Consider the following 57,671-nt stretch of genomic DNA (forward strand, 5'->3'; position numbering starts at 1 on the left):
CCCGAGCCTCAGTGCGGAAGTGTCACCACCAAGAACCCTCAGAATGTCACCGATGTCCTGATGCAGAACCGTCACCGATGTCCTGCGACATGACAGGCCCTGTGCACAACGACCAATTCCCGTATACCCTACGAGAATCGATCACCCAGGGAGGGGCACACCATGACGATCCTCGTGACAGGCGCAACCGCGAGCGTCGGCCGCTTGCTCGTCGACGAACTCGTAGCGGCCGGCGCACCGGTCCGGGCACTGACCAACAACCCGAAGAAGGCCGCACTCCCCGACCACATCGAGATCGCGAAGGGCTACCTCGGCAAACCGGAGACGCTCCCCGCGGCCCTCGAGAACATCGACACGGTCTACCTCGCGCCGCTTCCGGCGTACGTCGACGACTTCGTGCGGTGTGCGCAGGAGGCCGGCGTACGGCGGGTCGTCGTACTGTCCGGTGAGCCCGCGGAGTACGAGGCACAAGGCGATCCGGCGGAGTGGCACTACTACAAGGTCGAGCGGGCGATCGAGGCCGGCAGGTTCGCGTGGACGCACCTGCGGCCGGGCCAGTTCATGAACAACACGCTGGACTGGGCCACCTCGATCAAGGCGGAGAACGTCGTCCGAGCGCCCTACCCGGCCGCCGTCCAGACACCGATCGACCTGGCCGACATCGCGGCAGTGGCGCGGGTGGTGCTACTGAACGAGCGCTTCACCGGGCAGAAGCTCACGATGAGCGGCCCAGAGGGGCTGACCGCTCCGCAGCAGGTCGAGTTCATCGCCCAGGCGATCGGTCGCGAGGTGAAGTTCGAGGAGCTGTCGCCCGAGCAGTACCTGGCGATCTGGACGCCGATCGTGGGCACGGAGACCGCCCAATGGCTGCTCGACGGCTTCCGGATGATGGCCGAGTACCCGATGACCCCCGAGCCGACGGTCGAAGCGCTCACCGGTCGCCCCGCGACGACCTACCGCGACTGGGCGATAGCCAACGCCGACCACTTCCGCTGACACATGGGACGCTGTGCACTGTGACAGTGCGGCACAGCGGTGGAGGTCAGCCCGAGCGCACCCTCGCGCTGCTCTGGCGCAACAGCAAAGCAGACAGCGAGCAGGTACGACGCAGTGCCGGCCGACGACCCTCATTGGACGTCGACGGGCTGGTGCGAGCCGGCATCCAGCTGGCCGACGAGCGTGGACTCGAGGCAGCCTCCATGGGTGGAGTGGCGAAGGCACTCGGCGTAGGGACCATGACGCTCTACACCTATGTGCCCTCCAAGGAGGAGCTGCTGGACCTCATGGTCGACGAGGTCCTGGCCGAGCGACAGCTACCCGGCCCGGGCGAACCCAGACCGGCCGACTGGCGCGAGCAGGTCGAGGTGTACTCCGAGCAGACCCGAGCGATGTTCCAGAGCCACCCCTGGCTCGCCCGGGTCTCCACCGTCCGCCCGCCGGTCGGACCCGGGATGCTGGCCGGCCGCGAGTACCTGCTGTCCACCCTCCTCCCCATCAACCTGAGCCCCCGCGACACGAACACGGCCGCGCTCGCCATCACGACGTACGTCGACTCAGCCGCCTCGCTGGAGGCCGAGAGCCAACTGGTCGAGCGCGCGACCGGGCAGAGCGACGAGACGTGGTGGCACGAACGCAACGACCTCTGGGAGACGTACTTCGACGTCGAAAGACATCCCGCGATGACGGCGCTCTGGAACGCGAACGGCTACCAGGACACCGTCCGTGAGGCGGCCGCAGAGTCGTACCGCTACGGTCTCGACCGCCTCCTGGACGGGATCCAGGCTCAGGCGGAAGCCCTATAGATCAAGGGAGATCCAGGCCGGGTCGTGATCGGTCCCGTCCCGTTCGAGCTTCCGCCGCCGGCCGATGAACGCGTCCCGCAGTCGGGGCGCCAACGCCGGCGACAGCCAGATCTGATCGATCAGGTCGAACGTCCGCGGCAGCCCGGACGGCTTGAACGTCGACGTCCAGGCCGGGTTGGCCGGCAGCTGAACGGTCGTCGTGACGGTGCCGATCTCGGTCGGCGTGAGTAGCGCGTTCACCATCCCGGCCTTCTCGTACGACGTCAGCGCCGTCGAGTCCGGGGTGTCGTTCATGTCCCCGCAGAGCAGGAACCGCTGCCGGGTGCTGGTCCGCTGAGCGATGATCCGCATGATCGTGTCCGCCTGCCGGGTTCGCAGCAGTTGTGCAGCCTCCGCGGCCGCGATCGGATCCGCGACGGTGAAGTCGACGAACTTCGACTTCAGGTGCGTCCCGAACACGGTCAGCACCCGCCGCCCGCGCGTGTCGAGGATCTCCGCCTCGACCAGGTCGCGGGAGAAGATCGGCCGGTCCGGCACGTCCGGATGGAACGTCCGCTGGTAGCTGGTCACCCCGCCGAGCGGCCGACGCGACAGGATGCCGATGTCGATGAACCGGGTCGAGTCGTTGCCGTCGATCACCATCACGTGCTCGAACGCGCCGTTCAGGTGCTCGCGGTTGAACTCGCGCAGTACGTCGGCGTTCTCCACCTCCTGCACGACCCACACGTCGACATCGGCAGCCAGCAGCCGCTCGGCGACGCGGTTCGTGTCCTCGGGCTTCTTCGCCACGAGCAGCTTGCCGCGGCTGTCCAGCTGCAGCCGGCGGCGGTGCTCGTCGTCGAAGGTGTACATCGCCGGCACCGTGCTCGTCCCCTGCGCGAGCGCGTCCACCGCGCCGGCGAAGTTCCACCGGTCGAACAGGTTGTTCAGATTGAAGGTCCCCACCGTCAGAGTCATGTCCCCACCCCTCCCTACCGATGAAAGTACGCCGTACGCCACCGCGCGTCACCAACACGAAGCAAACAGTTGCCAACGCTTCACACCTGTTGTGCGGGCTCCACTCGCGTTGGCGGGGCCGACACCGTGATGACGTAGGTTGCCGGGGTGAGTGAGAACTTCCAGGTCGATCTGCAGGGGATCGTCGACCTGCTGAGCAACCATCTGTACAGCAGTCCGCGGGTGTATCTGCGGGAGTTAGTGCAGAACGCCGTCGACGCCATCACCGCCCGGCAGGCCGGCGATCCCGAGGCGCCGCGGCGGATCGACGTACGGACCGCGGACGACGTCCTGAGCATCGCGGACACCGGGATCGGGCTACGGCCGGACGAGGTCCGGGAGTTGCTGGCCACGATCGGACGGAGCTCGAAGCGGGACGAGATCGGGTTCGCCCGGACCGAGTTCCTCGGCCAGTTCGGGATCGGCCTGTTGTCCGCGTTCATGGTCGCCGACGAGATCGAGGTCGTCACCCAACCGGCCGGCGGCCCCGCGACCCGCTGGATCGGTACGGCGGACGGCCGCTACACGATCGCCGAGACCGCGGACCGTTCCGAGGTCGGTACGACGGTCACGCTCAAGGCCCGGCGTGGTGCGGAGCAGTGGTACAAGCAGGCCACGGTCGTCGAGCTGATCCGGTTGTTCGGTGCGTTGCTGCCGATCGAGATCCGCGTCGACGGTGAGCAGGTCACCGACGGCAAGGCGCCCTGGGAAGGGACCGGCGGCGCCCAGCGCGCGGACCTGGTCGGCTACGCCCAGGACAAGCTCGGGTTCACGCCGTTCGACGTGATCCACCTGAACAACCCGGCCGCCGGGCTCACCGGCGTCGCCTTCGTGCTGCCGTTCGCGGCCAACCCGGCCGAGCGCGCGACCCATCGCGTCTACCTGAAGCGGATGCTGCTCGCGGAGAACGTCGAAGGGCTGCTGCCGGACTGGGCGTTCTTCGTCCGGGCAGTCATCGACACCTCCGAGCTGCGGCCGACCGCGAGCCGTGAGGCACTCTTCGACGACGGCAATCTCGAGGCCACCCGAGACGCGCTCGGTGCGCAGTTGCGCGGCTGGCTGGTCCGTCTCGGCAGCACGGACCCTGCCAGGCTCGACAAGTTCCTCGGCATCCATCAGCTCGGGGTGAAGGCCCTTGCACTGCATGACGACGAGATGCTGCGGCTGGTCCACCGCTGGCTGCGGTTCGAGACGAACCACGGCCGGATGACTACCGCCGAGCTGCAGGAACGCTCGGGTTCGGGCTCGGGCTCGGGGTCCGGCGCTGGCTCTGGCTCTGGCGAGATTCGGTACGTCGCGACCATCGAGGAGTTCCGTCAGTTGGCCGCGGTCGCCGCCGCACAACAGATCACTGTGGTGAACGGCGGCTACACCTACGACAGCGAGCTGCTCGAGCGGCTGCCCGAGGTGGTCCCCGGCCTCGTCACCACCAGGTTCGACCCGACCGAGCTGAGCACCAGCTTCGACAGTCTGGACCCGGACACCGAGCTGCAGCTTCGCCCGTTCATCCGGCTGGCGCAGGACGCGCTGGACTCGGTCGGCTGCGAGGTAGTGGTCCGTGCCTTCGAGCCGGCCAGTCTGCCCGCGCTCTACCTCGTCGACCGGTCTGCACAGTTCGCCAGTGAGCTCAGGGCCACCAAGGACCGCGCAGACGCGCTCTGGTCGGAGGTGCTCGGTGCACTCGACACCCACGACGACAGCCGCCCGCAACTGGTCCTGAACCACCGCAGTCCGCTTGTACGACGGATGGCGTCGCTCGGCGACCGTGAGCTCGCACGTCGCAGTAGAAGGCTTGTACGGGCACGCGTTGATGCTCGGTTACCACCCGATCAGCCCGGCCGACTCCGCGCTGGTGAACCGATCCTTCCTCGGTCTGCTGGACCAGGCCGTCCCCACCCAGGAGGACCCGACCCGATGAACCAGGAACTGATCGACCGGCTTCAGCGGGCCGAGAGTGCGCCGTACGGGAAGGCACGGTCCGCTCTGCTCGAGGACGTCGTACGACGGGCTGACGCGGCCGGTGAGGACGACCTGGGGTTCTACAGTCGTCTGGCGCTCGTGACGGCGTACGTGATGGGTGGAGAGCCGCGGAAGTCGCTGGTGCCGTTCGCGCGGTGTGTGGCGGACTGGGACGCGGACCCGGGCAAGTACCAGGACTACTCGCACCTGTTCCACTGGTGCTTCAAGTACGCGCCCAGCACGCTGACCAAGTTCCCCGAGGTCCCGCTGGACCGGGCGTACGCCGTACTGGACGACATGGAACGCCGGTGGCAGGTCAGCGGCCACAGCATGCACGCCGTCCATCAGCACCGATGGCTGGTCGCGCACCACATCGGCGATGAGGAGAACGCAGCCGAGCAGTTCCGGCTGTGGTCGACCGCACCACGCGACGACCTGTCGGACTGCGTTGGCTGCGACCCCACATCCAAGGTGCACCACCTGACCAGCGTCGGACGTACGGCGGACGCCGTCGCGCTGGCCGTGAACGTGCTGGACGGGCAGCTGACCTGTGCTGAGCAACCGCAGCAGATGCTGACCGCGTTGCTGCCGGCGTACGTTGCCGAGGGCATGTATTCCGAGGCGATCGACGCGCACCGGAAGGGCTACCGGATCCTGCGCGGCCGGGTCGGCGAGCTGAGTGAGCACGCGGATCACGTGGTGTTCCTGGCCCGCACCGGCAACGAACTGAAGGCCGTGGAGCTGATCGAGCGGCACTTGAACGAGTTCGACGACCCGCCGTCGCCGTACGCGGAGATGACATTCGCCGCAGCGGCTGCCCATGCGCTCGGGCGCGTGGACGGGTTGACGATTCGGCTGCCGCGGGCGGAGGCCGTCCCAGCGGCTGAGCTGAGTGAGCAGCTGGCTGGGCGTGCGCTGGAGCTTGCCGCACAGTTCGACGCCCGGAACGGGACGAAGCACCGCAGTGAGGCGATCCAGGCGATGCTGACGGCCGAGCCGTGGGTGGAGTACTTGCCGCTGTCGGAGACTGCGCGGCGGGCGCAGCAGCACAAGCAGGCACCGCGACCAGTGGATGTGGCAGCCGAGGAGCAGCCTGTGCCCACTGGGCGTGGCTGGCTCGACCGGGCCGAGGACGCCTGGCAGCAGGCGCGGCCGGATGAGGCGAGGGCTGCGTGGCAGGCCTTCGAGCAGGAGGTGCCGGAGAGCGAGTGGACGCCGGTGGACCGGGCTCGCGTGCTGGACGGCCGCGGTCTGGCGGGGGGAGACGAGCCGGAGGTTGCGCTGGAGGCTTGGCGCGAGGCGCTCGCGTTGTACGCCGAGGCGGGCGAGGAGGTCCGCGTACTGCGCGACCGCGGCCGCATCGGCCGGTTGCTGTGTGAGAACGGCCAAGTCGACGAAGGCCTCGCGACAGGTGAGGAGCCGGTGCGCTGGCTCGTCGCCAACGACGAACCACAGCGCCGTGGCCACTGGCAGTACTCGCTGGCGACCATGTACGCACTGGCCGACCGGCCCGAAGACGCCATCCGGGAGCTGGCCGAGCTCCGGGGACGCCCTGACATCGACGAGGACCTCCGCTCGGGCGGTGCGATCGTCGAGTGCAACCTGCTGGCGCAGCTGGGCCGCTTCGAGGAGGCAGAGGCCGCCGCGACGGTTGGTCTCGGTACGACGGCCGACCTGCCCCGATCCTTTGCGTACAAGCAGCGTGGGCGCCTTCGGCTGGAGCTGGAGCGTCCGGCCGAGGCAGCCGAGGACCTGACCGAAGCGGTCGCACTGGCGGCGGGAACGCCCGGTCTCGAGGTGCATGTCGCGTTGACTCGGGTGGAGCTGGCCCGCGCGTACCTGCTGACCGGACGCCCGTTGGAGGCGGCGGAGACGGGTGAGGACGCCCTGCCTGTGCTGGGCGGTATCCCTGAGCTCGCCGATCCGCTGGCTGACGTACGTGGCGTACTCATCGATGCCTACCGTGCACTGGGCGAACTGGAGTCCGCACTGACGAAGGTGCGAGAGCTACTGGCCTCCGCACCGGCCGAAGCCCACCCTGCCTGGCTGGGCATGGTTCGGCAGGATGAGGGTCTGCTGCTGGAACAGCTCAACCGCGACGAGGATGCGGTTGACGCCTTCCTCATGGCTGCGACGTACTACGAGACCGCTGAGCACCCCGTGGAGCAGGTGCAAGCCGTACGCCTGGCAGCACAGTCAGCACGCTACGTCGGCAACTTCGACCAGGCGGTGGAGCTGATCGAACGCACCCGGTCAGTCCTCGACGCGCTTCCGTCCGCTGACCAGCGTGTCCTGTTTCAGACCGCCGGCGTGCACTGGGACCTGGCCATGATCGCGCTCCAGCAAGGCGAAACGGACACCGCCGTACAGCACGCAGGACAGGCGGCGGAGCACTACGAACGAGGCGGCTACGAGGACCAGCACACCAACGCCCGCCTACTGGTGGCCGAGCACGGCACGACGGACTCGCAACTGGTCGAGGAGATCTTCACCGGTCTCCCGACCGGCCACGACAGCTGGTACCGCGCCGGGTGGCTCCTGGTCGACCGCCTCCGCACCGAGGGCCGCGACCAGGAAGCCACAACCTTGGAAGCCCAACTAAGCGAGTAACCAACCCACGCGTGCTTTCGCAGGCACTCCTTCGTCGCGTCTGCTACGCGCGCTCCCACCCACCCCCGGCATATCGCCGGTGTACTTGCTGCCGGGCTGCCGCCCGGGCGGCGGGCTTATCGCCTTGCGTCTTGCGGGCTTATCGCCCGCGCCCCGGTCGAGCACCGCACCACCGACGAGAAGTTGGCCGAGCAACTCTTCACGCCCGACCGGGCACGGCCACTGGCGGCTCCGGCTGACTCCTTCGTCGACCGGCTACGCAACCCGCAGATTCCTCGGTGGTGACGGAAAGTAAAGGTTCCTCTATCCTGTCCGCCGGGGAGGGAACACATGCCAACAGTGCGTGCTGTAGAGCAGAAAATTGCCCAGCTTGAAGGATTCAGGGTGCAGTTCTTGTCTGAGGCAGGGGCAGACATTCGAGGTGACCGCGAAATCTCTGCGAAGTATCCCTCGTACGAGAGGCGGTCCCCGGATAGCGCGACAGTAGAAGACTGGAAGCGTACGCGTTTCAGGCCCGCGTTCGCCGGGTTCGACGTACGTGTCCTGGACAGCTCCGGCCGACCGGCGAACGGCAACACACTGCTGTCCAACATCCGGAGTTCCTACAGATAGATCGCCCGCCGAGCCCAGGCCTTCGTCGCAGAACTCCTGCCTTCACCTGCCGAGGCGAAGGCAGGAGTTCTGCGACGGCTTACTCCCACTCGATGGTGCCGGGGGGCTTGCTGGTGATGTCGAGGGTTACTCGGTTGATTTCGTCGACCTCGTTGGTGATGCGGGTGGAGATGCGCTCGAGGACGTCGTACGGGAGGCGGGCCCAGTCGGCGGTCATGGCGTCTTCGCTGGTGACGGGGCGCAGGACGACGGGGTGGCCGTAGGTGCGGCCGTCGCCTTGGACTCCGACCGAGCGGACGTCGGCGAGCAGGACTACCGGGAACTGCCAGATGTCGCGGTCCAGGCCGGCCGCGGTCAGCTCGGTGCGGGCGATCAGGTCGGCGGCGCGGAGGATGTCGAGCCGCTCCTTGGTGACCTCGCCGATGATCCGGATACCCAGGCCGGGGCCCGGGAACGGGTGCCGGTAGACCATGGTCTCCGGCAGGCCGAGGGCCAGGCCCAGCTCGCGGACCTCGTCCTTGAACAGCGTCCGCAGCGGCTCGATCAGGCTGAACTGCAGGTCGTCGGGCAGACCGCCGACGTTGTGGTGGGACTTGATGTTCGCGGTGCCGGTGCCGCCGCCGGACTCGACCACGTCCGGGTAGAGCGTGCCCTGGACCAGGAACTCGATGTGCCGCTCGGCGTCCAGCTTCCGCGCGGTCGCCTCGAAGGTCCGGATGAACTCGCGGCCGATGATCTTCCGCTTCTGCTCGGGATCGGTGACCCCGGCCAGCGCGCCGAGGAACTGGTCCTCGGCATCGACCACCTCGAGCCGGATGCCGGTCGCGGCGACGTAGTCCTTCTCGACCTGCTCCGACTCCCCGGCCCGCTGCAGACCGTGGTCGACGTACACACAGGTCAGCTGGTCGCCGATCGCCTTGTGCACGAGGGCTGCCGCGACCGCTGAGTCGACGCCGCCGGAGAGCGCGCACAGCACCTGCTTGTCGCCGACCTGCCGGCGGATCAGCTCGACCTGCTCCTCCACGACGTTCGTGGTGGTCCAGTCGCCCTTGCAACCCGCGATGTTGTAGAGGAAGTGCTCGAGCACGGCCTGCCCAGCCTGCGAGTGCAGCACCTCCGGGTGCCACTGCACACCGGCCAGCCGCCGGTCCAGGTCCTCGAACGCCGCGACCGGCGCGCCCCCGGAGGCAGCCAGTACGGCGAAGCCGGCCGGCGGCGCGTGGACCGCGTCACCGTGCGACATCCACACGTTGAGGTCCTCGGGGATCCCGGCCAGCAGCGTGCCCGCCGAGCTCACCGTGACCGGTGTCCGGCCGAACTCGCGCAGCCCGGTCCGGCGGACCTCGCCGCCGAGCGTCTGCGCCATCGCCTGGAACCCGTAGCAGATCCCGAACGCCGGTACCCCAGCCTCGAACAGCCCGGACTCGACCCGCGGCGCGCCCTCGGCGTAGACCGACTGCGGCCCGCCGGACAGGACGATCGCCTTCGGGTTCCGGGCCAGCATCTCCTCGACCGGCATCGAGTGCGGCACGATCTCGGAGTACACCTTGGCCTCGCGGACCCGGCGCGCGATCAGCTGCGCGTACTGCGCCCCGAAGTCGACCACCAGAACCAACTCATGCTCACTCACCCGCAAAGCCTATCGGTGCAGGTCAGCGGGGTTGTAATCCGAGGTCCGCGGCGGCTCGCCGACGATCCTCGGGACCAGCGGCTCGTTGGTGATCTCCAGACCCGGGAAGCGGCGGCGCATCGCTGCCTCGTGGCGGTCGGCGGAGGCGGGGTCACCGATGTAGTCGGCGATCGGGTGCCGGCCGAACCACAGCCGCACCCGGCGGCGGGGAGGGAAGCTCACGCAGCGCACGCTACCGCTGTCAGTTGTCCCTGGTGTTACTCCGCGTTACGACCCGAAGTCGTTGCGGGGCCCGGAAGGACAGCAGCTCGATCATCGGCGGTTCCTCCACCAGGTGTACGGCGCTCAGCAGGTCAGCCGCGCACTCGAGCGCGACCCGGGCCTCCAGCCGTGCGAGCCCGGCACCCAGGCAGCGGTGGATCCCGATGCCGAACGCGAGGTCGGCGGGCCCGCCGTGGCCGGTCAGGCCGAGGAGGACCGGGGCGCCGGCAGGCAGCTCGACCTGGCCGACGACAGCAGGACCAGCCGTGACTCGCCGCCAGGTAGGCACCGAGGAGGCCTCCCGCAGCACCTGTTCCACAACTTCCGTCGGCTCGAAGGACGTCCCAAGGGAACTGTAGAAGGCAGTGGAGATGAGTTGGGTGGTGGTCTCCTGGCCGGCGATCAGCAGGAAGTACCCGACCGCGCACACTTCCTCATCGGGCAGCCCGAGCCCGATCAGGACGCTGAAGAGGTCGTCACCCGGGTCCTGCCGCGCGGCCGTCGTACGGGATCGGAGCCAGGCGTAGAACTCGGCCGCACTGTGCGCGAGCTCCAGTTGCCGGTCCTCGTCCGGCCACCCCCAGAACAGCTCCAGCGACTCCCGACTCCACGCTTTCAACGCGGGTACGTCGACATCGCGCAGACCGAGCATGTCGAGCACGACCAGCGCCGGCGGCTCGGCGGCAACCGCCTCCACCAGGTCAACCTGCTCGCCCGCAGCCAGAGCAGCCATGGCCTCGGCCACCCGCGAGGCTGTCAGCGATCGGGTCAGTGGCTCGACCGCCGCGACCCGGGCCGGGCTGAAGAAACGCGCCACCGCCGCCCGGATCGGCCGGTGCGACTCCCCCGCGTTGTTCGCCAGCGTCGGCGGCAACGCGAACCCCACCGCCGACAACACCCGCAACGCCTTCACCGACAGCGGCGTATGCGCGAGTACGGCGTTGTCCGGCCGGAACGTCTCCGGGTCGAGCAGCACCTCACGGGCCAGCGCTGGATCGTCGACAACCCAGTACCCGAGCTTCTCGTCGTACCGGGCGGGACAACCGGTCACGCGAACCAGCCCGGCGCGGCAGCGGTGAAGGCGGCCTGATCGAGCTGGCCGGCGCCGGCCGGGATCCGACCGATCACCGGGACGCCGGTGGTTACAGGGAGGTCGTCGAGGTTGCACTGCTCGGCCAGGTCGGGCTCTGCTGGCCACGAGCCGATGATCAGGCCGTCGATAGGTAGGCTGCGGGCCCGGAGAGCTTCGACGGTCAGCCCGGTGTGGTTCAGGGTGCCGAGGCCGGAGCGTGTCACGACAACGAAGGCGAAGGGCGTGTTCAACGCGGCGGCGAGCTCGGCGAGGCCGTGGCCGTCCTCGTCCAGGCCGACCAACAGGCCGCCGGCGCCCTCGAGCAGGACGGTTTCCCGGGTGATGGCCAGGTCGTCGATGAACTTGGCATGCGCCGCGACGGTCGGAAGCGGAACCCCTTCCCGGCGGGCCGCCGTGGTCGGCGCCAGCGGGTCGCGCAGGCGGACGCCCTCATGCAGGTCGGTGAGACCGGTCAGCCGCCGAACGTCGTCGAGATCACCAGGCTCGTCCGCCGTGACACCGGTCTGAGCCGGCTTGACCACCGCCACGGAGCCACCCCCCGCGCGAACCGCCGAGCCCGCACCCCCTACGCCGTCGGCGCGGAGCGCGGAGCCCGCGTAGCGCGTGGCGAGAGCTGCGGTGCAGATTGTCTTGCCTACGCCGGTGTCGGTGCCGGTGATGATGAGGACCTTGGTCACGAGACTTCCCGGATCGCGCGGGTGATGACGTCGCAGGCCTGATCGAGATCCGCGGTGGTGAGACCGGCGTTGGCAGTCAGGCGAAGCCGCGAGATGCCGTCCGGCACCGAAGGCGGCCGGAAGCTACCGACCCGGACCCCCGCGGCGAGGCACAGCGCGGCGGCTTGCACGGTCTCGCGAGGTCCGGGCATCGGGATGGAGACGACCGGGCCGACGGAGGGCGGGACGTCGCAAGCCGCAGCCAGGCGGGCGGTGGCGTGATGGATGGTGGCGGGCCTGATCGGCTCGGACTGCAAGATCCGCAGAGCGGCCAGGGCGGCGGCGCAGGCGGCGGGGTTGAGACCTGTGTCGTAGATGAAGGGGCGAGCCCGGTTGACCAGATGCTCACGCAACAAGTCCGGCCCGAGGACGACGCCACCCTGGGAAGCCATTGCCTTGGACAACGTCATGGTGACGATCACGTGATCGAGACCGGCCAGGCCGGCGGCGTGCACCGAGCCGCGACCTTCGCCGGTGACGCCAAGCCCATGCGCCTCGTCCACCAGCAGAACGGCATCCTCAGCAAGGGCGACCGCCGACAACTCCTTCAGCGGAGCCTCGTCGCTCAGCACGCTGAAGACAGACTCCGTCAGCACCACGGCGTGCGGCTCGTTGCGCTCGGCAAGGACTTTGCTGACCGCATCGACGTCGTTGTGCGGGACGACCTCGACGCGGGAGCGGGACAATCGGCAGGCATCGACGAGCGACGCGTGGACGTGGTCGTCGGACACCAGGAGCGTGCCGGGGCCGCCAAGTGCGGTGACCACGCCGAGGTTCGCGAGGTAACCTGACGAGAACACCAACGCGGATTCCTGGCCCACGTACGCCGCCAGCGACGACTCCAGCTCCTCGTGCAAAGCCGTCGTACCGGTGACCAAGCGGGAGGCGGTCGAGCCGGTCCCCCACACGCGTACGGCGTCGGCCGCAGCCTCGATCACCCGAGGATCGGACGCCAGGCCCAGATAATCGTTGCCCGCCAGGTCGATCAGCCGCTCATCGGCCGCGCGCGCCCGGAGCCGACGGGTGAGTCCACGCGACTCCAACGCCGCGGCCTTCGGAGCAAGCCATTCCTCGAGCATCAGCCGACCTCCTGCACAGCACCGGTGATCGCCGCGCCGATGGTCGCGATCTCCTCGTCGGTGCAGACGTACGGCGGCATCGTGTAGACCAGATCGCGGAACGGCCGGACCCACACTCCGCGCCGCAGTACGGCCTCCGTCATCCGCTTCATGTCGACCGGACCACCCAGCTGTACGACGCCGACGGCACCGATCACGCGGACGTCCTTGACGCCAGGCATCTCCGCAGCCGGCGCCAGGCCGGCCGACAGGCCCGCGGAGATCTGCGCGACCCGGCCGGCCCAGTCCTGGGACAGCAGCAGGTCGATCGAGGCGAGCGCGACCGCGCAGGCCAGCGGATTCGCCATGAAGGTCGGGCCGTGCATCAGCGCGCCGCCCGGACCGTTCGAGACGGTGTGCGCGACGTCCGTCGTACACAAGGTGGCGGCCATCGAGAGGTAGCCGCCGGTCAGGGCCTTGCCGACGCAGAGGATGTCGGGATCGATCCCCGCGTGCTCGGAGGCGAACAGTGTCCCGGTCCGGCCGAACCCCGTGGCGATCTCGTCCAGGATCAGCAGGAAGCCGTGCCGGTCGGCGAGTTCACGCAGGACCCGCAGGCAGGCCGGGCTGTACGGATACATGCCGCCCGCGCCCTGCAGGATCGGCTCGACGATGATTCCGGCGATGTCGTCCGCGTGCCGTTCGGCGATATCGGACACGGCCGCGGCCCAGGCCAGGAACTCCGGATCGTCGTCCGGGCGATCGAACCCGGCCGGCGGCTGCGGGCCGAACACCTGCTCCTTCAGGGCGCCGGTGAACAGCGAGTGCATCCCGTTCACCGGGTCGCACACGCTCATCGGCGCGAACGTGTCGCCGTGGTACCCGCCACGGACGGTCAGCATCCGGGTCCGGCCGCTGTTGCCCCGGGCAACTTGGTACTGGAGCGCGAGCTTGATCGCGACCTCGACCGAGACCGAGCCCGAGTCACAGAAGAAGACGTGCTGCAACGGCGCGGGGGTGATCTCGACCAGCCGCTCGCCGAGCCGGATCGCGGGCTCGTGCGTCAGCCCGCCGAACATCACGTGACTGAAGTCGTCCACCTGGCTCTTCACGGCCGCGTCCAGCACCGGGTTGCGGTAGCCGTGGATCATGCACCACCAGGACGCCATCGCGTCGATCACCTCGACACTGCCGCCGTCCCCGTCGTCCAGCTGCAGGCGTACGCCGGACGCACCCCGGACCAGCCGGACCGGCGACGGCTCGCTCAGCGAGGAATACGGATGCCAGAGCCGCTCAGCGTCCCGCTGCAGCCATTCACTGGCCACCTCTCGCCACCCCTTCTCACTACCTAGCTGGACAGCTCTCCATGCACGGAGCAACGTGCTGACCACCCCATCGGGTGGACTTGGACGATCATCCGCCGCCGGCACTCGGCGCAGTACCGCGGCGGCTCCAACGAGAGGGCCCGACGGCAGTCGTCGTGACTGCCGTCGGCGAGCTCTCGGCCGCAGTGGCCGCAGTACACAAGCGTGGTCACAGTGTCTTCTGGAGTTCCTTGACCGGCATCTTCAGCTCGGCCAGCAGGTCGAGGTCCGCGGTTGCCGGGCGGCCGAGTGTGGTCAGGTAGTTGCCGACGATGACGGCGTTGATACCGCCGAGCAGGCCCTCGCGGGTGCCCAGGTCGCCCAGGGTCAGCTCGCGGCCGCCGGCGTACCGGAGCACCGTCCGCGGCATCGCGAGCCGGAACGCGGCGATGGTCCGCAGCGCGTCCTTGCCGGCCATGATCTCCAGGTCGCCGAACGGCGTACCGGGACGCGGGTTGAGGAAGTTCAGCGGCACCTCGTGCGGGTCCAGCTCGGCCAGCTGCGCGGCCAGCTCGGCCCGCTGCTCGAGGGTCTCCCCCATGCCGACCAGGCCGCCGCAGCACAGCTCCATGCCGGACTCCTTGACCATCAGGCAGGTGTCCCAACGCTCCTCGAAGGAGTGCGTGGTGACGACGTCGCCGAAGTACGAGCGGGCCGACTCGAGGTTGTGGTTGTAGCGGTGCACGCCCATCGCCTTGAGCTCGTCGACCTGCTCCTGCGTGAGCATGCCGAGCGAGCAGGCGATGTTGATGTCGACCTCGGCGTTGATCGCCTCGATGCCGGCCTTCACCTGCGACATCAGCCGCTGGTCCGGACCGCGGACGGCGGCGACGATGCAGAACTCGGTCGCACCGGTCTTCGCGGTCTCCTTTGCCGCCTCGACCAACTCGGGGATGTTCAGCCAGACCGAGCGGACCGGCGAGGTGAACTGGCCGGACTGGGAGCAGAAGTGACAGTCCTCCGGGCAGCCGCCGGTCTTCAGCGAGATGATCCCCTCGACCTCGACCTCCTCACCGCACCACTTCACCCGCACGTCGTGCGCGAGCGCGAGCAGGTCGGCCAATTGGTCGTCGGGCGATTGCAGCACCTCGATCAATTGCTCCTGGGACAGACCCACGCCCTGCTCCAGAACCTGGGCCCGGGCCACCTCGAGGATGTCGCTCATCGTTCTCCTGCCTCATCTGACGGTCGGCCCACAGTAAGACAGGCGAGCCCGATCTCTCTGCGAGGGGCGTCACGTGGAACACCGAGCCCCGACCTGCTTCAGCACTCTCCGCACTCTCCGGAAAACTTTCTGGATTTTTCCGGGGAACCTCGTAACCCCCTGTGAGAGGGCTCGTTGATGTGTGCAGAGGCGGTTAACCGCAAGGAAGACCGCCACCCGGTGACAAGGAGCGACGAAAAGCTGATCATTACGATCAGCACGCAGAGTGGTCACAACCACTCCGAGCAGGTCGAAACTCCTGGAATCGGATGTAGAGTGGGGTACCAAGAGCTCGGGTCGCCAGCTGTGGTTGGTGACCCGATCCCAAAGCGCCGGGCGCCTCACCCCGGCTTGAGTGGGTCCCTCGGGAAACGATTTGGGCGGAAACGTTCCCGAGGGACCTGCTCCCTTTTACGGCACATTTAAAGAAACCTCAGAAACCTCAGCAGCCACACCCGTGCTGAGGTTTTTTCATTTCCCTGGTGACCGTGCGGAAGTATTGTCGTTGTGTTACGGCTTCGTCACAGACTGTTTCGGCGCGATCGGCACGATCGGCAACCGCAGCGCCCCCGGCGCATCGGCCGGTACGACGGGATGCCCCGGCTTCACCGGCTGCACCCGCTGGTACGCCGATCCGACCGCCGGGCGGACGTCGTCCTCACCCTTGTTCGGCCAGAACGCGAGCGCCCGTTCCGCCTGGGCGGTGATCGTCAGCGACGGGTTGACCCCCAGGTTCGCCGAGATGGTCGACCCGTCCAGGATGTGCAGGCCGTCGTACCCGTAGACCCGGTGGTACGGGTCCACCACGCCGGTCTCGGGTGAGTCGCCGATCGCGCAGCCGCCGATGAAGTGGGCCGTCATCGGCACGTTGAACGGCTCGCCGATGGTCCCGCCCGGGGTGCCGTTCATCAGCTTCGCCATCCGCCGGACCACCTGGTTCGCGACCGGGATCCAGGCCGGGTTCGGCGCGCCGTGCCCCTGTTTCGAGGTCAGCCGCCAGCGGCCGAGCCGGTCCCGCTTGCCGAAGGTCGTGATCGAGTTGTCCGCGGTCTGCATCACCAGGGCGATCACGGTCCGCTCGGACCAGTGCTTCAGGTCATACAGCCGGCGGATGTTCTTCCGCTGGACACCGAGCTCGCGCAACCAGATCCGCCACCGTGGCTTGTCCCCGTCGCCGTCCGTCAGCACGGTCTGCAGCAGTGACATCGCGTTGCTGCCCTTGCCGTACCGGACCGGCTCGATGTGGGTGATGTCGTCGGGGTGGAACGACGAGGTGATCGCGACACCGCGGCTGTAGTCGACGTCCTTCTCCCTGGCGATTGCCCCGAGCAACGATTCGGAGTTGGTCCGGGTCAGGACGCCGAGCCGGTCGGACAGCCGGGGCAGTTTGCCCTCGTCCCGGAGCCGGTGCAGCAGTTTCGCCGTACCCAGGGCCGATGCGGCGAACACCACCTGCTGAGCGGTGAATCGCCGCGTGCTCTTGCGATTGGAGGTACGCCGGGTGTCCACGGCGTACCCGCCGCCCGGCAGCGGCTCGACCGACGTCACCGTGGTCATCGGGTACACCTCGGCGCCGGCCTTCTCGGCCAGGTAGAGGTAGTTCTTGGTCAGCGTGTTCTTGGCGTTGTGGCGGCAGCCGGTCATGCACTCGCCGCAGTCGATACAGCCGGTACGCCGCGGGCCGGCGCCACCGAAGTACGGATCGTCCACCTCGACACCCGGCTCACCGAAGAAGACACCCACCGGGGTCGGGTGGAACGTGTCCCCCACCCCCATGTCGTCGGCGACCTGCTTCATCACCTTGTCGGCCGGCGTGAAGCCCGGGTACGTCGTGACGCCGAGCATCCGCTTGGCCTGGTCGTAGAACGGCGCGAGCTCGGCCTTCCAGTCGGTGATGTGCGCCCACTGGCGGTCGGTGTAGAACGCGGGCAGCGGCTCGTAGAGGGTGTTCGCGTAGACCAGGCTGCCGCCGCCGACACCGGCTCCGGACAGGATGATCACGTCCCGCAGCGCACTGATCCGCTGGATGCCGTACCAGCCCAGCTTCGGCGCGAACAGGAACCGGCTCTTGTCCCACGAGTTCTTCGCGAACCCGGCGTCCTCGAACCGCGCCCCGGCCTCCAGGACGGCGACCTTGTAGCCCTTCTCGGTCAACCGCAACGCACTGACACTGCCCCCGAACCCCGACCCGATGACGAGTACGTCGTAGTCGTTGTGCCTCATGCACGTCCTCGCTTCGCTCCGGGCGCGCATGAGGCACAAACAGGGCTGTGTTGTTTGATGACTTCGCTTCGCTCAGTCATGGGCGGCCCAGCTTCTTCAGCACCCGGAGGGCACCGGTGATCAGTTCGGCGTACGCCTCGTCGGAGATGCCGTGCGAGGCCGCGATCGGGAGGACCCGCTGGGTGGCGATCGCCTGCGCGTCGACGTACCGGCGGATGCCCTCGACGCCCTGGCGGCGGCCGAGCCCGGAGGACCGCATCCCGCCCATCGGGGTGTCGATCGAGCCGAAGGTCGCGCCGTACGCCTCGTTCACGTTGACCGTGCCGGCCACCAGTTGCGCCGCGACCGCCCGGCCGCGGCGGCCGTCGCGGGTCCAGACGCTCGCGTTCAGCCCGTACTCGCCCTCGTTCGCGCGCTGGATCGCCTCGGACTCGTCGGAGAACCGGTAGATCGACACGACCGGCCCGAACGTCTCGTTGTCGAAACACTCCATCTCCGGCGTCACCCCGGACAACACGGTCGGCTCGTAGAACAGCGGGCCGATGTCGGGCCGCGCCTTGCCACCGGCCAGCACGATGGCGCCCTTGGACCGGGCGTCCTGGACGTGCCGGGTCACGGTCTCCAGCTGTGCCTTCGAGATCAGCGACCCCATGTCGACGTCCCAGCCGGTCCCGGCGGACAGCCGGAGCTTCTTCACCCGATCGATGAACGCCGTGACGAACGCGTCGTACACCTGGTCGGCGACGTAGAGCCGCTCCATCGAGACACACAACTGACCGGCGCTGGAGAAGCACGCCCGGACGGCGCCTTCCGCGGCACGGTTGATGTCGGCGTCCCGCAGTACCAGCATCGGGTTCTTGCCGCCGAGCTCGAGGCTGCAGCCGATCAGCCGCTCGCCCGCCTGCTGGGCGACCAGCCGGCCGGTCCGGGTCGAGCCGGTGAAGCAGATGTAGTCGGTGCTCTGGATGATCGCGCCGCCGACGGTCGGGCCGTCGCCGTGCACGGGCTGCCAGGCCTCGCGCGGCAGCCCGGCGTCGTACAGCAGCTCGATCGCGCGGAGCGCGGTCAGCGGCGTCTGGCTGTCCGGCTTGTGGACGACAGTGTTGCCGGCGAGCACGGCCGGAAGACCATCGGCCATCGCCATGCTGAGCGGGTAGTTCCAGGGCGAGATGACGCCGACGACACCCTTCGGCACGAACCGCTGCTCGGCCCGGGTCAGGATCGGGAACATGCCCAGCTTGCGCTGCGGCTCGAGCAGCTCGGCGGCCTTGCGCCCGTAGTAGCGGGCGGTGAGGGCGACGTGCGCGACCTCCTCGAACGCCTGCTTGCGCGCCTTGCCCGACTCGAGGATCACCAGGTCCACGAGCTCGTGCCGGTGGTCCAGGACCAGGTCGTGGTACCGCAGCAGGATCGCCGCACGCTCGGCCAGCGGCACCCGCCGCCAGGTCTGCTGGGTCCGCCGCGCCGACCGGACGGCCGTGACCACGTCGTCCGGGCTGGACAGGGGCAGCGTCGCGATCGGCTGTCCGGTCGCGGGCGCGTAGGAGGTCCGGGCCCCGGCCGAGGCGCGGAGCAGCCCCGACAACCGGCGGACGACCGACTGGTCGGTCGCGTACGACGCGGTCGGATCGAGCTCGGGGTCCGCAGGAATCGACGTCTGCTCGCTCATGGATCCAGGCTACCTGCCGGTAATACTCATGTCAGTACCGGAAATCGCACGTGTCAGCCCGCAGTGTTCCGCCCCGTAGACCACTAAGGTGTTCGGTTGAACCTGCGAAGGGGTGGAACGTCGAGATGGTGGACAGCGGGGGGCTTTGGACGCCTCCTGAGGACGAGCTCGCTGAGGCTCTGCAGACGGCTCAGGTACTGATCGAGGAAGGTCGTGCCGACGAGGCCGGGCCGTACCAGCAACGTGTCATCGAACTGGCCCGGGAACGCGCCGAGGGGCACCCGGACCACTACGAGGCCAAGCACCTGATGGCCGCGACGCAGTACGAGCTGGCCGGCTCGCTGAACGCGTCGGGCCGGCACGAGGAAGCGCTTGCCGCGCTGCACGAGGCCCAACTCGGCTACACCGAGCTCAGCGACGCCGGCGTCCTCGACGCCACCTCCTTCCTGGCCGACGTCCGGGCCCGGCGGGCGATGACCCAGGCCCACCGCGGTCACGGCGCGACCGCCGTACTGGAGATGGACGGGGCGGTGATCGCGTACGGGCAGCTCGTCGGCGGCGAGGACGGGCTGAAGCACCAGCCGGACTTCGCCCGGGTGCTGGCGATGAACGCGCTCATCCTGCGGCGGTACGGCGACCCCGCGCTGGCGGTGGCGTCAGCGGACGCGGCGACCCAGCTGTTCCTGCAACTGGCCGATCAGATCAACGAGAGCCCGCAGTCGCTGTCGTACGCGCGCTACCTCTGTACGGCGACCGCCGTATCGGCCGACGTCCATGCTGCCGAAGGCCGCCTCGACCTCGCCCTCGAGGCCGACGAGATCGGGCTGTCGACCGCCGACACCCTCGCAGACTCGGAGTCGGCCACCGACCTCCGCACACTGGTCGCCGCACTCACCCGCAAGGGCAAGCACCTCGGCATCGTCGGCCGGATCATGGAAGGCGAGACCTGCCTGCGGACAGCGTTCGACACCGACACGGAGACGGCGACACGCGTCACCGAGGAGCTGGATCGCGGCCTGCCGCTGACCCTGGTCGCGGCGCTGGAGAACGCGGAGATCAAGCTCGGGCCGTTCGAGCAGTACCACCGCCTGCTGGCACTGAGTGAGCCCGCGCCGGGGATGACGCTGGCGACGGTGTCGGGCCGGACGGACCCCGAGTCGGCGGCGGTCCGTGCGACCGAGCTGGCCGAGCTGGTCCGGCCGCTGTTGCTGCAGGACGTGGACACCGCACTCACCCTGGGGCTGGAGGCGCACTACCTGTTCGCGATCTCGTCGGAGCGGGAGTCGCAGCGGATGCGGTACGAGACGAGCACCTACGCGCCGATCTGGGCGCAACTGCTGCTCGACGTCTCCGAGGCCTACTACCAGGGCGGGCGGACCGAGATGGCGCTCGACCTGGGCGGCTGGTGTGCGGAGGTCGCGACCGCACTGATCCCGTTCACCGACGACGACACGGTAATGAAGGACCTGGCCGGCTCCTGCTACCGGCACCACGGCGACCTGCTCGCCGCCACCGGCGACATGATGGCGTCCCAGCACGCGCACGAGGCCGCGCAGCAGCTCCAGCTCGGGCGGTAACCCCCGGGTAATTGACGCCCCCTCTCCCCGGGCGGACGCTGGCGCTAACTGCTCCGGCACGGGGGCACCTGCGAGGGGGAACGGTCATGGACGTGGTGGAACTGCACAACCGGACGGTCGACGGCTTCGTCAGGTTGGTGAACGAGGTAGGCCCCGACCAGTGGTCGGCACCGACGCCGTGCTCGGACTGGGACGTCCGCGCATTGGTGAACCATGTCGTCGGTGAGGAGCGCTGGACCGTACCGCTGATGGAGGGCAAGACCATCGCGGAGGTCGGTGACTCCCTGGACGGCGACCTGCTCGGCGACGACCCCGTCACCGCAGCGTCCGCCGCAGCCCGCGCTGCGCGGGACGCGGCCGCGGCGCCGATCGACAAGGTGCATCTCTCGTACGGCGACGAGGACCCGCCCGAGTACCTGCGGCAACTGGCCGCCGACCACCTCATCCACGGTTGGGACCTGGCCGCCGCGATCGGCGCCGCACCCCAACTGGACCCGGAACTCGTGGACGAGGTCGCCACCTGGTTCGCGGAGCGGGACGAGCTCTACCGCTCGGCAGGTATGGTCGCCGACCCGCTCGCGGGTTTCACCGACCCGGCCGACCAGCTCATCGGCGCCTTCGGGCGCGACCCGCGCTGGTCGACCTCGACCGGCCTCGTCGCCCGCTTCGGTGCGGCGTTCGACCGCCAGGACCTGGAGGCGGTGATGGCGCTCGTCACCGACGACTGTGTCTTCGAGTCCACCTCACCCGCTCCGGACGGCGCACGGTTCGAGGGTGCGGCCGACGTACGGGCGGAGTGGGAGAAGCTCTTCGCGAACACGGCCAACCCGCGGTTCGAGACCGAGGAGGCCGTGGTACTGGGTGATCGGGCCTTCGTCCGCTGGCAGTACTCCTGGCAGGAGCCGTCCGGTCAGCGCGGTCATGTCCGCGGCGTCGACGTACTGCGGCTGCGTGACGGCAAGATCGCGGAGAAGCTGTCCTACGTGAAGGGCTAGGAGTCCTGCAGGTCGGTCCGCAACGCGCCGACGAACAGGCCGGCCTCGGCCTCGGTCATCCCGGTCTCGGACACGACCAGCGCCGTGGCCTGGTGCAGCTCGCCCTGGGCCTTGAGGGCGCGGGTGCGCTCGGCCAGATTCGTACCGGGCAGGCGGACGAGTGGTGTGTCGGTGACCGGCGCGACGTACCGGCCGAGCCGGATGTCGTCGACGAGACCCTTGGCGTGCTTCAGGTCCAGGCCGGTCCGGTCGCGGATCAGCTTGACCGCGTGGACCGCTTTCTTGGTGGTGATCAGAAAACGCACCTGGTCGACGTCGTCGGAGGAGAGTCTGGCCCGCGCGGCGGCGAGGGCAACGTTGTCTGCGTCCTGGCTGCTCTGTCGGCTGAACAATCCCATGGCGCCATCCTTCCAGAACGACTCAACCCGTGAGGACTCGACGCAGGTCGCCCACACTCAGCCGCCGAGCACCCGGCGTACGTCGCCCCAGGCCAGCGCACCGAGTTCCCGATCGGCTTCCTCGGTCCCGCCGCGGGCCATCCGCTGACCACCGGTCTTGGGCTGCTCCCCGGGGAACAGCGGCCGGTGACCGGCCCGCGCGGCGACCATCGTCCGGGTGCCATGATCCCCACGCCACAACGCGATCCGCTCGGCGAACTCGACCGACGGCCAGACCCGGTCGTCCCCGCCGGCGACCAGCACCACCTCGCCGCGGATCCGCTCCACCGGAATCCGAGCGGCCTCAGCCTCAGCGCCGTACCGCTTCAGACTCTGCTGATACCAGCCGGTGAAGCTCGGCGGATCGTCCTCCGGCTGCCACTCCCGGTCGAACGGTACGAACGGCAGCGGCTCGTCGCGCCAGGTCCACGCGGACGTCTGCCGCTCGCCGTCGATCCAGCCCCACACGTAGGCGCTCGGTGACACCGCGATCACGGCGTCGACCCGGTCGTCCAGGGCGCCGAGCAACAAGGCCGCCTCGGCGCCCCGCGATACTCCCATCACCGCGACCCGGTCGTTGCGGGCCGCCAACTCGTCGAGCGGGAACGACTCCAGCGGGATCTCGCTGATCGTGGCGTCGAACCACTGCGGCGCGAGTACGTCGTACCCCTCGGCCTCGAGGATCCGGGCGCGCTCCAGGTCCGGCGCACCGCTGGATCCGTGCAGGAGCAGGACGCCCGTGGTCATGGGGCTGTCACCCGACGACGACCTCGACCCGCTGGAACTCCTTGAGCTCCGTGTAGCCGGTGGTGGCCATCGCGCGCTTGAGGGCGCCGACCAGGTTCATGGTGCCGTCCGGCACCCAGGACGGGCCGAACAGGATCTGCTCCAGCGTCCCGGTGACGCCGACCTCGACCCGCTCGCCGCGGGGCAGGTGGGAGTGCCACGCCTCGGCACCCCAGTGGTACCCGCCACCCGGCGCGTCGCTCGCCCGGGCCAGCGGCGAACCGACCATCACCGCGTCCGCGCCGCAGGCGATCGCCTTCGCCACGTCGCCGGACCGCCCGACCGAGCCGTCCGCGATGACGTGCACGTACCGGCCGCCGGACTCGTCCATGTAGTCCCGCCGCGCCGCGGCCACGTCGGCCACCGCGGACGCCATCGGCACCGCGACACCGAGCACCTTGCGCGTGGTGTGTGCCGCACCGCCGCCGAATCCGACCAGTACGCCGGCCGCCCCGGTCCGCATCAGGTGCAGCGCGGCCTGGTGCGTCGCACACCCGCCGACGATCACCGGTACGTCGAGGTCGTAGATGAACTGCTTGAGGTTGAGCGGCTCGGCCTGACCCGAGACGTGCTCGGCGGAGACCGTCGTACCGCGGATGACGAACAGGTCGACGCCCGCGTCCACGACGTGCTTCGCGAACTGCTTGGTCCGCTGCGGCGAGAGCGCGCCGGCGACGGTGACACCGGAGTCGCGGATCTCCTGGACCCGCTGCGAGATCAGCTCGGGCTTGATCGGCGCGGAGTAGATCTCCTGCAGCCGGTGCGTCGCCTGCTCCTTGGTGATGGAGGTGATCTCCTCCAGCAGACTCGTCGGGTCCTCGTACCGGGTCCACAGGCCCTCGAGGTTGAGGACGCCGAGACCGCCGGCCTTACCGATCGCGATCGCGGTGGCCGGCGACATCACCGAGTCCATCGGCGCCGCCAGGATCGGCAGCTCGAACCGGTACGCGTCGATCTGCCAGGCGACCGAGACCTCCTCGGGGTCCCGGGTCCGCCGCGACGGCACGATCGCGATGTCGTCGAACGCGAACGCCTGCCGCCCCCGCTTCGCGCGGCCGATCTCAATCTCGTTCATGCCGACAGGCTACCGATCTCCCCCACCTCCCCCGACATCGAGTCCACCCCGGAAGCGAGCAACATCACCCGACGCACAACACCCCCGCTGGTTGGCGGGGGTGATTGCGGTGAAGGTCAGCGGCCGGAGTAGTTGGGGGCTTCTACTGTCATTTGGATGTCGTGGGGGTGGGACTCCTGGAGGCCGGCTGAGGTGATGCGGACGAAGCGGCCTTTTTCCTGGAGTTCGGGGACGGTGCGGGAACCGCAGTAGAACATGGACTGGCGGAGGCCGCCGATCAGCTGGTGGGCGACGGCGGACAGCGGGCCGCGGTACGGGACCTGGCCCTCGATGCCTTCGGCGATCAGCTTCTCGTCGGTGCCGACGTCGCTCTGGAAGTAGCGGTCCTTGGAGTACGACTTGCGCAGCCCGCCGGCCGACGACATCGCGCCGAGCGAACCCATCCCGCGGTACGCCTTGAACTGCTTGCCGTTGATGAAGACCAGGTCGCCCGGCGACTCCTCGCAGCCGGCCAGCAGCGAGCCCAGCATGACCGTGTCCGCACCGGCCACGAGCGCCTTGGCGATGTCACCGGAGTACTGCAGGCCGCCGTCGCCGATCACCGGGACACCGGCCGGCTTGCAGGCCAGCGACGCCTCGTAGATCGCGGTGACCTGCGGTACGCCGACGCCGGACACGACCCGTGTCGTACAGATCGAGCCCGGTCCGACGCCGACCTTGACGCCGTCCGCGCCGGCCTCGACCAGCGCCTGGGCGCCCTCACGGGTGCCGATGTTGCCGCCGATCACGTCGACGCCACGGGTGGCCGGGTCGGCCTTGAGCTTGCGGATGATCTCGAGCTGCGCCTGAGAATGACCGTGCGCGGTGTCCACGACCAGTACGTCGACACCGGCCTCGACCAGGGTCATGGCGCGCTTGTACGCCTCGCCGAAGAAGCCGATCGCGGCGCCGACCATCAGCCGGCCGCTGGCGTCCTTGGTGGACAGCGGGAACTTGTCGCGCTTGACGAAGTCCTTCAGCGTGATCAGGCCGGTCAGCTTGCCGGCGTCGTCGACCAGCGGCAGCTTCTCCACCTTGTGCCGGCTGAGCAGCGCCATCGCGTCGTCGGCGGAGATGCCCTGCTTGCCGGTGATCAGCGGCTGCTTGGTCATCACCTCACGGACCGGCCGGGACAGGTCGGTCTCGAACCGCATGTCGCGGTTGGTGACGATGCCGACCAGGACACCGGCGTTGTCGACCACCGGTACGCCGGAGATCCGGTACTGCCCACAGAGCGCGTCAGCCTCGCCGATGGTGGCGTCCGGGCCGATGGTGATCGGCTGCGCGATCATGCCGGACTCGGAGCGCTTGACCAGGTCGACCTGCTGGGCCTGGTCCTCGATCGAGAGGTTGCGGTGCAGGACGCCGAGGCCGCCCTGACGGGCCATGGCGATCGCCAGCCGTGCCTCGGTGACGGTGTCCATCGCGCTGGACAGCAGCGGGATGTTCACCTCGACGTTGCGGCTCACCCGGGACCGGGTGCTGACCTCGGACGGGATGACGTCGGACTCGTTGGGCTGCAGCAGTACATCGTCGAAGGTGAGACCGAGGACGGCGAACTTGTCGGGAACTCCAGCGGGTGTGATGTCCATGGGGAAAACGAGCACCTTTACACGGCGAGAACGGGACACCATCGTATGCCGCCCCCACCGGACGCCCCGAACCGCCCATCCACAAGCCGGCCGTTCCCGGCCCAACGACGAACCCGCCCGGTAGCAACCGGGCGGGTACGTAGGGTGATCAGCTCGTCGGCTTGTTGACCACGCCGAGGATCGTGAGCACGTCCGGCGACTCCGTGGAGCCGTGCGCGCGGGCGATGGCCGCGTGCTTGCCCTCGGCGTACAGGCCGGTGGAGTGCTTGCCCTGGGCGTAGGTCTGCTTGACCGAACCGGTCGTGACCTTGCCGCTCGAGTGCTTCCCCTCGGTGCCGAAGGCCGTCTCCGCGCTGGGCACCTCGGCCGCCTCACCGGACGGAGTCGGCAGCACCTGCGGCAGGATCTTCTCCACCAACCCGGTCAGCCCGCCCAGCGGAGACTCGGCCGGCTTCTCGTCGGCCGGCGGCGTCTTCTGGTCCTCGGCGGGTGGCGGAGTGTCGTCGACCGGAGGCTTGATCTCGATCGGCAACTGGTCCTCGGCGGGCGAGTCGTCGCCGGACTCACCCGAGTTCGACCCTTGGTGGGACCCGGAGTCGTTGCCCGGCACCGTCGGCGTCGTGGTCGGGTTCGTCCCCGTCTCCCCGGTCTCACCGTTGTTCGGCGGCGGCGTGGTCGGGTCGGTGGTCGGCTCGGTCGGCGGCGGCGTGGTCGGGTCCGTCGTCGGCTCGGTCGGCGGCGGCGTGGTCGGGTCGGTCGACGGCTCGGTCGTCGGGTCGTCGGTCGGCGGTGCCGTCGGTTCCGTGGTCGTCTCGTCGACCGGCTTGTCGTCGGTCTTCTCCGGCGCCTTGGTCGGCTGCGTCGGCTCCGGCGCGATCGACTCCTGGGTCACGGTCGGCTTCTCGACCGGCGCCGGCCGCAGCAGCGGCGGCATGGCCTGCTGCCGGTCGGCGGGCGGGTCGAGCACGAAGGGGTTGGTCTTGGCCTTCTGCTGCTCCTCGGCCTTCCGCTCGTCCGCCTTCTTCTTGAAGTCCTTGGCGACCTTGACGATCTTGGTCTTGTCGACGACCGGCATCCCGTCGAGTTGTTCCTTCGGGAAGCTCGTCTCCGGGCGGACCGCGTCGACCATCTTCTCGATGACCTTCTCGTACGGCGACAGCGGATCGCCGGTCACGGCCGCGGCGACGCCCGAGACCGACAGCGCGGCCACCGCGGCGACACCGAGTGCCAGACCACGTGCCGCCACCTTGCGGGCGAACGGGTCCGTCACCGGGTTGAGCGCCGCGCAGCGCGCCAGGAAGCTCTCCGGATCGTCGATCGTCTCGACCGGTAGTTCGTCCTCGACTTCCACGGCGAGCCGCAGATCGGCCAGCAGCTTCACGGCCGGGTCATGCTCACCCGCGGTACGCGCGGACTCCCCACCAGCGGCCAGCAGGTCGAGTAAAGCGTCATCAGCGTCGATCGCGTCGAGATCGAAACGGTCAGCCATGATGCCCCTCCCCTGCTCCTCGTTCCAGCTGTGCCTCATGCCCCACAAACCCCCTGAGCGTGTTCAACGCCCGATGTTGTGCGACCCTCACCGCCCCCGGTGTCATCCCCAGTGCCCGGCCGGTCTCCTCGGCTGACATCCCCGCTACCACCCGGAGCCGCAGGATCTCCCGCAACTTCTCCGGCAACTTGTCCAGCAGGCCCATGATGTGCTGGACCTCCGAATGCCGGACCGCGTGCTCCTCCGGCGTCGGTGACTCGTCCGCGCCGTCCGGCAGGTCCGGCGTCGAAACGTCGGCCACCGCGAACGCACGCTGGGCATCAGCGACCTTGCGGGCCGCGATGCCGTAGACGAAAGCCTCGAAAGGCCTCCCCTCATCACGGTACCGGCTGAGCGCGCCGAACACCGCGACACATACTTCCTGAGCGACGTCGTCGACCATGTCGGCGCCGCCGGGATACGTCCACAACCGCGACCGCACGTAGCGGTGGGCAACGGCACGCACCCTGGTGAGCAGGTCATTGAGAGCTGTCCGGTCGCCTTCGCTCGCAAGCGCGGCAAGATCCCTGAGCTCGACCCGGTCGTGGGTGTGCGGTACTTGGACCTCGGTCACCCCTCGCCCCCTCGTGTTGGACCGGTCAGCCTGGAAAATGGTACGGCTCTCACCTTCGCTTGCCTAGTGGCAATTCGTGATCACGCGGGGTTTTTCATCACGATCTGTCACTACCCGCCCGTACGACTCCCGTCCTGGTGACAGATCGTGGAGACCTGATCAGGCCGGAGGCTCGAACTGGAGTACGGCGGACGCCTGATCGGTACCCCAGTCGATCGGAGTACGACCGGTCTCCCGCCAGCCGGCCCGCCGGTAGAGCCCGATCGCCGCGTGGCAGTTGTCGGCCACTTCCAGGCCGACCCGCCGCCCCAGCTCCGAGCCCATCACCACGGCGTGCTCGAGAAGCTGCCGCCCGAGCCCACCGCCGGTCGCCTTCGGGTCCACGAACAACCGCTCGACGAGCGCCGTACCGTCAGCGCCTGCCGTCAGAGCGACGTGACCGGCCACCCGGCCGTCGTCGGTCGTGATCACCCACGCGCCGAGCATCTCCGGCGGTGTCAGCCACGCCCGCGGATCCGCCGGCCAGTTGATCGGATACCCGGCCACCTCGTACACATCCCGCAGGAAGCCGATACAGCTCTCCAGGTCACCCTCGCCCCGATCCCGAATCACACCCCGACCCAATCACACCCGGGGACCTCAGCATTCGGTTGCCACGTCGGCCGGTTCAGGAGTGGCGCGGCCCGTTGACGGCGGGGTGCGGAGGGCCAGCACAGTCGCAAGCAGGACCACAGCTGCGGCCGCGAGGTAACCAGCGCGGTAGCCATCGGTCGGCTGGGTTGTAGCGGCGACGGCCGCCGCGATCGGGGCCAAGGTGGCGAGCCCGGCCGCCGCCCCGAGCTCCTGCCAAGCTGAACCTCCGGCCGGCCCGGCCACCTGAGCCCGCCCGGCCACTCCGGGAACGTGAAACCGCCCGGCGGGTCCGAGGGACCAGCCGGGCGGTTCGGGTGTTGCTTGTGACCTGAGGATCAGTGGCCGTGACCGTGGCCGTGACCGGCCGCGGCAGGCTCCTCTTCCTCGGGCTTGTCGACCACCAAGGTCTCGGTGGTGAGCAGCAGCGCGGCGATCGAGCCGGCGTTGGCGAGCGCGGACCGGGTCACCTTGACCGGGTCCAGCACGCCCTGAGCCAGCAGGTCGCCGTACTCGCCGGTGGCGGCGTTGAATCCGCTGCCGAGCTCCAGCTCCGCGACCTTCGCGGTCACCACGTAGCCCTCGTAGCCGCCGTTCTCGGCGATCCAGCGCAGCGGCTCGACGATGGCCTTGCGGACGATCCGGACCCCGGCGAGCTCGTCACCCTCCAGGTCCAGGCCGTTCTCCAGCACGGTGGCCGCGTGCACCAGGGCGGAGCCGCCGCCGGCGACGATGCCCTCCTCGATCGCGGCCCGGGTCGCGGACACAGCGTCCTCGATCCGGTGCTTCTTCTCCTTCAGCTCGACCTCGGTGGCCGCGCCGACCTTGATCACGCAGACGCCGCCGGCCAGCTTGGCCAGCCGCTCCTGCAGCTTCTCCCGGTCCCAGTCGGAGTCGGTGCGCTCGATCTCGGCCTTGATCTGGTTCACCCGGGCCTCGATGTCGTCGGACTTGCCGGCGCCCTCGACCACGGTGGTGTTGTCCTTGCTGACCACGATCCGGCGGGCGGTGCCCAGCACCTCCAGCCCGACCTGGTCCAGCTTCAGGCCGACCTCGGGGGCGATGACCTGCGCGCCGGTCAGCGCGGCCAGGTCCTCCAGCATCGCCTTGCGGCGGTCACCGAAGCCCGGCGCCTTGACGGCGACGGAGGTGAAGTTGCCGCGGATCTTGTTCACCACCAGGGTGGACAGCGCCTCGGCCTCGACGTCCTCGGCGATGATCAGCAGCGTCTTGCCGGACTGCACGACCTTCTCCAGCAGCGGCAGCAGGTCCGCGATGGCGGAGATCTTGCCCTGGTGGATCAGGATGTACGGGTCCTCCAGCACCGCTTCGCCGGCCTCGGCGTCGGTGATGAAGTACGGCGAGATGAAGCCCTTGTCGAACTGCATGCCCTCGGTGAACTCGAGCTCGGTCCCGAAGGTGTTCGACTCCTCGACGGTGATCACACCGTCCTTGCCGACCTTGTCGAACGCGTCCGCGATCAGGGTGCCGATCTCGGCGTCCCGGGCGGAGATGGTGGCGACGTGGGCCATGTCGCCCTTGTCGTCCACCGGCCGGGCGGTCTCGACCAGGCGGGCCGACACGGCCTCGACGGCCGCCTCGATGCCCTTCTTCAGGCCCATCGGGTTGACCCCGGCGGCGACGGCCCGCAGGCCCTCGTGCACCAGCGCCTGCGCCAGCACCGTCGCGGTGGTGGTGCCGTCACCGGCGATGTCGTTGGTCTTGGTGGCGACCTCCTTGGTCAACTGCGCACCAAGGTTTTCGAACGGGTCGTCCAGCTCGACCTCACGGGCGACGGTGACACCGTCGTTGGTGATGGTCGGGGCGCCCCACTTCTTGTCCAGGACGACGTAGCGGCCCTTCGGCCCCAGCGTCACCTTCACCGTGTTCGCGAGCTTGTCGACGCCACGCTCCAGCGCGCGCCGGGCGTTCTCGTCGAACTCGAGGATCTTCGGCATGGAAAAACCAGTCCCTCTCTGAATTCTCTTCTCGTTGCGCTCAGCAGTCCGAACCCACGCTGCATTGAATCCTGACCCGCCCCTCCGCCCCGGTCAGGTACCGGACCGACTCCGCCCCGGCGCCGGTCGTCGGCACCAGGGCGGTGTCAGTCAGGAACAGCGGGCGATCGTCACTTGCTGACGACTGCGAGGATGTCGCGGGCGCCCAGGATCAGGTAGTCCTGGCCGTCGTACTTGACCTCGGTGCCGCCGTACTTGGAGTAGATGACCTTGTCACCAACGGCGACGTCCAGCGGGACGCGGTTGCCGTTGTCGTCGATCCGGCCCGGACCGACGGCGAGGATCTCGCCCTCCTGCGGCTTCTCCTTGGCGGTGTCCGGGATCACCAGGCCGGACTTCGTGGTCTGCTCGGCTTCGAGCGGCGCGACGAGGACGCGGTCCTCGAGCGGCTTGATCGTGACCGACACTTGCTGACCTCCACGGTCGATTCGCTTGTCTGTGGTTCAGGGTGGTCGCGCTCCCCTGCCGTCGCGGGGGTCAGAGGCCGGACCGCTGGCACCCTCCACCGGAGAGTGCCAACACCGAATCTAGGCCGCGATTAGCACTCGGTCAACTCGAGTGCTAGATCTGACCGGCCCGGAATACAGCTGTGACCATCCGGGTACGGATTGTGGTCGAACGCTGGGCCTGGGCGGGGGTGGCGTGGGACCGTTCTCTGTACGGCGTCCCGGCCGCCCGCGGGACCTGGGTCCGAGGAGAGACCATGGCCTTCAGCTTTCCCTCTCTGCCCATATTGTCCGGCCGCACTGTCGCGGTCCTCGCCGCAGCCGGCGCGCTCGCGGTAGGAGCGATCGCCGCGGGCGCCTCGAAGGACCAACCGGCCACCAGTCCCAGCCTGGACGCACCGGCCGCGGCACCACCGCAGGCGGCGCCGGCCGCGGACACCGACAGCGTCACGATGGCTGCCGCGGCCGCGCTGCCGCAGTGCCGGTCAGCCATGCTGGTCCCGGTCAACCGCAGCTGGGGGATCCCGATGCCGTCCGTCTACGGCAGTGCGAGCACCTACTGCAACCTCATGTACGGCGACGACCCGCACCGGGGCTCCACGGTGTTCGGCGACCCGGACACCGCCATCCGCGTCCTCCAGCGCAACCTGAACTTCTGCTACGGCACCAAGCTCGCGGTCGACGGCATCTACGGCAGCAACACCCGTGCGGTGGTCAAGCTGGTCCAGCGCAGGCACAAGCTCGTCGCGGACGGCATCTACGGCCCGAAGACCCGCTCAGCCATGAACTGGCGCCTCTACTCGATGGCCACCCGCAGTTGGAGCAAAGGCTGCTCCAGTCCCCTCTAAAGTGGCGGGGTGACAGTCACCGGCTTGCTGGACGGCCCCGGCGCTGAACTCCTCGCCGACGCCTGTGCGAGCTACCAGCCCGGCCACGAGCTCCAACTGGTCGAGAAGCTTCGCCGCCAGTACGACGCTGCACTCGTCACAGCCGCGGTCACCCAGGCCTCACTACGCCACCGAGCGGTCGCCAAGTTCGGTGCGGACGCTGGCCAGATGCACTTCACGCCAGACGGCCTGGAACAAGCAACGCGAAGCACAGTCGGCTCTCACCGGGCTCAACGCATCGCAGCGACGTTGCCGGGCAGCAGTGTGGTCGACCTGGGCTGCGGCATCGGCGGTGACCTCATCAGCGCCGCACGCGCCGGCCTGCGGGTCACCGGCGTCGAACGCGACCCAGCCACCGCTGCCGCGGCCCGCGCCAACCTGGTCGCGCTAGGCCTGCCTGGTGAGGTCGTCGTCGGCGACGCCGAGTCGTTCGACCTCACGCCGTACGACGTGGTGTTCGCGGACCCGGCGCGTCGGGCGGATGGCCGGCGGGTGTTCGACCACAACGCCTACTCACCACCTTGGACGTTTGTCACCGAGCTTCTGAACCGCACTGCCTGTGTGAAGGTCGCGCCGGGCATCCCACACGACGCCATCCCGGATGGGGTGGAGGCTGAGTGGATCAGCGACGCCGGTGAGGTGAAGGAGGCCGCGCTGTGGTCTGGGCGCTTGTACGCCGATACTGCGCGGCGGGCGACCCTGCTACCCGGTGGCGCTTCGGTGACCGAGGCGCCGGAGGCTGAGAGCGGTCCTGTGGGTCAGTACATCTACGAGCCCGACGGTGCTGTGGTGCGGGCCGGTCTGGTGACTGCGGTCGCCGCTGCGGTCGACGGGTGGCTGCTGGATCCGCGGATTGCTTATGTCACTGCAGCGGGGCTGGTGCCGACTCCACTTGCCTCTGCGTACGAGGTGGTGGAGGAGCTGCCGTACAAGGAGAAGGCGCTGCGCTCCTGGGTGCGCAGTCAGGACATCGGGACGCTCGAGATCAAGAAGCGTGGGGTGGATCTGGATCCGGCTCAACTGCGGAAGAAGCTCGCACCGAAGGGCTCTGCGACGGCCACGCTGATCATCACCCGGATCGGCCGGGACGCGGTCGCGTACTCGTGCCGCCGACTTGCGTTCGGAGTACAGTCGAACATATGATCGATCTTGCGTGCGGGTCTTCGGGAGACTTGCCGGCGGGCGAGGTGCTGCGTCTGCTGCTGCACTCTCCCGGGGACCCGCCACTAAGCCGTCATGCGGCCGAAGTCATCCGTTCACCTGTCTGGGGCAGTGTGCGGGGCAGAACCGGTTTGCCGCTGGCCGTTCACCTGGGGATCGAGCGGCGCACCAGCCCCAGGTCTCTGCCCGCTGCCGCGCCCTTCCCCGCGCTGCAGCACAAGCCCCGTGCCGCAATGCAGTCTCGCGCTGCAGCTAGCTCGCGCCGTACAGCTCGGCTGCGTTCCGGCTGATGACCATCGTCCGGCTCGGGTCCTCCAGCCCGGTGAAGCCGTAGCTGCGGTAGAGCTCGTGCGCATCCGCGGTCGCCAGCATGAAGCGGCGGATCCCCTTCAGCTCCGGGTGATCCAGCAGCGTGGACACGACGAACCGACCCAACCCGTGTCCCCGGTGCGATTCCACCACGAATACGTCAGCCAGCCACGCGAACGTCGCCCGGTCCGTCACCACCCGCGCGAACGCGACCATCGAGCCATCCGGCGCGTACACCCCAAGGTTCAGACTGCCCGCGATCGACCGCGCCACGATCTCCCGCGGAATCCCGGTCGCCCAGTACGACGTACTGAGGAAGCCGTGCACCACATCGACGTCGATGCGTTCGACGTCGTCATCGGCCTCGAACCCGTCGGGTCCGGTCCACCTCACTTGTTCAGCACCTCCGTGATCGGCATCGACGAGTCAGCCGGCAACCCCAACGGCGACGGTGCCTTCCCGGCCCGGACCAGTTCGGACCCGAGCGCCGCCACCATCGCACCGTTGTCGGTGCACAACCCGGGCCGCGGCACGCGTACGGCGATGCCGGCCTCAGCGCACCGTTCTTCCGCCATCGCGCGCAGCCGTGAGTTCGCCGCGACCCCGCCACCGATCAGCAGGTGCTCGAACCCACGGTCCTTGCACGCGTCGATCGCCTTACGGGTCAGGACGTCACACACCGCCTCCTGGAAGGCCGCGGCCACGTGGTTCACCGGCACGTCCTCACCGTCGCGACGCTTGGCCTCGACCCACCGGGCCACCGCCGTCTTCAACCCGGAGAAGGAGAAGTCGAAGCGGTGCCGCTCGAGATCCCGCTGCGAGGTCAGCCCGCGCGGGAACTTCACGTAGAGCCGGTCACCGCCGTCCCGCGCCGCTTTGTCGATATATGGACCGCCCGGGAACGGCAGCCCCAGCACCCGCGCGACCTTGTCGAAGGCCTCCCCCGCGGCGTCGTCGATGGTGCTCCCCATCGGCTGCACGCCCTCGGTGATGTCCTCGACCGCGAGCAGCGACGAGTGCCCGCCCGACACCAGCATCGCGACACAGCCCTTCGGCAGATCGCCGTGCTCCAACGTGTCGACGGCGACATGGGCCGCCAGGTGGTTCACGCCGTACAGGGGCTTGTCGAGCGACAGCGCGAGTCCCTTGGCCGCGGCGACCCCGACCAGCAGCGCGCCGGCCAGCCCGGGGCCGCTGGTGACCGCCACCGCATCGACGTCGGTCGGCTTGATCCCCGCCGTCTCGCAGGCGCGCCGGATCGTCGGGACCATCGCCTCCAGGTGCGCGCGACTGGCGACCTCCGGTACGACGCCGCCGAACCGGGCGTGCTCCTCGACACTGGACGCGATCGCGTCGGCGAGCAGCGTCTGCCCGCGGACGATCCCGACACCGGTCTCGTCACACGACGTCTCGATCCCCAGGATCAGGGGCTCCGCCTTCATTCTTCCTCCCGCCACCGCATGATCACCGCATCCTCGCCGCCGGCGTAGTATCCGCGCCGCCGGCTGATCTCCTCGAACCCGAAGGCCTGGTAGAGACCCCGGGCCGACTCGTTGCCAGCAGCAAGTTCCAGCAACACCGTCCGGCCGGCGCACTTCGACAGCGCCGCCGTCATCAACTGGCCGCCGATCCCGGTCCGGCGCCCGGCCGGTGTCACCGCGATCCGCAGCAACTCGACCACGTCCAACGCGACCGGCGGCACCAGCAGTACGACGTAGCCGACGACCGCACCTTCGTCCGCGACCAGGATCACCCGGTCCTCGGACAACCGGTCGAACTCGGTCGACCACGAGACCGTACTCCACGCCTCCGGCCCGAAGCACACCTCGTCCAATGCGACGAGAGCGGGCAGGTCGTCCGCGGTCGCCGGTCGAATGGCTGGTCTCACTTCGGCAGCACGCTCTTCGGCCCGCCGGACAGGGTCACGTCGGGCCGGCGCAGGTACAGCGGGTCCGGCGCGACGACCTCGAGCGTCCCGGTCGCCACACCCGTCGCGAGCACCTCGGCCGAGGGGTACTCCACGACATCGGTGTCCGCCACACCAAGAGCATCCGCATAGAGCACAGCACCGCGCCCGATCACCGGCAGACCCGACAGGACGTGCGCCACATCGGCCGGCCGATCGACTGCCGGGCCCTCCAGGCGACGTCGGCTCCCGTCCGCGGCCGGGCCGTCGTACAAGGCCCAGTAGATCTCCTTGCGTCGCGCGTCCGTCGCAACGGCAACGGGAAGCGAGAACGACGACTGCCGGGCCAGAACATCCAGGCTGCACACCCCGGCGACCTCGATCCCGAGGACGTCGGCCATGGTCCGCGCGGTCACGAGTCCGACCCGGAGACCGGTGAACGGACCGGGCCCGACGCCGACCGCGATCCGTGTCAGATCGCGCGGCGTACAGCCCGCCTTCTCCAGCGCGGCAGCGATCGCGGGCGCGAGCAATTCACCGTGCCGAAGTGCGTCGACGGTCGTCGAGGACGCCACGATCTCACCGCTGGTCGGATCCGCCAGCGCGACCGTGACGGCCGCGCTCGAGGTGTCAAAGGCAAGCAGCATCTCAGTAACTCTCCAAAGCAGGCGGGTTCGCCACCGGGGCGGACACGCGGACACCGGATGCCGCCCAGCGCGGACCCACCGGCGTGATCCGGATCTCGCGGGTCTCGTCCGTGTCGTCGTCGCCGCGGGTCACCACGATGTCGAGCCGGTCCGGCGCCAATGACTCGGCGAGCCCATGACCCCACTCGACCACCGTGACCGCGTCGTCCAGACTCGCGTCCAGATCGAGATCGTCCAGCTCCGCGATCCCGCCCAGCCGGTACGCGTCCACGTGGACCAGCGCCGGACCGCCCGCCAGTGACGGATGCACCCGCGAGATCACAAACGTCGGCGACGTGATGTCACCCCGCACCTTCAGCCCGGCCCCGAGGCCCTGGGTGAACGTCGTCTTGCCCGCACCCAGATCACCCGACAGCACGAGTACGTCGCCGGCCCGCAGCTGACCCGCGAGCTCCTCGCCGATCGCCCGCATGTCGTCGGCCGTCGGGACAGTGAACTCGAGCGGCATCGCCTTGGCGTAGATCAGGTTGTGCTCGTGCTGCTCGACCACCGAGTACCCACGCCGCCGCCAGAACTCCACGGTGTCCGGCAGCTCCACCCGCGCGATCAGTTGCACCCGGCTCAGCCCCCGCCGTACGGCGACCTCCTCGGCGCAGCCGACCATCGCCGACGCGACGCCACGCGCCTGGTGCCGCGGATCCACCGAGACCCGGCGCAGGTTGAGGATGTCGCCCGACTCCTCGAACAGCACCGCACCGGCCGGGGACCCGTTCACCCGGACCAGCAGACCGCCGTGCTTGTTCACCGCGGCGGTGACGGTCGTCGCGTTCTCGGACAGGGCGGTGGACGGCGGGTCGAGCACCCGCCGGGAGGAGAACGCGTGGTGGATCACCGCGACGATCTCGTCCGCGTGGTCGGCGGTGGCGTCGACGACGTGCAGGTCGGTCATGTGTGTCCCAGGGATTGTTCGGCTCGCTCGATCATGCCAAGGAGCGCGGCGGTGAACTCACGGTGGTGCTCGATCAGGCCCAGGTGACCGCAGTTCTTCACCTCGACCAGCTCGGCGCCGGGCACGTGCCGGACGATCTCCTCGGCGTGCGCGAACGGGGTCAGGTGGTCGTTGTCCCCGCCGATCACCACGCACTCCACCTTCTGCAGCGGCTCCAGGGCGTCGTACTTGTCGTGCAGCGCGAAGATCGGGTAGAACTCCGCGATCACCGAGATCGGCGTCGCCGCGATCATCTCGTTGACGAACTCGGTGAAGGCCGGCGGCACCTCGGAGCCGAACGAGTACTTCCGGGTCAGCAGGTAGCTGATGTCCGTGCCGGCCTTGCGGCTGCGTTCGACCACGTCAGGGATCCGCGCCAGCACCGACACGGTCGGGGTGGCCAGCGTGCGGAGCATCATCCCGAGCTTGCCCGGCACGATGATCGGGACCCGGTCCAGACCGCCCGCGCTGGTCGAGCACAGCCCGACTCCGATGATCCGGTCGCCGAACAGCTCGGGGTGCGCCTCGGCCAGCGCCATGATCGACATGCCACCCATCGAGTGCCCGATCAGGATCACCGGACCGGTCGGCGCGAACTCCGTCATGATCCCGTGGAGATCGCGGCCGAGCTGCTCGATGCTGACGTTCTCCTTCGGCGACCGCCCCGACCGTCCGTGCGAGCGCTGGTCGTAGAACACCATCGTGCCGATCCCGGCCAGGTCGCGGCGCTCGAAGTGCCAGCAGTCCATGTTCAGGCCGTAGCCGTGCGCGAAGATCACGGTCAGGTCTTCCGGCGGCAGCGGCAGCTTCTTGCCGAACCGCCGCTTCGGCGGCGGCGCGGGCCGGCGAGACCGCTTCAGCTCGTCCACCTCGACGTACAGCTCGACGCCGTCGTCGGCGGTGAACACATGCGGCGTGCCGCGCAGCGAGCCGAACGGTTCGGCCTCGAGCTGCGCGCGCTGACTCGACCGACGGCCGATCACCTGCCGCTCGACCGCGACCCCGGCCGCCGCTCCGGCAGCCAGCACCCCGACCGCGGCTCCGATCAGACCGGCGGTCCGCCCTGCTTTGGAAACAGAGGGGGTCATGCCGGCCCGCCATCGACGTAACGCCGTGGGATCCGTGCTCCCAGCCGGGTGACGATCTCGTAGTTGATGGTCCGCGCCGCATCGGCCCAGTCGTCCGCCGTCGGCTCACCCGCGGTCCCCGGCCCGAACAGCACCACCTCGTCGCCCGCGGCCGCCTGGTCGTCCTCGAGGTTGACCACGCACTGATCCATGCAGATCCGGCCGACGATGGTACGACGCTCGCCCCCGGCCTGGACCGGGGCACCGTTCGACGCGTGCCGTGGCAGGCCGTCGCCGTACCCGAGCGGGATCAGACCGAGGGTCGACGGCCGCGGCGCGGTCCAGGTCAGCCCGTAGGAGACACCGGCGCCGGCCGGGACGCGTTTCACCATCGCGAACCGGGCCTTGAGCGTCATCGCCGGGACCAGGCCCAGCTCGTCCGACGGGAGCGCGTGCCCGAACGGCGAGAGGCCGTACGTCGCCACGCCGGGCCGGACCAGGTTGAAGTGGGTCTCCGGCAGCGCGAGGGTGGCGCCGGAGTTCGCCAGGTGCTTGAACTCGGCGTCGACACCGAACGACTCGGCCACCTCGATCGCCTCGGTGAACGTCGCCAGCTGGGCCTCGTTCGCCACGCTCTTCGGCTCGTCCGAGGAGGACAGGTGCGACCAGATGCCCTTGATCTCGATCCGGCCGGTCCGCTGCTCGCGGAGCGCGGCCCGGATCAGCGCCGGCCACTCCTCCGGTACGGCGCCGCCACGGCTCATGCCGGTGTCGATCTTCAGGTGGACCCGGGCCGGCCGATCGGTCACCCCGGCGGCGAGCTCGTCGATCTCCCAGGGCGCGCCCGCGGACAGGTCGATGCCGGCGGCGATCGCGTCCTCGAGCGGCTCGCCGGGGGTGGTCAGCCAGCAGAAGATCGGCCCGGTGTCACCGGCCTCGCGCAGTGCGAGCGCCTCCTCGAGGACGGCGGCGCCGATCCAGTCCGCACCGGCCTCGCGGGCGGCCCGGGCGACCGGGATCATGCCATGGCCGTAGCCGTCGGCCTTGACCACGGTCATCAGCTGCGCACCCGCGGCGCGGGCACGCAGCGTGGTGACGTTGTGACGAATCGCGGCCAGGTCGACGACCGCTTCGGCGCGGACCGGGCGGTCGCGGCCAGGTGACTGGAGGGTAGACATAGCTCCTCCAGTGTCTCAGGCGCCGTCGAGCAGCTCTGCCAGGGCGGCCATGTCGTGGAAAACCGCGTCCGCGGACGACAGCTTGGCGGGGTCCGTCATACCGGCGTACCCGAACACCTTCATCCCGGCCGCGTTGGCCGCGGCGACGCCGAGCGGGCTGTCCTCGACGACCACGCAGTCGCCGGGTTTGACGCCGAGCGAAGTCGCCGCGTGCAGGAACAGGTCGGGTGCGGGCTTGCCGTGGGCAACGTCCTCCGCACTGAAGATCCGGCCCTCGAACCGGTCCAGGAAACCGACCGCGGTCAGCGCCGTCCGGATCCGGCGATGGGTGCCGGACGAGGCCAGGCAGTAGGTGACGCCCTGGGCGTCCAGGTGGTCGAGCACCGCCTCGACACCCGCGATCGCCTGGAGGTTCGCGAACCCGTCGAACAGCCGCTGGTGGTAGCGGTCCTCCAGGTCGGCGGGCAACGGCCGTCCGAGCCGCGCCTCGGCCTTCTGCCGCATCGAGGTCATGCTCCCGCCCATGAAGTCGCGGACCGCCTCCTCGAACGTGTACGGCAATCCCGCCTCGGTCAGCAGCTCGGCCAGGATCGTGTTGGCCAGCCGCTCCGAGTCCACCAGTACGCCGTCGTTGTCGAAGATCACCAGTCCGCTCACGCCAGCACCCTATGCAATGGCGCGGCCGCCGTGACGTCGGGCGTCACGGCGGCCGCGGGGTGCGCGAGAGCGGGTTGGGGTGGGGTCAGTTCTCCTGGATGGAGAAGTCGGTGAAGCTGAACCGCTGCTTGGTGTTACCGGTGGACACGACCTCGACGCCGTAGTCGACCTGCCAGGTCGTGGCCTTCGGGGCCCAGCCGCGGTCGACCATGTCCTTGAAGAAGCTGGCCAGCGGCATCGTGCCGGACTTCTGCGTCACCTGGGACACGTAGGCGGTGTAGCCGCTCTGGTGCCAGACGTCGTAGGTGAACCCGCCGAAGGTCACGGTGCCCACCTTGCGGCCGGCCGGGACCTGACCCTTGTTGTCGGTCCAGATCATCAGCTCGTTGTTCAGCCCGTCGCCGATCCACGCGTCGAACGCGACGTTGTAGATGCAGGCGCTGCAGTTGGCCGGCGTCGTCGCGGCGAACTTGGCCGACTGGATCTTGGACAGCGGGACGTCGTTGTAGTCCTTGTGCACGTTCGGGTACGCCTGCACGCCCTTGTCGCCCGGGAGCGGCTGGGTGACGTCGACGTACCAGTTGTCGAAGCTGCAGGCGCCGAGCGAGTAGGTGCCGTTCTCGTTGTTCCACATGTTGTTGTGGACGTAGTACGCGCCGAAGGTCCGGCCCTCGCCCTGGTTGTTGTTCGACGTGGTGGTCCACACCGGGTTGGTGCAGCTCTTCACCGGGCTGTTCGTCGACGTCGGGGTCGACGTGGTGGTGGGAGTGGCCGTCGGCGTGGACGTCGTGGTCGGGGTCGCCGTCGGTGTCTTGGTCGGCGTGGACGTGGTCGTCGGGCTGCTGGTCGGCGTCGTGGTCGGCGTCGACGTGGCCGTCGGAGTCGGCGTGGTCGGCTGCGGCGGCGCCGCAACGAAGTCGTAGTGCGCGGTGTACCGGATCTTGGTGCCGGCGCGGTACTTGTCGCCGCCGCGGCTCAGGACCCGGAGCCGGAAGCTCTTGTCGGTGGTCTGGTCCGGGTCGATCGACAGGATCGACGGGCCGGCCCCGGTGGCCGTGATGGCGGTCGGCTTCACGCCGAAACCGTGCAGCACGGTACAGCTGGAGTACGCGTCCAGGACGCAACTCTCGACGCGTCCGACGCTTGGGAGGGTCGAAGCCGTGCTGTCCGCCGACGCGCTGGTCGTGGTCGCGGCGACAGGGGAGTCCTTGGCCGCCTGAACGGCGATCGGCGCGGCGATGAGCGCGCCGATGGCAAGGAACACCGCTGGAATGACCACGCGGCTTCGGGCAGTTCGGATGGGGGGCATGCGAAACATTCCTCGTCTGCTCGACGGGCCGGCGCTGCTTGCCCCAGCACTACAGGACGGCCCAACAACTGTTCTGTTTGGTCCCCAGAGAGGCCAGGACAGTCGACGCCCCCGATGCGCCGAACCGATCCGGGCAGACCGGGCGATCTGTGTCGCCGGACATGTCCTTTTCGTTCGCTCTCGCACGTACGGCGCCCGACGTTATCCAACCGTGATCTGAAAAGCCAACCCGGGGTGCCCTTTTCACGCAGCGTATCCAGAGTTCACGGGAGTGTCGCGCGTGTCGTGATCACTCAGAGCCATCGATCCGGAAGTGCAACGTCAGGGCCTGCCGAGGCGTCGTAGGGGTGTGAGGATGCGGATGATCGCCGTGGCCGGCGCCGGCCTGTTGCTGGCGCTGACCGGGTGCGGAAACGAGGCGAGTGCGGGCGGATCGCTGAAGGGGAACGTGTACCTGTCCACAGCCGTGACCGAGGACGGGAAACCGAAGCAACTCGTCCCCAACAGCCGGGTCCGGTTGACGTTCACCGACGACGGCCGGCTGATCGCCGACGCCGGCTGCAACTCGATGCAGTCACCGGTGGACACCGGCGGCGGCCAGCTGACGATGGACGACGAGATCGCGCAGACGGCGATGGGCTGCGACCCTCAGCGGCACGCCCAGGACGGCTGGCTGATCAAGGTGCTGCAGTCCGAGCCGACCTGGAAGCTGGAGGCCGACCGGCTCACCGTCACCTCCGGCGGTACGACGATCTCGCTGACCGATCGCAGGACCGCCGAGCCCGACCTCGCCCTCGACGGCACCAAGTGGTCACTGGAGACCGTGATCAGCGGCGAGACCGCGTCCCATCAGGCCGGCTCCGAGAAGGTCTGGATCACCCTCAACGGCGACCGCGTCACCGGCTCCACCGGCTGCAACGAACTCCAGGGCAAGGTCGCCCGCGGGACCGGCACCCTCACCTTCGGCGAGATCGCCACCACCCGCCGGGCCTGCCCCGGCGACGCCGGCAAGCTCGAGCAGACGCTGCTCACCAACCTCAAGGGCGATGTCAGCTACGAGATCGACTCCAACCGCCTCAAACTCCGGGCCGGAAGCAACGGTCTCGACTTCACCGGTTGAGCCGCAGGTCGAAGGCCTGGACCTTGTTCTGTGGGGTTTCGTAGGACACGAGTAGGCGGCCGTCGGCGGCCAGCTTGGCGTGCTGGGCCGGCGTGAGCGGGATGGACCAGCGCTGCGTGCCGCGGGTGATTTGCTGGGTGGACTCTTTGACCACGTGGCCGCTCATGTCCGGGGACCACGGTGGAGTGGCACCGTCGGTGACTGCGCACGGGGTCAGGCCGTAGTCGGGTGGCGGGTCCACGGCGGGTGAGCAGCTTGTCGTCCACACCGGGATGGCGTCGATGTTCCCGGTCGTCAGGAAGGCTCTGGCGGTGCCGGTGCCGGTGCCGGTGCCAACCGAGCGTGTGAAGATGTCCACGCTCGATCGGCCGAGAGCGGCGGACAGGACCTTGAGGTCGGTCGTCGGGACACGGCCGGAGATCGGTACGCCGTTGCGCGCCGACTGGGCGATCGTCTGCGGCGAGAGTGCACCGTTGAGGTTCGGGTTGGAGACGTTCGGCGGTGCCGGCGTGGTCGGGCGGTCCGCGGGTGGTGTGTAGCCGGGCAGGGTGGCCAGACCCCAGCGGTACGGGTCGGACTGCACCGAGCCGAGTGCGGACCAGCCGAGTCGCGTGCTCTGATCGATGTGCCGCAACGTCGTCGTACCTGCTGCGGACGTGTCGTCGTTGTCGTACGGCGTGATGTTCAGACCCAGCCTGGTCGGGTCGACGGCCGCGGGCAGGGTGGCGAGCGGGATCTTCACCTCGAGGTCGTAGCCACCGCCGGCGTACGCGTGCGGCACCGTCGTCTCGTTGCTCCCGACCCACTGGGCCGTCGACGCGACCTCTACGCCGGGCGCGTTGCCGGTGTCGAGCTCGCCGCTCGAGTAGCCCTGGTGATTGTCCGCGTCCCTCGACCAGCACGGTCCTCCGCTCTGGCTGAACGGGAAGATGCCGAGCTTGAACGTGTTGGCGGTGTCCATCAGCGCCTGCGATGCGGTCCCGCGCGGATCGAGCAGGATCTCCACCGAGTCGGCCTGCCAGTGACCGACACATTCGGCCGGCGTCACGGCGTACGACTGGTAGTCGTCGCGCACATGGATGAAGAAGTACAGGGCGTCGTCCGACCACGACACCTTGGCCGTATTTCCTTCACCCGTTGGCGAAACGCCGCAGTCGTCGACTCCGGTGCAGTTGGCCGCGCCCTGCCAGATCCGGCCGAGATCGAGCGCCGGGCCCGGGTACTCACCCGGCTCCGCCTTGCCGTCGACGACCGGTTGGGCCTGCGAGATGGTTGTCGTCGGCACCAAAGTCAGGGTCAGCGTTTCGCTCCCCGTGGCGGTTCTGATCGGGATGGAGACGCTCTGTGTCGCGGGCAACGAGGTGTCGGTGTTGGTCAGCCTGAAAGTGACCGTGGCGTCGCCGCCGGGCTGAACGTCGTACGGCTTGGACGACGCGTCCACCGTGAAGTTCGCGGGCAGCTCCAGCGACGCCGCACCACTCTGTGGTTGCGCCGACCAGTTGTGCACGACGACCGGTACGTCGATCGTGCTGCCGACCCCCATCGACTGGATCGCCGGGGAGCGGCCGAGGCGGTTCGCCTGCGGCGCGGTCGTCGCGAGCCACTCGTCGTACTCCTGCCAGTTGCCCCACCGCTGGAACCTGCCTTCGGCGGCCGCCACGATCCGGACGACGTTGTCGGTGTAACCGGAGGCCTTCGCGGTGGTGTAGGTCGCGGCGATCTTCGCATTCTGGTCCACCGGGGCGTTGGCCGCCGGGGTCACCGTGAAGGTGATGTCGGCGGTTGACTCCGCTGGGACCGGCTTCGGTCCGTCAGTGGTCCACCCGGGCGGCGCGGTCAGCGCGATGTTGCCCTGGGCAAGCTTTCCGCGCGGCGCCTTGAGGTGCACGGTCGCCTGGAACGGCTCGCCCGCGACGTTGTAGAACCGGCTGAAGGTCAGGTACTGCAGCGTTCCCAGCGGCAGTCCGCCGGGATCAGGCTTGGTGGCTCCGAACAGGATCGCCTCGTCGAGCCCGGCCTGCGGACTGGAGTTCGGCTGGAACGGGACGAACGACTGCGTCATCGCGAAGCGAGAGCACGCCGGGGTCGAAGTTCCCTTGAACATCACCCGGCTCTGGGTCGGGTACGCCGCCCGGCCCTCGTCCGCGACCTGCTGCCAGATCTTCGCCGAACCGGCCGGCTGACCCTGCAGGTTCCCGGCGGGCCACTTGTACGGCGACTCGTACCCGGTCCACACACCGGCGACGGTGTCGAGGCCGCTCGGGGTGAAGCCGGTGGTGCAGTTCGGGGCGGACGTCGTACCGCCGCTGCCCGCCGTACTGCCGCCGGAGAAGACCTTCTTCACCTGCCAGGTGCTGAGCGCGTGCGGGCCCTTGAGCTGCTCGGGGAACCTGGTCGGGTCGGCGGCCGCGAGTACGCCCTCCCAGATCAGCCGGCCCGCCTGCTGGTGGTTGCCGTGCCCGGCCGCGAGGGTCGGCGTGAACCCGATGTAAATCTCCGGCTGCGTCTCCCGAATCACCCGCGTCACCCGGCGCAGTGTCTCCTCCTCGTCCCAGAAGTACTGCGTCAGCGGCGCGCTCTGGTTGTAGAAGAAGTCGATCCGGTCGAGGTTGAAGATGTCGACAGTCCCGGACCGGTAGTGCGCGACCCGGTCCTCGTTCTCCCGCCGCAGGCCCAGCTCCGGCCCCAGCTCGGTCCCGGTCGCGTTCCCGCCACCCTCGCCGCGCGTCACCATGATCACGCCGCACTTCACGCCGTACCGCTGATGCCACACCCCACACGGCCCGATGATGCTCGTGTCGTCATCCGGATGGGCCCACTCCCCCATCACCTGGATCTTCGTCTCCGGATCAGCCACATAGCCCTTGACCGCGGCGTGCGCGGCAGGCAACGGCAACGCGGCGAGCAGAGCGAGGACGACGACCAGCACGAATCGCTTCATGTGCACACTCCAAGGGCGGCGGAGGCACCAGCACCCTCAGTCCTATCCGCCGCCCCGGATCCGCGCAACCGCTTACCGCGCGCCTCAGCCCAGGATCTGGCGGGTGGCCTCGGGGAGGGCGGCGGCGACGGAGAGGGCGGTGATGGGGCCGGAGGCGGAGGCCAGGTTGGCTGCGGCGGCGTGGAGGTAGGCGCCGACGCTGGCCGCGTCCAGGGCGGTGAGGCCTGCGGCCAGGAGAGCGCCGCAGATGCCGGCCAGGACGTCGCCCGCGCCGGCGGTGGCCAGCCAGGGGGTGGCGTTGGTGTTGACGCGGACATGCCGGTCGGGAGCCGCGATGACCGTGGTGGAGCCTTTCAGGAGGACGGTGGCGTCGAAGCGTTCGGCGGCCAGGCGGGCGTGCTCGAGGCGCTTGGCCTCGACGGTGGCGCGGTCGACGCCGAGCAGGCGGGCCAGCTCCCCCGCGTGCGGTGTCGCCAGTACGCCGGTGTGGTCGCCGGAATCCTCGAGCGCCCGGAGACCATCCGCGTCGAGGACGATCGGCTCCTCCGCGTCAAGCAGGTCGCGGACTCGGTCGACATCGAGCTCGTCGCCCAGGCCGGACCCCACGGCCCACGCCTGCACGCGTCCCTCGCCGGCAACGATCTCCGGATGGGCCGCCCGGACTTCGGCCGCCACCGCGTCCGGACCGACGTACCGGACCATGCCCAGCGGACCGCCGAGTGCGCCGGCCGTGGCGATGACGGCAGCGCCCGGGTACTGCGCTGAGCCGGCCATCAGACCGAGTACGCCGCGGGAGTACTTGTCGGACTCGCCGTACGGGACGGGGTACAGCTCGCGTACGTCGGATGCCTGCAGCGACTCGACCGCGGCGGGCGGGAGGTCGAGGCCGATGTCGACCAGGTGGACCGGGCCGCACGCGGTGGCGGCGGGGTCGATCAGGTGGCAGATCTTGTGGGTACCGAAGGTGACCGTGAGGGCGGCGTGGACGTGCGGCTCCGGGGTCTCGCCGGTGTCGACGTCGACACCGGACGGCGTGTCGACGGCAACGATCGGTACGGCGAACTGGCCGGCCAACTCGACGGCGGCCAGCGCATCCGGACGGAGACCGGGGCGGCCGCCGATACCGACGATGCCGTCCACGACCACGTCGGCGTCAGCGATGTCGTCGGCGGACCCGATGCGACCGCCAACGGACAGCAGCGCGTCCAGCCCCGCGGTGTGTGCTTTGTCGGAGAGCAGTACGGCGGTCACGAGTGCACCGCGACGGGCCAGGCGGACCCCGGCGTACAGGGCGTCGCCGCCGTTGTCGCCGGAGCCGATCAGCAGGACGACGCGGGCGCCGTACGTGCGCCCGAGGAAGTTGCTGATGGCAACCGCGAGGCCGGTGGCGGCGCGTTGCATCAGGGTCCCCTCGGGGAGCCGCGCCATCAGGTCGGCCTCGGCTGCGCGGACCTGCTCGACAGTGTGCGCGCGGCGCATGTCAGCCCTCCAGGATGACGACGGCGGACGCGATACCGGCGTCGTGACTCAGGGACAGATGCAGGCTCTGGACGCCCAGCCGGGCGGCCTGGTCGGCGACCGTGCCGGTGATCTCCAGCCATGGCCGGCCGGTCTCGTCGGTCTGCACCTCGGCGTCGTGCCAGTGCATACCGGCCGGTGCGCCGAGGGCCTTGGCCAGTGCTTCCTTCGCGGCGAACCGGGCCGCCAGGGACGCCGGTGGTTTGACCGCTTCGGCGGACGTGAAGACGCGATCCCGCAGACCAGGTGTGCGCTCGAGAGTCTTCATGAACCGCTCCACGTCGACCACATCGATACCCACGCCGACGATCATGTTCCTCACCCTAGCTGCCCCCTTGGAAAGACCAGGAAAGAGCACGCGCCGCGGGCGGCGCGGAAGGGGAGTCAGCTCGCGGGGCCTGCCGTTGATTGGCGGATACGCATGTCCACGGCGAGGTCCATCCGCAAGGCTGCCGGCGTGGTGCCGCGGGCCAGGTCGAGGACCATCCGGGTCGCCAACTCGGCCATCTGGCGCAGCGGCTGATGGACGGTGGTCAGCGTCGGGCTGACCCACTGCGCCACCGGCAGATCGTCGTACCCGACCACCGACAGGTCCCGAGGGATCTCCAGCCCGAGCTCGCGCGCCGCCTGGTAGACCCCCAGCGCCTGCAGGTCGCTGCCGGCAAAGATCGCGGTCGGGCGGTCCGGCATGCTCAGCAGCGCCAGCGCCTCCCGATGCCCGCTGCTCACCTCGAACTCGGCCGCGCGGATCAACGAAGGATCGATTGCGACCCCGGTCGAGCGCAGCGCGTCCGTGTACCCGTCGACGCGCATCCGCGAGCACAACGTCTCCACCGGCCCGCCGATCATCCCGATCCGGGTGTGCCCGAGTTTGCGCAGGTGCAGCGTCGCCATCCGGCCGCCGTTCCAGTTGGCCGAGCCGATGGACGGTACGTCGTCGCCCTCGTCACCGACCGGGTCGACCACCACGAACGGGATCCGCCGCGCCTCCAGCTGCGCCCGCTGGTCGGCATCGAGGTCGGAGAACACCATGATCACGCCGAGCGGACGCCGGAGCAGGACGGACTCGATCCACTCCTGTCGCGGCCGCCGGGCGCCGCCGCACTCGGACAGCACCAGCTCGACACCCTCGGCGCGAACCACTTCCTCGACGCCGCGGATCAGCTCGACCGCCCAGGCGCCGCCGATCTCGTGGAACACCAGGTCGATCATCGGGCTGCTCGCCGTACTGGTGGTGCGGCGCCGGTAGCCGTGCTCCTGGATGATGCTCTCGATCTTCGCCCGGGTCTCCTCGGCGACATCGGCGCGGCCGTTCAGCACCTTGGACACGGTGGGCACCGAGACCCCGGCCTGCTCCGCAATTTTCGAAATGGTCATCCGCTGACCCACGACGTACCTCCACCGTCATCGAGGCTGTGCAATCAGCACAATACAAGCTAACCTCTTCGCAGGTATCGTAACTGGTCCCGAAACTTTCGAGGAGTTCGCTTGACCGCCTGGCACGACACCACCGCACCCCCGGACGATCGGGTCGAGGCCTTGGTGGCCGCGCTGACCCTGCGGGAGAAGGTGTCCCAGCTGGCCGGCCTCTGGGTCGGTGCCGGCGACAGCGGCGAGGACGTCGCGCCGTACCAGCACGACATGAGCAGCGACCCGCCGGTCTGGGCCGAGGTGATCCAGGACGGCCTCGGCCAGCTCACCCGCCCGTTCGGCACCCGGCCGGTCGATCCGGCCACCGGCGCCCGGTCGCTGGCCGCGGCCCAGCGGCAGATCATGGCCGCCAACCGCTTCGGCATCCCCGCGGTCGCGCACGACGAATGCCTGACCGGTTTCGCCGCGTACGGCGCGACCATCTACCCGACCCCGCTGGCCTGGGGCGCCACGTTCGACCCCGAGCTCGTCGAGACCATGGCCCGGCACATCGGCAAGGACATGCGGTCGGCCGGCACTCACCTCGGCCTCGCCCCGGTCCTCGACGTCACCCGCGACTACCGCTGGGGCCGGACCGAGGAAACGATCGGCGAGGACCCGTACCTGGTCGGCACGATCGGTACGGCGTACGTCCGCGGCCTGCAGGACGGCGGCGTCCACGCCACCCTGAAGCACTTCGCCGGGTACTCCGCCTCCCGCGCCGGCCGCAACCTCGCGCCGGTATCGATGGGCCGGCACGAACTCGCGGACGTGATCCTGCCGCCGTTCGAGATGGCTGTCGTCGAAGGCGGCGTCCGCACTGTGATGAACTCGTACGCCGAGATCGACGGCGTACCGGTCGCCGCCGACCCCGAGCTGCTGACCACGCTGCTGCGAGACGAGTGGGGCTTCGACGGGACCGTCGTAGCGGACTACTTCGCGATCGCGTTCCTGCGCTCGCTGCACCAGGTCGCCGGCACCGACGGCGAGGCGGCCGCGCTGGCGCTGAAGGCCGGCATCGACGTCGAGCTGCCGACCGTGCACACCTATGGCGACGCCCTGATCGCCGAGGTCGAGGAGGGCCGGCTCGACGTCTCGTACGTCGATCGCGCCGTCCGGCGGGTGTTGCGGCAGAAGTGTGATCTCGGCCTGCTCGATCCCGAGGTCAAGGTCGAGCCGGACGGACCGATCGAGCTGGACAGCCCGGCCAACCGGGAGATCGCGGCGCGGCTGGCCGAGGAGTCGATCGTGCTGGTCGCGAACGACGGCGTCCTGCCGGTCGTCCCCGGCAAGAAGGTCGCGCTGGTCGGACCGCGCGGCATGGACGCCCACGCGATGCTCGGCTGCTATACGTTCCCGATCCACATCGCGCCCCGCTACCCCGGCACCGACGACGGCGTCCCGATCCGCACCCTCTCCGAGGCGCTGGTTGCGCAGGGCATCGACCTGAAGACGGCCGAGGGTTGCGGTGTCGACGACGGCTCCGACGACGGTTTCGAGGAGGCGATCACCGCGGCCGCCGAGGCGGATGTGGCAATCGTTGCTCTCGGCGACCGCGCCGGTCTCTTCGGCCGCGGCACCTCCGGCGAGGGCTGTGATGTCGAGACCCTGGTCCTGCCCGGGCGCCAGGCGGATCTGCTCGACGCGGTTCTCGACACGGGTACGCCGGTAGTCGTCGTACTGCTGTCCGGGCGCCCGTACGCGCTCGGCCGATTCGCGGAACGCACCGCGGCGATCGTGCAGGCGTTCTTCCCGGGTCAGGAGGGTGGGCCGGCGTTGGCCCGCGTCCTCACCGGCGCGGTCAACCCGTCCGGCCGACTGCCCGTCAGCCTGCCGCGGAGCGAGGGCGCGCAGCCTGGCACGTACCTCCACCAACCGCTGGCCGGCCTCAACAAGGTCTCGTCGGTCGACCCGACCGCACTCTTCCCGTTCGGCCACGGAACGTCGTACACGACCTTCGACTGGACCGACGCCACCGCGGACCGCGACACCATGCCGACCGACGGGACGGTCACCCTCCAGGTCACCGTCCACAACACCGGCGCGACCGACGGCACCGAGGTCGTCCAGCTCTACCTGAACGACCCGGTCGCCCGCGTGACCCGTCCGGTCAACCGCCTGATCGGCTACCACCGCGTCGACATCCCCGCCGGCGAGTCCCGCACCGTCGAGTTCACTGTCCACGCCGACCTCACCTCGTTCGCCGACCGCACCGGCACGCGCATCGTCGAACCCGGCGCCCTCAACCTCCGCCTGGCCAAATCCAGCGCCGACATCCAAGCCACCCTCCCCGTAACCCTCACCGGCAAGGTCCGCACCGTCGACCACACCCGCACCCTCCGGTGTGGCAGCCGCGCCTACCGGTAGATGATGCGGCCGGCGGCATCCGGGACGCCGCTGAGGCGGTAGAAGTAGGTGTTGACCTGGTCGCGCCACTCGCGGGCGTTGTGGAGTTGACCCTCGAGGCGGGTGGTGATGTTGTCACGCGTTCCCGGGTCGAAGCGGTCGGCGATGGCCTTCCAGCGGATGAGCATGGACTCGACTTCTTCGTAGCCCTGGAAGTGGGTGTCGTAGATGTACTGGAGGACTGTGCGGCCGTTCTGGAGGACGTGGTCGTAGGGCACGTGGTGGAAGAACAGCAGGAGTTCGTCCGGGCAGGTGTAGACGTTCTCGTAGCGGCTGGCGAGCGGCTCCGGGTACTGGCCGGTGAAGCCTGAGCCGGTCGCGACGGTCCGGTCGACACCGACGCCGTGGCGGTCCGCGAAGTGATACGTCCCCCACGCGGAGTACTCGTATCCGTTGACGCTCGGACCGTAGTGCGTACCGGGCGTGACCATGAAGCCGACACCGAGCGGTGCGGTGTAGCGCTCGTAGGTGCGCCACGAATCCGCCATGATCGAGACCAGCTCGGCCCGGGTCCGGTCGTCCATCGCGAACGTCGCCGCGGCCCACTCGTGCAGCAGGCTGACCGGGTCCGCGGCCGGATCCCACGCGAGCCGGCCGTACGCATAGAGGTTGCTCTGCGCAAGCTTGTGACCGGTCCAGTTCGGGTCGTCGCCGACGTTGGAGACGGCAACGATCGCCTTGGTGCGGTCGGCAAGGGTCGGCCCGCCGGCACCGGTCGTGTCGAACTGCAGGATCTCCCGCCACCAGGGCCCGAGGTAGCACAGGTCCTGCTGCTGACCGGTGTACTCCTGCGTCACCTGCAACTCCAGCGCGAAGCGCGTCTCCTGCAACTCCCCCAGCAACGGCGACATCGCCTCGCGCACCTGGAAGTCCAGCGGCCCGTGCTTGATCTGCAGGACGACGTTGTCGTCGAACAACCCGTCCAGCGGGATGAAGTGGTCGTACGCCGCCCGGGCCCGATCCGTCGTCCGATCACGCCAGTCCTGAGCATTGTCGTAGACGAAGCACCGCCAGTAGACAGTTCCCTGGTACGGCGCCAGCGCCCGCGCGAGCATGTTCGCCCCGTCCGCGTGGTGTCGCCCGTACGCGGCCGGACCCGGCCGGTTCTCCGAGTCCGCCTTGACCACGAACCCGCTGAGATCCGGTACGGCGTCGTACACCCGGCCGACCGTGGCCGACCACCACCGGGCCACCCGTTCGTCCAGCGGATCGGCCGTGTCGAGATCGCCGAGCTCGATCGGGGCCGCGAAGTTCACCGACAGGTAGATCGTGATCCCGTACTCGCGAAACACCGCGGCCAGCCGGGCCACGTCGGACAAGTGATCACTGATCAACCGCGTCTCGGCTGCGTGCACGTTGCCGTTGTTGACGACCACCGCGTTGATACCGATCGACGCCAGCAGCCGGGCGTACGCGCGGACCCGAGTCAGGTCCTGAACCACCCGGCCGTCGCGGAAGAAGATCGATCCACCGGAGTACCCGCGCTCGACCGCGCCCATCACCGGATGCGGGACCAGGTTGTCCCAGTGCGCCAGCATCCGGACCGGGACCGCCGGCCGCTCGACCACGGTGAAGTCGCCGGTCATCCACTCGAAGTACCGGAGCAGGTAGAAGTACCCGTACAGCAGCCCGCGACCGACCTCGGCGGCGACGACCAACTGGTTGCCTCGTCGCACCACCACGAAGCCTTCGTCACCCAGCCCGTCGGCCGGCAACGCCTGCTCGACCCAGGCGGCCAAGGGTGTCTCCTCGAGCCGCCCAAGGGTGCACAGGGCAACCTCTACGTCGTGACGGACCCGGCGCGTCTGCCGGAGCTCGGCCCGGATCGTCTGCGCCAGCGCACCCGAGGCATGGACGGTGACCTCGGGCAACCGTTGGCCACCGAGCCAGCAGGGGTCAAACGTCATCCGACCGCAACACCACCACACCGGTTGCCGGGAGCACCAGCTTCTCGCCGGCCTCGACCGTCACACCGGTGAGCAGATCAGTTCCCACAACGTCGGCCGCCACCCGCACCTCCCGGTCCCCGTGGTTCAGCAGGAAGAGATACCGCTGACCGTCCTTGTACCGCCGCGTCGCCTCGACGCCGTCGATCCTCGCATACGACCCGGTCAACCCAGCCTCTTCGATCACCGAACCCAGTACGGCGTCCAGACCGGCAGCGTCCAGCATGGTCCCGACATACCACGCGTGGCCCGTGCCGAACCGGTGACGCGTCACGGCCGCCGTCCCCGCATAGAAGTCCGACGTGTAGGTGCCCACCACCTCGGCGCCTTCGGGAATGACCAGGTCGAAGACGAGCGATCCCTCGACCGTCACGCCGTCCAGCTGCACCGGGTTCACCACCGACGGCTCCTGCGCATCGGTCTCATCCACCCGAACGCCGAGGATCCGGGCCAACGGCCCCGGAACGTCGGTCAGGAAGGCGTTGTCATCCACATCCACCCGCCCGGACAGCACACCGGTCACCAATGTTCCGCCCTGCAGAACGAACGATTCCAGCCGGTCTCCGAGCCCATCCGGGACCATGTGCAGCAGCGGTGCCAGAACCACGTCGTACGACGAGACGTCGGCATCCACCGGTACGACGTCGACGTCCACATCCAGCCGTTGGACGGCGGCGTACCAGGCGATCGCCGTACGGACATAGGAGACGTGACGCGACGGGCCGTCGGAGATCTCGACCGCCCACCAGCTGTTCCAGTCGATCATGAGCGCGACCTTGCTGCGCGTCTCGGCGCCGACGACATCGGCCAACAACGGCAACTCGGCGCCCAGCGCGGCGACCTCTTGGAACACCCGAGTGTCGGACCGTGAGGCATGGTTGATCACCGCGCCGTGGTACTTCTCGGACGCACCGCGGGACGCTCGCAGCTGGAAGAACAGCACCGTGTCGGAGCCATGCGCCAGCGCCTGATAGCTCCACAGCCGCATGACGCCCGGCCGCTTGACCGGGTTCACATCCCGGCAGGCGGTCGTCGACGGCGTCTGCTCCATCAGCCAGAACGACTGCCCACCCTTGAGCCCGCGCATCAGGTCGTGCGTCAGCGCCATCCGCGGCGCCGACCGATCGTCCGGCGGGTAGTTGTCCCACGAGATGACATCGAGGTGCTCGGCCCAGCGGAAGTAGTCCAGCGGCCGGTAGAAGCCCATGAAGTTGGTGGTGACCGGAATGTCGCTGTGCTGCCGGATGGCAGCCTTCTCGGCCTTGAAGTTCTCCAGCATCGCGTCCGACATGAACCGCAGGTAGTCGAGCGTGATCCCTTGGAACGCCGTGTGGTTCGGCCCGCGCCAGTGCTCGCTCAACGCGGACGGGGCGACGATCTCCTCCCAGTCGTAGAAGGTGTGGCTCCAGAACGTCGTACACCAGGCGTGATTCAGCGCCTCCAACGTGCCGTAGCGCGCCTGCAGCCAGACGCGGAAGGCCGCTGTGCAGTTCGCGCAGTAGCAGGAGCCGCCGTACTCGTTGCCGACGTGCCAGGCGACCAGGTTGGGCAGGTCGGCGTACCGCTCGGCGATGCGGCCGGCCAGGTCGACGGACAGCCGCTGGAAGACCGGACTCGACGGACAGTGGTTGTGGCGAGCGCCGTACACGTGCTTGCGGCCCTCGAAGTCGACCCGGGTGACCTCCGGATACTTGCGCGCCAGCCAGGCCGGGTGAGCCCCGGTCGCTGTTGCCAGGATGACGTTCCGGTCGGACAGCGATGCGGTGATCCGGTCGAGAACGCTGAAGTCGTACACGTCCTCGGACGGCTGCAACAGGCCCCAGGAGAAGACCCCGACCGTTGCGGTGTTGATCCCGGCGAGGTCGAAGAGACGCGCGTCCTCCGCCCAGACGTCGGCCGGCCACTGCTCGGGGTTGTAGTCGCCACCGAACCAGATCGTCACACGAACCGCCTCTCGACATCGGCGACCAACGGCCGCGTGATTCGGGCCAGCAGACAGAGCACCGGCGACAGCAGGAACACCGCGACCCAGTCGGACGTGAGCGTCACCAGGAAGACGAACCCAGCCCCGAGCAGGATCAGGTTGAGCGTGCAGCGCCACTGCGCGCCCAGGTAGTACGCCGACAGTCGCGCGGTGTCACGAACCCGGAAGGAGAACCGGGCCGTGATCACCAGCACGTTGACGAGCCACAATGCCACCAACGCCACGATCACCAGCCAGTCGGCGCTGAGCACGCTGATCACAACCGCCGCGGGCGCCCACAACTTCACCACGTCCAGCCAGCTCAACCGATAACCGCGCACGAAGTCCCGCACCGGCGACTGCTCCATCCGTCGTACGGCGTACAGGCCCGCGACCAGAGCCGGCCCGGCCGGGATCACCGCAACCGCGAACAACAGCGCGTTGCGGGGATCCGGCTCGAGCAAGACGACCGACAAGGCCGTCGGCAGCAAGGCGACCACCAGACACGCCTCGATCACCAGCAACTGGTAGACGAACATGCACGTCCGGTAGAGCCTGCCGTCGACGAAGCCGGTCGAGAGCGTCGACATCACTTACCGCCGTGGTCCTTCTCGTAGGCGGTGTGCGCGTCGTTGACCATTTTCAGGTACTTGTCCGCGCCCTTGCCGTTGAGCTCCTGGACGAAGGCGTCCCACTGGTTCATCGGCCGCTGTCCGAGCACGAACTTCAACGTCTGCTGGTTGACGAAGTCGGTCAGCGGCGTGTTCAGCAGCGTCGACTGCTCCCGGTCGGCATCACTCAACGGGTACGGCGGTGCCACCGGGACCGGCTTGTGCGTCGCCGCCATCTCCTCCTGCCACTTCAGCTCCGCGGGCACCATCATCGAATGCAGCAGCTGGGTCGTCCCGCCGTACGCGAAGACGCCACCGGAGAAGCCGAAGTCCTTGCGCAGATCCTTCTTCCCGGCACCGGGGTTCAGACCGTTGTAGTCGATCCCCGGCAGCAGCGCGGGCTTCCCGTCCTTCAGCTGGTACGTCGTCCCCTCGACACCCCACTTGGTGAACAGCTGGCCGGCGTCCGAGTACCAGAGCCAGTCGACGAACTGCATCATCGCGACGAAGTTCGGCTGGTCCTTCGCCTTCGCGTTGATCATGATGCCGTTCTCCAGCCGGGACCCACCCATCACCTGACCGGCCGGTCCGCCGGGGACCAGGATGCGGGCGACCTCGTACTTGCCCTTGCCGAGCGTGCTGTCCATGGTCTTGCGGTAGCTGGTGATCTCCTGCGAGTTGCCGCTGATCACGAACGACTGCCCGGTGACGAACTTCTGGATCGCCGGGTCGTCCTGCTGGGTGAAGGTCTCCGGGTCCAGCAGCTTGTCCGCCACCAGTTTGTTGAGGTAGGCAACCATGTCGTGGTACTGCGGCATCGCGGCCGCGGCCTGGAACTGGCCGGCCCCCTGGTCCCACTTGGCACCGTCGCCGTAGCCCCACCCGGCCGCCGTACCGTAGGCCGTGGCCAGCTGGTTGAGCAGGTTCTTGCCCTGGTAGCGATCCGAGAACGGGGTCTTGTCCGGGTAGGCCTGCTTCAGCTTCGCCAGCGCGGTGGCCAGCTCGTCCCACGTCTTCGGCACCGGGATGCCCTGCTGCTTGAAGATGTCGGCCCGGATGTTCAGCGTGTAGTCCGGCCAGAGTTCCTCGTGCAGACCGGGCAGCAGGTAGAACTTGCCGTCCTGCTGGCGCAGCGTGTCGATCTCCGGCTCGAGCTTCCACTGCTTGACCTTGGCCTGGAAGTTCGGCATCAGGTCGAGGTAGTCGCTGACCGGCAGGATCGCGCCGGACGACACGTACGCCGACTCCTGTCCCGGATACGTCTTCGGGATGATCAGCGGCGCGTCACCCGCGGCCACCAGCAGCGACCGCTTCTGCTCGTAGTCGCTCAGCGGTACGACGGTCGGCTGCAGCGTGACGTTCGTCTGCTCGGCCAACGCCTTCCACAGCAGCCAGTCCTTCTTGTACGGGTACGTCGGCGGGTCGTTGTACAGCACCGAGAACGACACCGGCTCACTGGCCTTGAACTGAGTGCCGACCGAGTAGTTGTCCATCGCACCGGTGCGGTTCTTGGAGGTGTCGGCCTTCTCGTCGCCGGAGGAGCCGCCACTGCACGCGGACAGAGCGAGCGCGGTCACCAGGGCGACGGCGACCCCCGCCCTTCTCAAGCTGATCATTCTGACTTCCTTTCACAGGGCGGCCCGGCGTACTCAGCCCTTGACGGAGCCGAGCATCACGCCGGTGACGAAGTACCGCTGGACGAACGGGTAGACGCAGAGGATGGGCAGGACGGTGAGCACCATCGTCACCGCCTTGATGCTGGCCGCGATCTGGGTGAGATCGTCGCCGGTCGCGCCGGCCGAGGTGCCGGACGTCGCGCCGGCGATCATGTTCCGCAGGTAGATGGTGACCGGGAACTGCGACTTGTCGTCGAGATAGAGGAAGGCGCCGAACCAGGCGTTCCAGTTCGCCACCGCGTAGAACAGCATCATCGTCGCGAGGATCGCCTTGCTCAGCGGCAGCACGATCCGCAGCAGGATGCCGAACGTGGTCAGCCCGTCGATCATCGCCGCCTCTTCCAGCTCCGGCGGCATGTTCTCGAAGAAGGCCTTCATCACCAGCAGGTTGAACACGCTGATCGCGTTCGGCAGTACCACCGCCCACAGCGTGTTCTTCAGCCCCAGCTGGGAGATCAGCACGTAGTTGGGGATCAGCCCGCCGTTGAAGAACATCGTGAACACGACGAACCCGACGATGAACGTCCGGCCGCGCAGGTGCTTCTTCGACAGCACGTACGCCATACACGTGGTCAGCACCAGCGAGATCGCGGTCGCGACCACGGTGTAGAGGACGGTGTTGCCGTAGTTGCGCCAGAACATCGAGTCGTTCATCACGACCTGGTACGTCGAGGTGTCGAACCCGACCGGGAACAGGTTGACCCTGCCGGCACTGATCGCGGACTCGCTGCTGAACGACTGGGCGACGATGTTCACGAACGGATACAGCGTCAGGACGACGACCAGTAGCAGAACGGCGACGTTGAAGACCTGGAAGACCCGGTAGCCGGTGCTGTCCTTGATTCCGATCGTCTGCTTCACCACAGTCCCGCTCCCAGTACGCGGCGCGAGATCGCGTTCGCGCCGAAGACCAACGCCAGGCCGACCACTGCCTCGAACAGACCGATCGCGGTCGCGTAGGAGAAGTTGTTCGACACCAGGCCGACCCGGTACAGGTACGTCGAGATCACGTCGGCCGTCTCGTAGGTCAACGGGTTGTAGAGCAGGATCTTCTCGAACCCGACCGACAGGAACGAG

The 57,671-nt window shown here is 68.9% G+C and carries 48 protein-coding genes (1 of these 48 running past the window's edge); 9 read left to right on the forward strand and 39 right to left on the reverse strand.

Going from position 1 to position 57,671, the window contains the following annotated elements; all coding sequences use genetic code 11:
* The first annotated feature begins 162 nt into the window (after nucleotides 1-162).
* Nucleotides 163-996, forward strand: coding sequence for an NAD(P)H-binding protein (locus ACGFIF_RS17255; RefSeq protein WP_393155500.1), 834 nt, complete (start codon nucleotides 163-165; stop codon nucleotides 994-996).
* Between the two features lie 20 nt (nucleotides 997-1,016).
* On the forward strand, nucleotides 1,017-1,802 hold the full coding sequence (locus ACGFIF_RS17260; RefSeq protein WP_393155502.1) for a TetR/AcrR family transcriptional regulator: 786 nt from the start codon (nucleotides 1,017-1,019) through the stop codon (nucleotides 1,800-1,802).
* Here ACGFIF_RS17260 and ACGFIF_RS17265 read toward each other — a convergent pair.
* The gene (locus ACGFIF_RS17265; RefSeq protein ID WP_393155503.1) at nucleotides 1,797-2,759 is read right to left on the reverse strand and encodes an endonuclease/exonuclease/phosphatase family protein; all 963 of its coding nucleotides are present in this window, start codon (nucleotides 2,757-2,759) and stop codon (nucleotides 1,797-1,799) included. The two genes, ACGFIF_RS17260 and ACGFIF_RS17265, sit on opposite strands and share 6 nt — an antisense overlap.
* A 147-nt stretch (nucleotides 2,760-2,906) precedes the next feature.
* Between ACGFIF_RS17265 and ACGFIF_RS17270 the strand changes: the two genes are divergently transcribed.
* A complete protein-coding gene (locus ACGFIF_RS17270) occupies nucleotides 2,907-7,367 on the forward strand; it encodes an HSP90 family protein (RefSeq protein ID WP_393155505.1) in 4,461 nt (1,486 codons plus the stop codon).
* 691 nt (nucleotides 7,368-8,058) lie between these two features.
* On the opposite strand, the gene guaA is transcribed toward ACGFIF_RS17270, so the two are convergent.
* The 9 genes from guaA to ACGFIF_RS17315 form a co-directional block, all read right to left on the reverse strand.
* Nucleotides 8,059-9,609: a glutamine-hydrolyzing GMP synthase gene (guaA, locus tag ACGFIF_RS17275; protein WP_393155506.1), complete on the reverse strand. Its 1,551-nt coding sequence runs from the start codon at nucleotides 9,607-9,609 to the stop codon at nucleotides 8,059-8,061.
* A 9-nt stretch (nucleotides 9,610-9,618) separates the two neighbouring features.
* Entirely contained in the window at nucleotides 9,619-9,831 is a 213-nt protein-coding gene (locus ACGFIF_RS17280; protein ID WP_393155508.1) for a hypothetical protein, read from the reverse strand.
* A gap of 19 nt (nucleotides 9,832-9,850) precedes the next feature.
* Nucleotides 9,851-10,921: a hypothetical protein gene (locus ACGFIF_RS17285; RefSeq protein ID WP_393155509.1), complete on the reverse strand. Its 1,071-nt coding sequence runs from the start codon at nucleotides 10,919-10,921 to the stop codon at nucleotides 9,851-9,853.
* On the reverse strand, nucleotides 10,918-11,640 hold the full coding sequence (gene bioD / locus ACGFIF_RS17290) for an ATP-dependent dethiobiotin synthetase BioD (protein WP_393155511.1): 723 nt from the start codon (nucleotides 11,638-11,640) through the stop codon (nucleotides 10,918-10,920). Before bioD ends, ACGFIF_RS17285 begins: the two co-directional genes overlap by 4 nt.
* On the reverse strand, nucleotides 11,637-12,758 hold the full coding sequence (locus tag ACGFIF_RS17295; protein ID WP_393155512.1) for an 8-amino-7-oxononanoate synthase: 1,122 nt from the start codon (nucleotides 12,756-12,758) through the stop codon (nucleotides 11,637-11,639). The genes bioD and ACGFIF_RS17295 overlap by 4 nt, the downstream gene beginning before the upstream one ends.
* Complete coding sequence (locus ACGFIF_RS17300; protein WP_393155513.1) at nucleotides 12,758-14,062, reverse strand: adenosylmethionine--8-amino-7-oxononanoate transaminase; 1,305 nt, start codon at nucleotides 14,060-14,062, stop codon at nucleotides 12,758-12,760. The genes ACGFIF_RS17295 and ACGFIF_RS17300 overlap by 1 nt, the downstream gene beginning before the upstream one ends.
* A 208-nt stretch (nucleotides 14,063-14,270) precedes the next feature.
* On the reverse strand, nucleotides 14,271-15,266 hold the full coding sequence (gene bioB, locus ACGFIF_RS17305) for a biotin synthase BioB (protein WP_393155514.1): 996 nt from the start codon (nucleotides 15,264-15,266) through the stop codon (nucleotides 14,271-14,273).
* A 549-nt stretch (nucleotides 15,267-15,815) separates the two neighbouring features.
* Nucleotides 15,816-17,528 (reverse strand): GMC oxidoreductase, encoded by a 1,713-nt coding sequence (locus ACGFIF_RS17310; RefSeq protein WP_393155515.1) that lies wholly within the window; start codon nucleotides 17,526-17,528, stop codon nucleotides 15,816-15,818.
* A gap of 76 nt (nucleotides 17,529-17,604) precedes the next feature.
* Complete coding sequence (locus ACGFIF_RS17315) at nucleotides 17,605-19,197, reverse strand: succinic semialdehyde dehydrogenase (protein WP_393155517.1); 1,593 nt, start codon at nucleotides 19,195-19,197, stop codon at nucleotides 17,605-17,607.
* A gap of 125 nt (nucleotides 19,198-19,322) precedes the next feature.
* Between ACGFIF_RS17315 and ACGFIF_RS17320 the strand changes: the two genes are divergently transcribed.
* Both ACGFIF_RS17320 and ACGFIF_RS17325 read left to right on the forward strand, forming a co-directional pair.
* On the forward strand, nucleotides 19,323-20,774 hold the full coding sequence (locus tag ACGFIF_RS17320) for a hypothetical protein (protein WP_393155518.1): 1,452 nt from the start codon (nucleotides 19,323-19,325) through the stop codon (nucleotides 20,772-20,774).
* An 86-nt stretch (nucleotides 20,775-20,860) separates the two neighbouring features.
* Nucleotides 20,861-21,769 (forward strand): TIGR03086 family metal-binding protein, encoded by a 909-nt coding sequence (locus ACGFIF_RS17325; protein ID WP_393155519.1) that lies wholly within the window; start codon nucleotides 20,861-20,863, stop codon nucleotides 21,767-21,769.
* Here ACGFIF_RS17325 and ACGFIF_RS17330 read toward each other — a convergent pair.
* The 10 genes from ACGFIF_RS17330 to groES all read right to left on the reverse strand — a co-directional run bounded on the left by ACGFIF_RS17330 (nucleotide 21,766) and on the right by groES (nucleotide 30,855).
* Nucleotides 21,766-22,167 (reverse strand): hypothetical protein, encoded by a 402-nt coding sequence (locus tag ACGFIF_RS17330; RefSeq protein ID WP_393155521.1) that lies wholly within the window; start codon nucleotides 22,165-22,167, stop codon nucleotides 21,766-21,768. The genes ACGFIF_RS17325 and ACGFIF_RS17330 overlap by 4 nt on opposite strands.
* A 57-nt stretch (nucleotides 22,168-22,224) precedes the next feature.
* A complete protein-coding gene (locus tag ACGFIF_RS17335) occupies nucleotides 22,225-22,953 on the reverse strand; it encodes an acyl-CoA thioester hydrolase/BAAT C-terminal domain-containing protein (protein WP_393155523.1) in 729 nt (242 codons plus the stop codon).
* A 7-nt stretch (nucleotides 22,954-22,960) separates the two neighbouring features.
* Nucleotides 22,961-24,067 (reverse strand): GuaB3 family IMP dehydrogenase-related protein, encoded by a 1,107-nt coding sequence (locus ACGFIF_RS17340; protein ID WP_393155525.1) that lies wholly within the window; start codon nucleotides 24,065-24,067, stop codon nucleotides 22,961-22,963.
* A 116-nt stretch (nucleotides 24,068-24,183) separates the two neighbouring features.
* Entirely contained in the window at nucleotides 24,184-25,698 is a 1,515-nt protein-coding gene (guaB, locus tag ACGFIF_RS17345; protein WP_393155526.1) for an IMP dehydrogenase, read from the reverse strand.
* A gap of 148 nt (nucleotides 25,699-25,846) precedes the next feature.
* The gene (locus tag ACGFIF_RS17350) at nucleotides 25,847-27,187 is read right to left on the reverse strand and encodes a hypothetical protein (protein ID WP_393155528.1); all 1,341 of its coding nucleotides are present in this window, start codon (nucleotides 27,185-27,187) and stop codon (nucleotides 25,847-25,849) included.
* Nucleotides 27,180-27,800: an RNA polymerase sigma factor ShbA gene (gene shbA / locus ACGFIF_RS17355; RefSeq protein WP_337003564.1), complete on the reverse strand. Its 621-nt coding sequence runs from the start codon at nucleotides 27,798-27,800 to the stop codon at nucleotides 27,180-27,182. Before shbA ends, ACGFIF_RS17350 begins: the two co-directional genes overlap by 8 nt.
* 159 nt (nucleotides 27,801-27,959) lie before the next feature.
* The gene (locus ACGFIF_RS17360; RefSeq protein ID WP_393155530.1) at nucleotides 27,960-28,412 is read right to left on the reverse strand and encodes a GNAT family N-acetyltransferase; all 453 of its coding nucleotides are present in this window, start codon (nucleotides 28,410-28,412) and stop codon (nucleotides 27,960-27,962) included.
* A 27-nt stretch (nucleotides 28,413-28,439) separates the two neighbouring features.
* Nucleotides 28,440-28,694 (reverse strand): hypothetical protein, encoded by a 255-nt coding sequence (locus tag ACGFIF_RS17365; protein WP_393155532.1) that lies wholly within the window; start codon nucleotides 28,692-28,694, stop codon nucleotides 28,440-28,442.
* Nucleotides 28,695-28,768: 74 nt separating this feature from the next.
* Nucleotides 28,769-30,388 carry a chaperonin GroEL gene (gene groL / locus ACGFIF_RS17370; RefSeq protein WP_393155533.1) on the reverse strand — a complete coding sequence of 540 codons (1,620 nt, stop codon included), beginning with the start codon at nucleotides 30,386-30,388 and terminating at the stop codon, nucleotides 28,769-28,771.
* A gap of 170 nt (nucleotides 30,389-30,558) precedes the next feature.
* Nucleotides 30,559-30,855, reverse strand: coding sequence for a co-chaperone GroES (groES, locus tag ACGFIF_RS17375; RefSeq protein WP_130384566.1), 297 nt, complete (start codon nucleotides 30,853-30,855; stop codon nucleotides 30,559-30,561).
* Between the two features lie 182 nt (nucleotides 30,856-31,037).
* Between groES and ACGFIF_RS17380 the strand changes: the two genes are divergently transcribed.
* Both ACGFIF_RS17380 and ACGFIF_RS17385 read left to right on the forward strand, forming a co-directional pair.
* On the forward strand, nucleotides 31,038-31,742 hold the full coding sequence (locus ACGFIF_RS17380) for a peptidoglycan-binding protein (RefSeq protein WP_393155535.1): 705 nt from the start codon (nucleotides 31,038-31,040) through the stop codon (nucleotides 31,740-31,742).
* A 9-nt stretch (nucleotides 31,743-31,751) separates the two neighbouring features.
* Nucleotides 31,752-32,924, forward strand: coding sequence for a methyltransferase domain-containing protein (locus ACGFIF_RS17385; RefSeq protein ID WP_393155536.1), 1,173 nt, complete (start codon nucleotides 31,752-31,754; stop codon nucleotides 32,922-32,924).
* Nucleotides 32,925-33,194: 270 nt separating this feature from the next.
* Here the strand turns inward: ACGFIF_RS17385 and ACGFIF_RS17390 are convergent, their stop codons facing one another.
* From ACGFIF_RS17390 to ACGFIF_RS17430, 9 genes are all read right to left on the reverse strand, one after another.
* Nucleotides 33,195-33,644 carry a GNAT family N-acetyltransferase gene (locus ACGFIF_RS17390; RefSeq protein ID WP_393155537.1) on the reverse strand — a complete coding sequence of 150 codons (450 nt, stop codon included), beginning with the start codon at nucleotides 33,642-33,644 and terminating at the stop codon, nucleotides 33,195-33,197.
* A complete protein-coding gene (gene tsaD / locus ACGFIF_RS17395) occupies nucleotides 33,641-34,693 on the reverse strand; it encodes a tRNA (adenosine(37)-N6)-threonylcarbamoyltransferase complex transferase subunit TsaD (RefSeq protein WP_393155539.1) in 1,053 nt (350 codons plus the stop codon). Before tsaD ends, ACGFIF_RS17390 begins: the two co-directional genes overlap by 4 nt.
* Nucleotides 34,690-35,139, reverse strand: a complete 450-nt coding sequence (locus ACGFIF_RS17400; RefSeq protein WP_393155541.1) for a GNAT family N-acetyltransferase — start codon at nucleotides 35,137-35,139, stop codon at nucleotides 34,690-34,692. Before ACGFIF_RS17400 ends, tsaD begins: the two co-directional genes overlap by 4 nt.
* Nucleotides 35,136-35,804: a tRNA (adenosine(37)-N6)-threonylcarbamoyltransferase complex dimerization subunit type 1 TsaB gene (gene tsaB, locus ACGFIF_RS17405; protein ID WP_393155543.1), complete on the reverse strand. Its 669-nt coding sequence runs from the start codon at nucleotides 35,802-35,804 to the stop codon at nucleotides 35,136-35,138. Before tsaB ends, ACGFIF_RS17400 begins: the two co-directional genes overlap by 4 nt.
* A 1-nt stretch (nucleotide 35,805) precedes the next feature.
* The gene (gene tsaE / locus ACGFIF_RS17410) at nucleotides 35,806-36,753 is read right to left on the reverse strand and encodes a tRNA (adenosine(37)-N6)-threonylcarbamoyltransferase complex ATPase subunit type 1 TsaE (RefSeq protein WP_393155545.1); all 948 of its coding nucleotides are present in this window, start codon (nucleotides 36,751-36,753) and stop codon (nucleotides 35,806-35,808) included.
* Nucleotides 36,750-37,880 (reverse strand): alpha/beta fold hydrolase, encoded by a 1,131-nt coding sequence (locus ACGFIF_RS17415; protein WP_393155547.1) that lies wholly within the window; start codon nucleotides 37,878-37,880, stop codon nucleotides 36,750-36,752. Before ACGFIF_RS17415 ends, tsaE begins: the two co-directional genes overlap by 4 nt.
* Nucleotides 37,877-39,037, reverse strand: a complete 1,161-nt coding sequence (gene alr, locus ACGFIF_RS17420) for an alanine racemase (protein ID WP_393155549.1) — start codon at nucleotides 39,035-39,037, stop codon at nucleotides 37,877-37,879. Before alr ends, ACGFIF_RS17415 begins: the two co-directional genes overlap by 4 nt.
* Nucleotides 39,038-39,052: 15 nt before the next feature.
* A complete protein-coding gene (locus tag ACGFIF_RS17425; protein WP_393155550.1) occupies nucleotides 39,053-39,694 on the reverse strand; it encodes an HAD family hydrolase in 642 nt (213 codons plus the stop codon).
* 85 nt (nucleotides 39,695-39,779) lie between these two features.
* A complete protein-coding gene (locus ACGFIF_RS17430; protein ID WP_393155551.1) occupies nucleotides 39,780-40,973 on the reverse strand; it encodes a hypothetical protein in 1,194 nt (397 codons plus the stop codon).
* Nucleotides 40,974-41,358: 385 nt separating this feature from the next.
* Between ACGFIF_RS17430 and ACGFIF_RS17435 the strand changes: the two genes are divergently transcribed.
* Nucleotides 41,359-42,123, forward strand: coding sequence for an META domain-containing protein (locus ACGFIF_RS17435; protein ID WP_393155553.1), 765 nt, complete (start codon nucleotides 41,359-41,361; stop codon nucleotides 42,121-42,123).
* Here ACGFIF_RS17435 and ACGFIF_RS17440 read toward each other — a convergent pair.
* From ACGFIF_RS17440 to ACGFIF_RS17455, 4 genes are all read right to left on the reverse strand, one after another.
* Nucleotides 42,113-45,064 (reverse strand): PIG-L family deacetylase, encoded by a 2,952-nt coding sequence (locus ACGFIF_RS17440; protein ID WP_393155554.1) that lies wholly within the window; start codon nucleotides 45,062-45,064, stop codon nucleotides 42,113-42,115. The genes ACGFIF_RS17435 and ACGFIF_RS17440 overlap by 11 nt on opposite strands.
* A gap of 84 nt (nucleotides 45,065-45,148) precedes the next feature.
* Nucleotides 45,149-46,543, reverse strand: coding sequence for an NAD(P)H-hydrate dehydratase (locus ACGFIF_RS17445; protein WP_393155555.1), 1,395 nt, complete (start codon nucleotides 46,541-46,543; stop codon nucleotides 45,149-45,151).
* A gap of 1 nt (nucleotide 46,544) precedes the next feature.
* Nucleotides 46,545-46,895 (reverse strand): holo-ACP synthase, encoded by a 351-nt coding sequence (locus ACGFIF_RS17450; RefSeq protein ID WP_393155556.1) that lies wholly within the window; start codon nucleotides 46,893-46,895, stop codon nucleotides 46,545-46,547.
* 71 nt (nucleotides 46,896-46,966) lie between these two features.
* Nucleotides 46,967-47,959 (reverse strand): LacI family DNA-binding transcriptional regulator, encoded by a 993-nt coding sequence (locus ACGFIF_RS17455; RefSeq protein WP_393155558.1) that lies wholly within the window; start codon nucleotides 47,957-47,959, stop codon nucleotides 46,967-46,969.
* A 111-nt stretch (nucleotides 47,960-48,070) separates the two neighbouring features.
* Here ACGFIF_RS17455 and ACGFIF_RS17460 point away from each other — a divergent pair, with 111 nt between their 5' ends.
* Nucleotides 48,071-50,359 carry a beta-glucosidase gene (locus tag ACGFIF_RS17460; protein ID WP_393155559.1) on the forward strand — a complete coding sequence of 763 codons (2,289 nt, stop codon included), beginning with the start codon at nucleotides 48,071-48,073 and terminating at the stop codon, nucleotides 50,357-50,359.
* Here the strand turns inward: ACGFIF_RS17460 and ACGFIF_RS17465 are convergent.
* The 6 genes in view from ACGFIF_RS17465 to ACGFIF_RS17490 are tightly spaced (at most 33 nt apart) and all read right to left on the reverse strand, a layout consistent with a single transcriptional unit that may run on beyond the window.
* Nucleotides 50,350-52,305 carry an alpha-glucuronidase gene (locus ACGFIF_RS17465; protein ID WP_393155560.1) on the reverse strand — a complete coding sequence of 652 codons (1,956 nt, stop codon included), beginning with the start codon at nucleotides 52,303-52,305 and terminating at the stop codon, nucleotides 50,350-50,352. The two genes, ACGFIF_RS17460 and ACGFIF_RS17465, sit on opposite strands and share 10 nt — an antisense overlap.
* A complete protein-coding gene (locus ACGFIF_RS17470; protein WP_393155561.1) occupies nucleotides 52,295-54,286 on the reverse strand; it encodes a beta-galactosidase in 1,992 nt (663 codons plus the stop codon). Before ACGFIF_RS17470 ends, ACGFIF_RS17465 begins: the two co-directional genes overlap by 11 nt.
* Nucleotides 54,283-54,897 (reverse strand): hypothetical protein, encoded by a 615-nt coding sequence (locus tag ACGFIF_RS17475; RefSeq protein ID WP_393155563.1) that lies wholly within the window; start codon nucleotides 54,895-54,897, stop codon nucleotides 54,283-54,285. Before ACGFIF_RS17475 ends, ACGFIF_RS17470 begins: the two co-directional genes overlap by 4 nt.
* On the reverse strand, nucleotides 54,897-56,534 hold the full coding sequence (locus tag ACGFIF_RS17480) for an extracellular solute-binding protein (protein ID WP_393155565.1): 1,638 nt from the start codon (nucleotides 56,532-56,534) through the stop codon (nucleotides 54,897-54,899). The genes ACGFIF_RS17475 and ACGFIF_RS17480 overlap by 1 nt, the downstream gene beginning before the upstream one ends.
* Nucleotides 56,535-56,567: 33 nt before the next feature.
* The gene (locus tag ACGFIF_RS17485; protein ID WP_393155567.1) at nucleotides 56,568-57,455 is read right to left on the reverse strand and encodes a carbohydrate ABC transporter permease; all 888 of its coding nucleotides are present in this window, start codon (nucleotides 57,453-57,455) and stop codon (nucleotides 56,568-56,570) included.
* On the reverse strand, nucleotides 57,452-57,671 hold the final stretch of the coding sequence (locus ACGFIF_RS17490; RefSeq protein WP_393155569.1) for an ABC transporter permease. 710 nt of this gene lie beyond the right edge of the window; only the last 220 of its 930 coding nucleotides appear in the window; the start codon falls outside the window, past its right edge; it ends in the stop codon at nucleotides 57,452-57,454. Before ACGFIF_RS17490 ends, ACGFIF_RS17485 begins: the two co-directional genes overlap by 4 nt.

This window comes from Kribbella sp. NPDC049174 (assembly GCF_043197365.1).
GTDB lineage: Bacteria > Actinomycetota > Actinomycetes > Propionibacteriales > Kribbellaceae > Kribbella.

Coding starts and splice junctions, on each gene's coding strand:
- ACGFIF_RS17255 (WP_393155500.1), top strand. CDS start 163: ATGACGATCCTCGTGACAGGCGCAACCGCGAGCGTCGGCCGCTTGCTC.
- ACGFIF_RS17265 (WP_393155503.1), bottom strand. CDS start 2,759: ATGACTCTGACGGTGGGGACCTTCAATCTGAACAACCTGTTCGACCGG.
- ACGFIF_RS17295 (WP_393155512.1), bottom strand. CDS start 12,758: ATGCTCGAGGAATGGCTTGCTCCGAAGGCCGCGGCGTTGGAGTCGCGT.
- bioB (WP_393155514.1), bottom strand. CDS start 15,266: ATGAGCGACATCCTCGAGGTGGCCCGGGCCCAGGTTCTGGAGCAGGGC.
- ACGFIF_RS17310 (WP_393155515.1), bottom strand. CDS start 17,528: ATGAGGCACAACGACTACGACGTACTCGTCATCGGGTCGGGGTTCGGG.
- ACGFIF_RS17315 (WP_393155517.1), bottom strand. CDS start 19,197: ATGAGCGAGCAGACGTCGATTCCTGCGGACCCCGAGCTCGATCCGACC.
- ACGFIF_RS17320 (WP_393155518.1), top strand. CDS start 19,323: ATGGTGGACAGCGGGGGGCTTTGGACGCCTCCTGAGGACGAGCTCGCT.
- ACGFIF_RS17325 (WP_393155519.1), top strand. CDS start 20,861: ATGGACGTGGTGGAACTGCACAACCGGACGGTCGACGGCTTCGTCAGG.
- ACGFIF_RS17330 (WP_393155521.1), bottom strand. CDS start 22,167: ATGGGATTGTTCAGCCGACAGAGCAGCCAGGACGCAGACAACGTTGCC.
- ACGFIF_RS17335 (WP_393155523.1), bottom strand. CDS start 22,953: ATGACCACGGGCGTCCTGCTCCTGCACGGATCCAGCGGTGCGCCGGAC.
- ACGFIF_RS17340 (WP_393155525.1), bottom strand. CDS start 24,067: ATGAACGAGATTGAGATCGGCCGCGCGAAGCGGGGGCGGCAGGCGTTC.
- guaB (WP_393155526.1), bottom strand. CDS start 25,698: ATGGACATCACACCCGCTGGAGTTCCCGACAAGTTCGCCGTCCTCGGT.
- ACGFIF_RS17350 (WP_393155528.1), bottom strand. CDS start 27,187: ATGGCTGACCGTTTCGATCTCGACGCGATCGACGCTGATGACGCTTTA.
- groL (WP_393155533.1), bottom strand. CDS start 30,388: ATGCCGAAGATCCTCGAGTTCGACGAGAACGCCCGGCGCGCGCTGGAG.
- tsaD (WP_393155539.1), bottom strand. CDS start 34,693: ATGAAGGCGGAGCCCCTGATCCTGGGGATCGAGACGTCGTGTGACGAG.
- tsaB (WP_393155543.1), bottom strand. CDS start 35,804: ATGCTGCTTGCCTTTGACACCTCGAGCGCGGCCGTCACGGTCGCGCTG.
- tsaE (WP_393155545.1), bottom strand. CDS start 36,753: ATGACCGACCTGCACGTCGTCGACGCCACCGCCGACCACGCGGACGAG.
- ACGFIF_RS17415 (WP_393155547.1), bottom strand. CDS start 37,880: ATGACCCCCTCTGTTTCCAAAGCAGGGCGGACCGCCGGTCTGATCGGA.
- alr (WP_393155549.1), bottom strand. CDS start 39,037: ATGTCTACCCTCCAGTCACCTGGCCGCGACCGCCCGGTCCGCGCCGAA.
- ACGFIF_RS17435 (WP_393155553.1), top strand. CDS start 41,359: ATGCGGATGATCGCCGTGGCCGGCGCCGGCCTGTTGCTGGCGCTGACC.
- ACGFIF_RS17440 (WP_393155554.1), bottom strand. CDS start 45,064: ATGAAGCGATTCGTGCTGGTCGTCGTCCTCGCTCTGCTCGCCGCGTTG.
- ACGFIF_RS17445 (WP_393155555.1), bottom strand. CDS start 46,543: ATGCGCCGCGCGCACACTGTCGAGCAGGTCCGCGCAGCCGAGGCCGAC.
- ACGFIF_RS17450 (WP_393155556.1), bottom strand. CDS start 46,895: ATGATCGTCGGCGTGGGTATCGATGTGGTCGACGTGGAGCGGTTCATG.
- ACGFIF_RS17455 (WP_393155558.1), bottom strand. CDS start 47,959: ATGACCATTTCGAAAATTGCGGAGCAGGCCGGGGTCTCGGTGCCCACC.
- ACGFIF_RS17465 (WP_393155560.1), bottom strand. CDS start 52,305: ATGACGTTTGACCCCTGCTGGCTCGGTGGCCAACGGTTGCCCGAGGTC.
- ACGFIF_RS17475 (WP_393155563.1), bottom strand. CDS start 54,897: ATGTCGACGCTCTCGACCGGCTTCGTCGACGGCAGGCTCTACCGGACG.
- ACGFIF_RS17480 (WP_393155565.1), bottom strand. CDS start 56,534: ATGATCAGCTTGAGAAGGGCGGGGGTCGCCGTCGCCCTGGTGACCGCG.